This is a genomic window from Gemmata obscuriglobus (assembly GCF_008065095.1).
In the GTDB taxonomy this organism is placed as follows: Bacteria; Planctomycetota; Planctomycetia; order Gemmatales; family Gemmataceae; genus Gemmata; species Gemmata obscuriglobus.
This window is the reverse complement of sequence record NZ_CP042911.1, coordinates 3,905,789-3,962,587: the sequence shown is the minus strand read 5'-3', so window position 1 is coordinate 3,962,587 and position 56,799 is coordinate 3,905,789. Positions and strand designations below refer to the sequence as shown.

The window sequence follows — 56,799 nt, the reverse complement described above, 5'->3', positions numbered from 1 at the left end:
CCAGCCACAGCTCACTCGACGCTCCCGGCATTTCCGTCTGGAACCGCAGCCGCGCCCGGCCACCTTCTGTCAACCACGTCAGGAACGCTGTGGTTTGCTGTTCTTGCATTTCGGCTCCCGTTACGATGTGCTGCGACAGTTCGCAGGATACCACACCCCGCCCCGGACGCGTCACGTAATCCGCGGGCATTTTACTTTTTCGATCAAATATTTATTTTTATATAAATAAGTCTCCTTTTCACCCGTACCAGGATATCATGAGACCGGGCGGTACTTCCCGCCCGCGTGCAGGTGATGGCCCAACTGGGCCGGGGGACCGATCGTGGCAAAGAACTTGTTCGTCGGCAACATGTCGTTCGCAACTGGCGAGGAGCAACTCCGCGAAGCGTTCGCTCAGTACGGCACGGTGACCAAGGTACAGGTCGTGACGGATCGCGAGACCGGACGGCCGCGCGGGTTCGGGTTCGTTGAGATGAGCAGTGGTGGAGAGCAGGCCATCCAGGCACTCAACGGCACCCAACTGGACGGGCGGAGCCTGACCGTCAACGAAGCCAAGCCGCGTGAAGGAGGCGGGCGAAGCAATGGCGGTGGGGAGCGCCGGTACTGAGAACCGACGCCGGCACTAACTGTCGATGGCAAAGCACTTCGGGAACGTTGATCGGAATGTCAGCAGCGGCCGGATTCCCGGGCCGTATGATGTGCCACCCCGTGGGATCTTGGTGGCGGTCGCCTCCGAGTTGACGCATCAGCTCGGAGGCGGTGACGACTCAGAACGGGCGCTCTTTCCGGACCGGTTTGCCGAGCGCCGCCTTCTTGATCGCGCGCAACCGGTTCGCCTCTTTCCGGTTCCGCAACTCGCACGGCTTCACGTAGTACTCGTGAGCGCGGACCTCGCGCTTCAGCCCGCTGCGCTCGACCAGCTTTTTGAAACGCCGCAGGGCCGCACCGATCGGTTCCCGATCGTGCACCCGCATTCGCAAACCCATTACGCCTCCTGGTAAAGAGAACCGCTGCCTCACTCTATCGAGTCAGCGCCGGGTAACCCACCCGAACACGTCAGACCGTACGCCCGCGTGCCGCGGCGGGTCGCTGTGTCGCGTCCGCAGCAAGTGAATCTGTCTGCGGCGTTCAAGAAAAGTGAGCGCGCTTCTGTGCACGTCAGGAGCGTTTGCTTTTTTGGTAAGCCCGGTTCTCGTCCGGCCAGTAGTACCGGCTCTGATGGGGTGGGGTCGGGATGACCAGTTCGAGGGCTTCGAGCAGCGCCGCCGAGTAGGTGAGCGTCCCGGCGTCGTGATCGTACACCGCGAACAGGGTGTAGTCTTGAGGGTGGACCAAGACGCTGGACAACGGGTCCCGCCACAACCACCCGCGATCGAGCATGGCGCGGACCTGTTGTTCGGCGTTGAACGGCTCTTTTGATTTCACAATGGTACTCGCGAGCTGAGGGTGATTGTTAATGTACGGACCGGGTGATGCGTCCGCGCTTTAATAACGGCTGAATCGGTCGGGACCGTGCGTTAGAACGCGTGGCGAGAGTTCAGGGCCAGATGCGAAGATCGGGCCGCGTTCTGGCCCCCAGGCCCAACCGAATTTCAACTGTTTGACCCGAGGCAGAGCAATTACCCGGTGCCGCCGGGTTCCGCGGTCGGTTCCGACTGTGAACAGACCGAGCGCGGCTCCGTCGGCCCCGCAACGAGACCACCCTGACCCGCCATTGACCCGATCGCGTGCAGCAATTCGCCCGGGTCCACCGGCTTGATGAACTGCATATCGAAGCCGCACTGAGCCACCCGCTCGCGGGTCTTGTCGTCGGCATGGCCCGTGAGTGCGATCAGGGCCGGCCCGCCCGAGCGGTCTGCGGCGCGCACCTCAGCCGCCACCTCGCAGCCGTTCATATCGGGCAGGGAAAGATCGAGAATGACAACTTGGGGCGCCAGTGAGGCAATCGCCTCCATGGCCGCCCGGCCGCTGTATCGCACGTGAACCACGCCGCCGCAAATGGCCAGCAGGTCGCACAGCGAATTCGCGCCGTCCCGGTTGTCATCAACAATCAGTATCCGAAGACCGCGCAAGCCCGCGTACGGCGTACCGCCCCGCATCGTGGACAAGAGGTCCGATTCCGTGCGCATGAGTCGTCTCGGGCGAGAGGTGCGCGGCCCATTATAAACGTTGTGAGCGGCCGCCCGCACATTATTCGGGCCGCATTCCGCCGGCCCGCCGGCGGTTCGCGATCGAGCCGCCCCCCTTTGGCGGATCTGGAAAAATGGCGCGGATCGGACGCCCCGCCGGCCACCACGTCGAGCGGTGCCCCATCGTTATCGTGGCCGACGCCGGTTGCGGGCGAGTTGCTCCCGCGCGAGGGAACTGTTACGCTTCTTGATGACCATATATTCGCTCCAGCAGGTGACATGACGTCGTCCGGAGGGTTGCGCCCGCCGGGCAACGGGTCACGATCACGCCGCCGCTCACGACTGCGAAATTGGTCGTGGAACAAATAAGCCGGGGAAGTTGATCGCCTGGAATTTTAGAAGATTGGTAGTGCGGTCGGGTGTAGCGTGATGAGTCCAGACAACCCGTTGCTCCAGGCGCTGATCGCGGAACCCGAGGACGACACACTCCGGCTGGCGATGGCGGACTGGTTCGACGAGAACGATGATCCGGCTCGGGCGGAACTCGTGCGGGTGCAGGTCGAGTTGGCCCGCGGCGTGACCGATCGCGCGCGCCGGTGCGAACTCGAGTTGCGGCAGCGGGATCTGCTTGTTGCCCACGACCGCGAGTGGGTCGCGCCGCTCGCTTGGCTGCTGCACTGCGAGCCGGGACAGTGGGGCGGGTGGGTGTTTCGCCGCGGGTTCGTGGAGTACTTCAACCTGCCGGCCCCGAGGGTCATTAAGTACGGCGCGGGGCTCGCGCGGCTCACGCCGGTGCGCGAGCTGTTTCTCCGGCCGTGTTCGCCCGGCAGTGTGTTCGTACTGTGCCGGAACCTGCCGTGGGTGCGGAGTGTCACTCGTCTGTACCTCGACGTGCGCGGGCTGACCGACGCTGCCGCACTCGCGCTGGCGGAGTGCCCGAGTTTCGCCGGGCTGCGCGTGCTCTGGTACGCCGAGGGGGCGATGTCCGACCGCGTCCGCGACCGGTTCCACCAGCGGTTCCCGTTCGCGACATCCGGCGGATTCTGAGCGGGTGACACCCATGAACGACCACGACGCGCTGCTGCGGGCGATCGGCGAACAGCCGGAGGAAGACACCCCGCGCCTCATGTACGCGGACTGGCTCGAAGAGCAGGATCAACCCGAGCGGGCGGATTTCGTGCGCAACCAGGTCGCATTGAACCGGCCGGGGCTGAGCGGCGAGGAGCGCACCCCGCTCGTGCGCAAGAATCGGTTCTACCTCGACAACTGGGTCCCGTCATGGAAGGCCGAACTGCCCCGCATTCCCGGCATCGAGTGGGGCGATTTCCGGCGCGGGCTGATTGAGGAGGTGCTGGCCGACGGCCCCGCTTCGGTGGTGGACCGTGCGGCGGAGATCTTTGCGGTTCCGGGCATCCACATCTTGCGGCTCCGGTGGCTGGTGCCGCACCGGGCGCGGTCACGGGTCCAGGACCTCGCGCGGCGGCCCGAACTGGAGCGGTTGCGCGCCCTGCGGCTGGTCGCCGGGCGGGCGGACGCCTCGGCACTTCGGGCGCTGGTCAATTCGCCCCACCTAGGGCGGCTCTCCGTGCTGGACCTGCACGGGAACTATGCCGACGACGACACCGCGGCCGCCCTCGCGGACGGCCGGTTCCCGGCGCTGGCCGAGTTGTGGCTCGGATCGAATCCAGTAGTTTCAAGTTGGGCGATTTATGAGTAGCGGGCCGCATGGGTTTACCGGTCAATGGTGGTTACCACGCCTCCACTGTCGGAGCCCCCATGCGACCCAAACGTCAGTCTATCCGAGCCACCCCGGCCCACGCCACCCGGCACCTCCGTCCGGTCCTGACCGACTGGCTCGGCCGTGCGGTCCAACTGCCCAAGCGTCGCCGCACCTGTACACCCGAGGTGGTGTGGCGGGTGGTGCTGTTCGCCGCGGCGTTCGCCCGCTCGGTGGCCGCGGCCTGTGCCGCGATCGCCGACGCCCCGTCCGGGCAGGCCATCTGGGATTGCTTGTACCTCACGCTGCCCAAGCGGCGCCGCACCCTCGAGCGGCGGTTGCGGCCGGCCCTCCACGCCCCGCTCGGCAAGCGGAAGCGGGCGGCTCGGGTCGCGATCGACTACCACCGGATCGGGTACTTCGGGACGCCGAACCGGGACACCACCCGGTCCAAGGGGGCCGGCGGCACCCACACGTTCCACACGTACGCCACCGCGTGCCTCGTCGGGGGACCGGACCGGTACACGCTCGGGTTGACGGCCGTGGGCGAGAAGGAGCCGATGACCGCGGTGCTCACCCGGCTGTTGGATCAGGTGACGGCGGCACGGGTTACGGTCCGGGTCGCGCTGCTGGACAAGGCGTTCTTCTCGATCGCGGTGATGCGGTTGCTCCAGGCGCGGGGTGTGCCGTTCGTGATCCCGGCCGTGGTCCGGGGCCGCAAGCCCCGGCCCGGGGTGAAGGGGGTCGGGTTGCGGGCCGTGCGGCGGCGGGGCGCGGGTCGATATGCGTACACCCACGCGGATCGGGGCACCTCGGTGCGGGTGCACGTGGTGATCGCTCACAAGAGCTACCGGTACCGGCGGACCGGGGGCCGGCGGAGCAAGAAGTTACTGTACGCGGCGTGGCGGGTGAGCGGGAGCCCGGTGGCGATTCGGGACCTGTACCGGACCCGATTCGGGATCGAGAGCAGCTACCGCCAGTTGGGGCAGGTTCGGCCCCGGACCTCGACCACCGATGGGGTCGTGCGACTCCTGTGGGTGGCCGTCGGGCTGATCCTGCGTAACGCCTGGTTGTGGTCCCGCTCAGCCCGCGGCCTCGGGTGGACACTGGCGGCGGTATGCCTGATACTGTTGGCCGATGGGCTGGCACCTACAGATGGCGAAAATAAGTCCATTACTACTGCACGATCGGCCAACAAAACCAAGCCGCCAACTTGAAACTACTGGAATCTGGTCGGTCTGCGCGGCGGCCGCGCGCTGGCGGCATCGCCTCATTTCGCGGGGCTGCGCAAGCTCGACCTGCGCGGGAACAACCTCGACCACCCGACCCGGGCCGCGCTGCTCACCAAGTTCGGTTCGCGGGTGGAACTGTGATCCGCACGCCGGACGTGGGTGGGAGACGCCCGATGACGGACACCGAAGCCGCCCTGCTCCGCGCGATCGCCGCGCAGCCCGACGAAGACACCCCGCGCCTGATCTACGCCGATTACCTCGACGAAGCCGGCGCGCCGGCCCAGGTCGCTCGTGCGGAGTTCATCCGGCTCTCGGTGCAACTCGAACGGATGAAGGCCAGCCATCCGGACCGCGACGACACGCGCCAGCGTGTCAGTCGGTTGCTGTATCGCTGGGATGTGGTGTGGCAGACCGAACTGCCGCCGGGGTTCACGCGGCTGGCGTTTTACCGGCGCGGTTTTCCGTACCGGGCTGCACTGACCGCGTCTCTGGCCGATGGTGCCGACGACCCTCGGTTGCTGCTCATCGAGTACCTCGAGCTGACACCCGACGTGACCTCGCGTCGACTTGCCACCGTGCTTAAGTGGCCGATCTTCGGACGGGTAACTGAACTCGTGGTTCGCGGGCGCGGTTTGCTCTGCGAATCCGGGGCCGCGGCACTTGCGGGTGGGACGTTTCAGAAGCTGGTGCGGCTTGGCATTCCGGGGCAACAAATCGGCGACCGGGGACTGGCCGCGCTCGGGACCAGCCCCGGGTTCCCGCGGCTGCGCGAACTGGACGTGAGCTACAACGGGGTATCCGTCGCGGCACGACAGGCATTCGGCCGGTCCCCGCTCGGAGCGCGGCTGAAGCGCGTGCTCGATTGGGGCGAGGTAACACAGTAACACGTTGCGCGGGTGCGGCGCTCGGGATACCGCGCTCCAAACGCCCGCATCGCGCGTGTGCAACAATCAACATTCAGAAGCCCGAGGCCCATACAAACAGCGACTTATACCAAATCCGCTTGAAGAGTAACTACTCGGCAGTGCGTCGGTTGCACCCGCCGGCTGACACCGGCGGTTCGACCGCGGCTCGTCGAACCGCCGGTGTCAGCCGGCGGGTGGCGCCAGTGCTGTGCACAACTGAGTTCAGGGATCCTCGTTGGGCTTGTGGGCTTGTCGACGCCGTTGGACGGAGGTGTGTGCCCCCTTCTGTTTCGCGGCGTGCGGGTGGGCACGGGGCGCCTTGTTGCGTGTCTTGTCCCAGCCCGGCTTCCACATCGTGCCCAATAACTGATCCAACAACGTTCCCACACTCTCTGCCGTCTGATCCGTCGGGATCAGGGACACGATCATCGACACCTCGACCAACTCCTTGAGCGCGGCCAACTGACGATGCCAGTCCGTGCAGAACTGCGCCGTCGAGAGGTCGTCGATGGTCACCTTCCGCTTCGCAACCACATAGCCCTGGAGGACCTGCACCACGTTCGCGAGGACGAAACACATCGACGCCTGAAACACGGTCGCCTCCGGTGTCGAACCGATGAACCGACCCAGGGCGAAGATCGCCGTCACCTTTTGGAACGTGCCTTCGATGGTCCACCGGATGCGGTACAGGTCCAACAGATCGGTCGCCGGGTATGGGGCCGAATCGAGCAGGTCCGTGAGGATTGTAATCGCTTCGCCCACCGGGCGCGCGACGGTGATCCGCCGGACGTACCGGCGGAGCTTGTCCTTGGGCTTCCCGGCCCACCCCCATTCTTCGACCACGGCTCGTTGGGATGGGTCCGCGGTCGTGACCGCGGGGCGCTTCGGGTCGGGTTCGAACGACAGGGTCCGCGCGTACCGCACCACGAAATGACCATTGTCCTTGGTGAACTCGGCGAAGTGCTTCGACGCACAGAACAACCGATCCCCGACCACCAGTTTCGCCGGACCGCCTCGGGCGTGCACTCGGGGCATCAAATCGGGGATCAGTTTGGCCTCGTTGGTTTCGCCATCGAGATCGGCCGCCATGTCGAGCACCAACCCGTCACGGGGCCGGTACGCCACGAGCAGTTTTCCGCCCAAGAGCTTGCCCGGTGTGCCCCGCGTGTCGACGAGTCGCTTGGCCACCTTCTTGAGACTCTTGCCGTCGAGGATCAGAACCTCCAGGCGGTCGAAGGAGGTCGGAAGGCGGTGCGCGACGACCTCGGGGAACAGGGCGGTGAACCGGTCGGTGACGTCCCGCAGGAACGCTTCGCTCAGGCCCCGGGGGATGCGCCGGAGCTTGCCGTAGAACGCTTCGTGGCACCCGTCGTCGGGTTGCCGGTGGCGTCGCAGGTGGGCCTGCCGCCCCGAGCCCTGGTGTTCGATGAGCGCATCGAAGATCCAGGTGACCAGTTGGGCGAAGGTCACGACGTCCTCATAGCCGCGTCCCCGATGTCGCTCGTAGAGGTCCGCGAGGACCGGGTCGGGAACGCCATAGGCGAAGAGTGCGAGCGACGCGTGGGCCAGTGGCAGGCCCTCCAGGACCTGGCGCGCGAAGTCCGTGGGCGCGTGCGGTTGGGAGCGTGGGACGCGCTGATGAGGTGGCAGAATCACGGTGACCTCCATGTCCCGGGTCGCGGACCCCGCACCACCCCGCGTCCCACGACCACTCGGTTAACCCCAATTTCGTCGCAGTGAAAACCCTAAATCAGCAATCCGCAATCAGTTATACAAATCCAAGATGTGCATAGCACTGGGGTGGCGCTCCCAATCACCGATACTCTTCAATCGGATTTGGTATTACGCGCAAGCGCCTCCGCGCCGCACGCATCCTCTCGACAACCGCGCTTCGGGCGCAGTACACTACAAAAACACTACACGTCGAGCTCTGCCATCCGGCCCGGCGTATATCTCCGAGGTTCGGCGCCATGAACAACAGCGCAAAAAAGCGGCACCACGAAGAAGCCCGCAAAAAGCACAAGCACGAGATCCAAGAGCACGCCCGGGAGGCCGCCAAGCAGCGCCCCTCCAGGCTCCCGCAAATCGTGCTGGTAGTGGGCGTTGTGCTAATAATTGCGTTCGTGGTTTTCGCGGTGATTAGTTGAGGTCACGGTTAGCGTGACAGCCTGGCGTCCAACCACGCTTTCATGTCGGACAACCACGGGTGGTTTTCGTGCTCGAACTCGAGCGTGTGGTGCGCCCCGGGGTACGTTTTGACCTCGGTCGCGCCCGGGAACCGACCGACGAACGCGGCGGTCGGTGCGTTGTCGATGATGCGGTCGTTCTCCGCGAGCAGCATGAGTGTGGGGACCGTCACCCGCTTCGCGGCCCGGCGCAGGTAAATGTCCAGCGAGAAGCTGCTAAACAGGAACCGCGACGTGGCCTCGCGCAACCCGTGCGGCTCGGTGTCGACGTACCGGCGCCACTCTTCGGACGCCGTAAACAGATCCGGCTCGTTGAGCGGAATCGGAAAGAACTTCCACGGCCAGAACACCCGTGCGACGGCGATCCGAGCCCGCTGAGGTAACGGCGGCGCGACCTTCGGCACGAGCCCCGGGCACAGCAGTACCAGACCGTCGACGAGGTTCGGCTTGCGGTACGGTAACCCGACCGCGAGCTTCCCGCCCCAGGAAATCCCGCACACGAACACCGGCAACCAGGCGTGCTCGCCGCGGAGCCCCTGCACGAACTCCGCAACATCATCGATCAGGCGCCGGAAGTTGGGCGCGTCGCCGCGGTGCGCGGTGTTCAGACCGGAGCCGCGGCGGTCGAGGAAGTACACGTCGAACCCGGCGCCGGCCAGTTCGCCGCACGAGCGCGAGTACCACCCGCCGTGACTGCGAATACCGTGAACGATCACGATCCGCGCCCGCGTCTCTCCGACTGCCGGGTAACGGCGGTAATAGAAGCGGTATGCGTCCGAGGCGGTGAAGAGCCCCAAGTTCGGAAGCGACTGCCCCCCCGGCCCCTTTCCTTCAGGGATGCGGAGTTCCGCAGACACGTCCGGCACACTCCATTCGCTGAGCGCGTCCGACGTGCCTTCTCCCCCCTTCCCTTCATGAAGGGGGCCGTGGGACAGGTTGCCCTGCCCTTCCCGCTCGCGATGGGGCTTCGGGGGAAGGGGTTGTGCGCCGTCAGCCAAGGAGCGACTCCTTGCGCTGGGTGACACGATCGAGCCGGACCGGATCGACCTGAAAGCCCAGCCCGCACCCCACGAGGGCGGGCGCCGAGCCATTGCGCCGAAACGTCAGATCTTCGGTCCCCAGTGCCTCGCTGACCAGGTGCCGGTCGTAGCTCCCCTCGGTGTAACGCAGGTCCGCAACGCTGGTCGCGAAGTGCCGTCCCGCGGCGCTCAAAATGGCCGTTTCGCCGACCTGACACCCGAGTTGGTAGCCGAGGCCGTGACTCTTCGCGAACTGGGCCAACCGCAGGGTGGGAATGAACCCGCCACACTTCGACAGCCGTAGGTTGAACAGGTCGCACCACCCGCCCTGCACCGCCCGCTCCGCATCAACCGGGCCGCACAGCGATTCGTCCAGCATGACCAGCGTGCCGATCTGCTTGCGAACGCTGGCGAGGCAGGCCACGTCTTCGTGGCGCACCGGTTGTTCGACGCTCGTGATGCCGAACGGTTCGAGTTCCTGGATTCGCGCCGCCACTTCGGTCGGCGCCCAGGCTTCGTTGGCGTCGATGCGCACATCGATTTTGCGCCCGAGCCAGCGGCGCATGAGCTTGAGCCGCGTGACGTCGTCCTGGCCCTCGATCCCGACCTTCACCTTCACCTGCGAGAACCCGGCGAGCCGGTACACGAGAGGGTACAGGCGCTTCTTCCAGCCGCGCGGGTTGCCGATGACGCCGCTGTACTGCACCCGGTCGCGGAACCGGTACAGTTCCGGCGCGACCAGTTCCGTGACCTTCGTGAGCGGTTCGCCGAACGCCCTGCCGAACGCGTCGAGCACCGCCAGTTCGACCGCGCAACGGGCGGCGTTGCCCCCGATCCCGCGGTCGTCGCCCGGAACCGTTGCCAGCGAGAGTTTCTCCGCGAGGTGAACCGCCTGGACGAAATCGTCCACGTCGGCGTCGAGTTGCTTTGCGAGGTCGGAGCGGTTCAACAGATCGAGGGCCGAGGCCAGCGTCTCGCCGGTTACGTAGTCGCGCGGGACCCCTTCGCCGTAACCGGTGCTCCCGTCGCTGAGTTTGCACCGCACGACCACGTTGTCGGTGTCGGTGCGAACGTGGCTCGCGTGCGTCACCTTGCGCCGCAACGCGACGCGCACGTGCCGGGCTTCGAGTTCGACAACACGCATGCGGCCTTCTAGCTCGAAAAGAAAGCGGTGCCCAGTCCGGCGCACGGACGCCGAACGGGGTGATCGTATTTGTTGTAGTCGTCGCCGGGCGCGTTACACCGGTCGCAGCGAGATCTCGGGGCGCGCCGGCGCGGGGCCGCCCGCATTTCCGAGCGCGACCGCGAGGTGCCCCGCCATCGCGTCCCAGAACGGATCGATGACTATTCCCCTGTACGCCGGGCGGTACGGTTCCATGTACCGCCGGCCCGAACGGTACAGCCGGGCCGCACCGGTGTGGTTGCCGCGGTCGAAATGGTGCAGCGCGACGGCGGCCTGAATCAGCGCCTGGTAGAATCGCCGGTCCGGGGCCGGGCAGTCGCGCCAAAGTTCTTCCCACACCTCGTGCGCGTCGAAGAACGCGCCCCGGTTGAACAGGTCCACGCCCGCCAAGAACCGCGGATCGGGTGAATCGGCAGTGTCGGCCGCGTCGGCCATCGGGTATACCAAAAGAAGCGGTGCGCGAGATCGAGTCTGTCGCGCGGCGTCTTCTACGATATCCGCTTCCCTCGCGACGCCACAGCCATGCTGTTTTCGTCTTCCAAGTGCCCGCTTCCGGCCCTCGTGGAGTGGTGCCGGGTGCTCCGGTTCAGTCTCAGCGCGGGGCTCGATCCGCTCAAGATCTTCAAACAGCAAGCGAAATCCGGTCCGCGCCCCCTCCGCGCGCTGGCCGGCGACCTGGCCAAGAGGCTCGCAAAGGGCTCGTCGCTCGAAGACGCCCTCGAACCGCACCGCGACAAATTCCCGCCCCTGTTCGTGGAACTTGTCGCGGTGGGTGAGCAAACGGGCCGGCTCGATGACACGTTCCAGGAACTCGAGCAGTACTTCGCGGCGGCGCTCACCACGCAGCGCCGGTTCCGTGCGCAGATGGCTTACCCGGTCATCAATTACGTGGCCGCCGTGGGCATCGTCACGGCCCTCATCTTCATCCTCGGGATGCTCGGCAGCAAGATGGACCCGACCGGGCTCGGGCTCACCGGCACCACCGGCGCGCTGGCGTTCCTGGGGTGCGCGGTGGCGTTCGCGGGCTCGATTCTCGTGGTGCTGAAGATCGCCACGGAAAACCTCCAGTTCCGGGCACGGCTCGAAGGCCTGTTCCTGAACGTACCGGGGTGGGGGCCGGCGTTGCTGGCGTTCGCGCTGCTCCGGTTCGCCGTGTCCCTGCGGATGTGCGCCGAGGCCGGGTTACGCGCCGAGAAGACGCTGCACTACTGCTTCAGGGCGACGTGCAACACGCGGTTCCAACAGGGCGAGGAGCGGGCCGTTGCGGTCGTGAAACGCGGGAGCGAACTGGTCGAAGCGCTCGAGGCGTCGCGTGCCCCGTTCCCGCAAGACTTCATCGGCGCGCTGATGACCGGCGAGGAGACGGGCAACACGTCGGAGGTGATGGACCGGTTGGCGGAACACCTACGCGAGGACGCGGACCGCAAGATGAAGGGCGCCGCCCAGATGACCGGGTACATGATCTACGGCATGGTCGCGCTGATGATCATCTTCTTCATCTTCCGCATCGCCACCGCGATCTCCGGCGTGTACAGCGAAGCCCTGGGCGGGATGTAAGGCAAGTGTGTTTCCAGGTTCCAAGTCAGCACGAAGCCGGTAGCTACCGCGAAGCCCGCGCTCGACCGTGGAACTTGGAACCTGGAACCTGGAACGACTGAAGCTCGGCCCCGTCCTTCGGCGGGACGTGGTACCTCGGCACCACTACGGCCATGTCGCACAACCCCCAGGGGGTCGCCCCCGTCAGCTTATCGAGTAGCGAGCCCTTCACTTTGCGCTTGAGGGTCGCGGATTCGACGATTTCGAGGCTCGGGGGCAGCGTGCTCTTGAACCCCGTGAAGGAATCGCTGTGGGTGAACAGGATCACCGTTCGCGGCCGGTGGTGGCAGTCCACCAGCAGTTGGTTCACGCTCTTGGTCCGCACGTTTCGCATGTCGGACCGGTCGTGATAGAACGCGAGCGAATCGCAGTTCCGCGGGAAGCACACCACCGCCACATCGTGGTCCGCCACGAACCGCCCCACCAGTTCCGGGTCACCGAACGGCGAGCGCTCCTTCGCATACCACGGCACACCGACGTGGTGAACGAACAGCAGGAACGCCGCCATGCCCCCGATCAACGCCCGGGTGCGGAACTGCACGTTCCACCTCGTCCGGGCGACGTACTCGCCGAGCGCCAGACACAAGAACGGGTACGCCGGGAGGACGTAGGTGGGCAGCTTGCTCCCCGAGCAACTGAAGAATAACACGCACCACGCGCCGGTCAACAGCCAGAAACCGCCCGCGAGCGACCGGTTGGCGCCGTCTTGGGGCGCGGACCGCAACAGGTTGAATACATACGCGACAAGCAGGATCGTCCCCGGTAGCAACCCGCCGATGAGAATGGGCGCGTAGTACCAGATCGGTTGCAGGTGGTCGAACGGCTGGAGGAACCGCATTACGTTGTGTTCCCAGAAGAAGTACTTCAGGAACTGCGGCTCGCGCAGGTAAATGGCCACGTACCACGGCAGGTTCACGGCGAACACCACGCCGAAGAACACCAGGTACCAGTACCACGCGACCCGGGCCGGACCTCGCCCCCCTCCCTCACGGCTGACGGCAGGGGCTGAGGGGCCGCGTGCCAGGAACCCGAACGCCCACAGCGGCACGAACAGCAGCACCTCCGAAATCGGCCCCTTCGTCAGGAACCCGAGCCCGGACGCGACCGCCGCCAGCAGCCACCAGCCCCGCTTGAGGGTGCCGGTGCGAACAGCCTCGAACCCGCACAGCACCGACGTGGTGACGCAAAGGACCAGGAGTCCGTCGAGCAGGAGCAGTCGGGCCACACTCACGAACCCCGGCGCGACAGACAGCAGGAGGGCGGCCCAGAACGCGCCGCGCTCGCCGATGCTCCGCCGACCGAGCAGGTACACTGCTAGTATCGTGAGGTGAACGCACAGGGCGGGCACGAGTCGCGCCGCTTCCGGCGTCGTGCCGAACGCCCGGTAGCTGAGCGCCACCAGCCAGTACATCAGCGGCGGCTTGTCGAGGTACGCCTCGCCCTGGAGGGTCGGCACCACCCACGAGCCCCTCTCCAGCATTTCCTTGGGGATCTGGGCGTACCGCCCCTCGTCGGGTTCGAGCAAATGGAACCCGCGGGTGGGGTACAGCAGCGCCGCGGGCAGCACCAGCACGAGCAGCAACGAGAGCGATCGCACGCGCGTGTCCGCGTCCGCGGTGCCCGGGAACAAAAGTCCCGTGAACAAATACCGGCACCACCCGACCACGCCCTTTTCGGCCCCGTCCATGCGCCCGCCTCCGGAAGTGGTGGCGTTATTGCACAGAAGTGCGGCGGCGGTCAATCCGGGGTGCGCGGGGAGCGGCCGTTAACCTTGCTGAGACCGTGATTGTCGTCACGCCCGATGGGCTCAGCCGGCAGGAGTTGTTCGGCGGCGCCGACGAGTCGTGTGTGGACGCCAAGCTGGGCGGAGCGGGAGCCTTCGACCTCCCAACGGCGGCGATCGAGATGACACCCCGGAAGAAGTGCCCGCGGGCGCGGTCAGCCCGCAGACGGTCCGCACCGCCATGCCCAACCACAAGCTTCTCATAAAAAGGTAGCCCCGCTGGTGTTCCGACCGCGCCCAAGGTAGCGAATCGTTCGCCGGCCCCCTTCCCCGTTCGGTGTTCGACACGCCTCCCACGAGCGACGCATGGATAACCGCTAATAATACAGTTCATCAGTCAACGCCCGGTTCGTCCACGCTCCGAGCCGCCAAATGGAAAGCGTCCTGCCCAACGTGATCGCGCTGCTCATCGTCGGAGCCATCGTTTGGGGTATCCTCCAGGCTGCACGGCCGCGCCCGCTCTTCACGGTCCGCATCGCGAACGGTGAACCCCACGCGGTCCACGGGCGCGTAACCGGGGCGTTCCTCGACCGCGTGCGCGAGGTGGCCGCCGCACACCGCATTCAGCGCGGCCTCGTGTTCGGCGTTGCGAGTAACGGGCGCATCCGCCTGAAAACCTCCGGCCACTTTCCGCCCGCCGCACAGCAACAGCTTCGGAACTGGTGGGCCGAGTTCGGATGGCCCGTGCCACGCTCGCGACGCCGCCCCTGACCACTTCCATCCGGTACAATTCGCGACGGTTCGACTACTGACCTCGAAACATTCCCATATCGGAATATATAATCCCCATGCCCCGCTCACCTACTACCCTCGACGCCTTCAGTGCGGTCGGCGAACCGCGGCGGCGCGACATCCTCGATCTGCTCGCCCGAGGCGAGCGGTCGGTCACCGACGTGGTGCAGGCCCTCAAACTCACCCAGCCGCAGGCGTCGAAACACCTCGGTGTGCTGCGGAAGGTGGGACTGGTGCGGGTGCGCGGGGCCGGGCAGCAGCGGCTCTACTCCCTCAACGCCGACGGGCTCCGGCCGATCCACGACTGGGTCAAGACCTTCGAGCGGCTGTGGGGCGAGCGACTGGACCGGCTCGACCAGTACCTCCAGCAACTGCAAGCGCAGGAGAAACCGAATGGCGGCAGCGAATGACACGGCGGACCGCGAGATCGTAACCGTTCGCGACATCGGCGCGCCCCGCGAACTGGTGTTCAGCGCGTGGACCGACCCGGCGCACGTGTCGAACTGGTGGGGGCCGAACGGCTTCACCACGACCACGGAAGCGATGGACGTGCGCCCCGGCGGGACGTGGCGGTTCGTGATGCACGGGCCGGACGGCACCGACTACCCGAACGTGATCACGTACCTCGCCGTCGAGCGGCCCGCGAAGCTCGTGTACCAACACGAGGGCGAGGCCGCCGAACATGTCGAGTTCCACACCACCGTGACGTTCGACGACGCGGGCGGGAAGACCCGGGTGACGTTACGGGCGGTGTTCCCGTCGGCCGCGGCGCGCGACCGCGCGGCCCGCGAGTACGGGGCCGTCGAGGGCGGGCGGCAAACACTGGACCGGTTCGCGGCGCTCGTGGCGGAACTCGCCGAAGCGGGCGGCGAAATCGTCAACGCGCGCGTGTTCGACGCGCCGCGCGAGCGCCTGTTCCGGGCGTTCACCGACCCGGAACAACTGAAGCACTGGTGGGGGCCGGACGGGTTCACGAACACGATCCAGGCGTTCGACCCGCGCCCCGGCGGCGTCTGGAAGCTCGTGATGCACGGCCCCGATGGCGCCGACTACCACAACGAAAGCGTGTTCGCCGAGGTCGCGGAGCCCCTGCGAGTGGTCTTCGACCACATCGAGCCGGTCCACCGGTTCCGGATGTCCATGACGTTCGACGACGAGAGCGGGCGGACGCGACTGACGTGGCACATGCGGTTCGAGGACGCGGCAGAGGCGCAGCGGGTCCGCGGGTTCGTGGTCGCCGCGAACGAACAGAACTTCGACCGGCTCGCGCGGCACCTCGGCACCGCGTGACCGCGCCCGCTCAAAAGCGGCTCTTGAGACAACGGCATTTTGGTCTTGAGTGTGGTTCGCTCCGCGAGTGGTGGCAACGCCGTGCTGGGCGCATTGAACACCTGTTGCTTTGATGCGCGAAGCACCGCTCGCGGAGCAAGCGGGCCACACTCAAGGCATAGGGATGCCCACGTCCCGCTGCGTTCCATCCGTACGATTGACGGCAAGGATTGCACAATTTAGCATCCATGCAATCACGAAATCATCTGACCGGCCGAGCAATTGGAACCGGTTGGCGATTCCAATTGGGTGTAACCGGTCGGGCGCTCGGCGTGAAGTCCCGTCCGGTAGGGGTTTTGTGCGTGAGTGAAGCGACGAAATGGCCTTCTTGGCGGACAATCAGGGTTACCACGCCACCAATCACCCGAACCAAGAAGGCCGGAGCTATGATCGCACACGTCGCCGAGATCGGCAATGCCCGTCCCTGAGCACGCTCACCGACCACCTGCTCGACTTCGTTCGTCACGCGGCCGAGCGCGGGCAACCGGCCCACGAGGTCGAGCGCGGCATCTGGGATCAGGTGCTGAAGTTGGGGCGGGCCGCGTTCGCCCGGTTCCTCGCGCTCAGCGGCACCGGGGACGTGGGACCCGAGGTCCCACTCCCGGACGGGTCGAGCGCCCGCCGGCTCCCGACCACCCACACCCGCGAGTATCGGTCGGTGTTCGGGGACTTCACGTTGACCCGCACTTGCTACGGCCCCCGGGACGGACAGAAGATCGTCCTGGTTCCGCTGGACAACCGGCTCCAGGTGCCCGACGGCGCGTATTCGTACCTGCTCTAGGGGTGGAACCAGGCGTTGGGAGCCGAGTCCGCATTCGCCCGAGTCGCGGCCACCCTCGGGGACATCCTCGGGGTCGAGCAACCGGTCGATTCCCTGGAGGGCAACAACCGCCACATGGGGGCCGCGGTCGGGACGTTCCGGGACGCGCGTCCGGTTCCGGCACCGTCCGACGAGGGCGCGGTGTTCGTGGCCTCGGCCGACGGCAAGGGCATCTCGATGCGGCGCGGCCCCGTGATCCGAAGCCCAAGGCCCGGCGGGGCAAGGGCGATAAAGCGAACAACAGGGCTACTCAGAGATTGAAATTGGCTGGTTGAGCGCAGCCAGCGCCAGCTCAGGTCTGGCAACGACGGTCCGAACGGCCGCCGCGATGGTGCCGGCGCCGAGGCGCCGGAGCAGGTACACGGCCACGTTTCGCAGCGACGCCAGCACCCGCGGTGCCGTGCCCCGGCGCACTCGGCATCGGTCCTCGTCCAAGGTCACATCGCGGACGTAGTGCAAGCTCTCGATGCCCCAGTGGCTGCGGGTGTACCCGAGCACCGTGTCCGGAGGCGCGGCCACCGGGCTGAGGCTGGAGATCCCGTACACCACCTCCACGGTCGTCTTCCCATCGGCCCGGCGCTGGCGCTCGAGTCGGAACACCTGCTGCACCCCGGGCCACCGGGTCAGGTACTCGTTGAGCCACGTGGTGGTTGTGATGGACCGCCGCTCGACCCGCCCGTGCCCCTTGCTCACCTCAACTGCCGTTCCCGCGTCCCGATCCCACGCGCCCTGTAACCCGGGGGGAAAAGTCGCCACCCGCGGCGGTGGCGAACGCGGCCTCCAGGTCGGCCCGTAGCGTACCTTGGTTGCTCTTGGCGTACAGGATGTAGTCCCCACCCTTGTGTTGCACCGCGGCACACACGTCCGGTTGGGTGAAGATGGCATCACCGGTGACTACGGTCCCACCCAGCGAGGGCAACACGCCCAACAACCGGAGCGCCGCCTTGTGCTCGTTGGTCGTGGCCTCGACCGTCATCTGGGCGACCACCGCGGACACCTGTGGGGCGTACGCCGCCAGCAGGTGGGTGCCCGGCACCTGGCCGTCGCGCGACCCGCACAGCCGCTTGCCGTCCAACGCCAGGTGCTCCCACCCGTCCGGGTGCCGATCCCTGAGCCACGCCCCGATGATCGCGTCCAGGCGGTCCGGGTCCAACCGCCGCCGCAGCCCGGCGATGGTGTTGGGACACGGCATGTTGCCGTTACGAAACCCCAGCGCGTGACCCAACCGCTTCTGCCGCAGCCGCCCGAATTGAGAGATCGCCTCGGGCGTGGTGTGCCCGCCCATCACCGCCACCAGGCACAAGGTCAATAGCCCGACCAGCGGATACTGGCGACCGTGACGGCTCCGCGGGTCCGGTAACTCCGCCAAACGCTCGACCAGGGACCAGGCCATGTGTGCCGCTCCTAAAATGAGGAACCGCACATACCCACACGCCGCAACTTACCCAACACCAATCCGTGCGTAGCCCTGAAGCGAACAAGAAGCGGATGGCCATTGTCGGGGCCGTGTACTCGGTGGACCGGCACGTGCGAACCCCGGCGCAGGTGGTGGCGGCCCTGTTCCGCGACCCGCGCGGGGACGCGACTCTACCCCGCGCCTGCCCCGAACCGGCGGGCAAGAACGTGTGGGGCCGGCTCAGTGCCGCCCCGGACGGCTCGCTGGGTGAGCCGATCGGAGCCGTTTTCGAGTGGCTCGGTGCGGAGTTGGGGCGGCGGAACCCGGGTGCGACGAAAGAGGTGGTGTGCGTGATGGACGGCCAGGAGGCGCGGTGGGGCGGGTGCCGCGAGCACCTGCCGGCGGGCGCCGTGGAGGTTCTGGACCTGCTGCACGTGGCCCCCCCGGCTGTGGCAGGCGGCGCACCTGTTCCACCCGGAGGGGAGCGACGACGTGGTGCCGTTCGTGCGGGACCGGTTACACCGCATGTTGGCGGGCGACAACCGCGGGGTGGTGATCGGGTTGCGGCGCATGGGCACACGGCGGCGCCTGTGCAAATCGAAGAGGTCCCGCTTGGGGACGATCTGTCGGTACCTGAAGGGGAACGAGATTCGGATGCGGTACGACGAGTACCTGGCGAAGGGGTACCCGATCGCCAGCGGGGTGATCGAGGGCGCGTGTCGGTCGTATGTGAAAGATCGGATGGAGCGGTCCGGGATGCGGTGGACCCGGGACGGCGCGCAAGCCATGTTGGATGTCCGCAGCGAGTACCTCAACGGGTCGTGGGAGACGTTCCAGCAACATCGGATCGAGGCCGAGACCGAACGCCTCTACCCGAACCGAACGGTACTCCGGGGACTCGATTGGCCGCTCGCCGTTTGAGCGCCCGACCGGTTACACCCATTCCAATTAGTGCGACACCTGATGTCTGAACTCGCCGGGTTCATCGACGCGATCTTGAACAATCTCGACGACGACACCCCACGATTGGTGTTCGCCGACTGACTTGCCGAGCACCCCAGCGCATGGTCTGAAGCCACCCCAGACGTGGTTCCCGCACGGGCTAATTTCATCCGCACACAAGTTGCACTTGCCCACCTGTCCGACGACGATCCGAGCCGAGCTGAACTCAAGGCACATGAGGAGAAGCTACTAAAGGATCACGGACGCGCGTGGTCTAAGGTGCTCGGCTACTCCTTGAAACACTGCTCCCGTGGTTTGGGTAAAGTGGTTCTCCACCAGTCTTGGGGGAGTTCATTCTTTAGGGCATCCGAACCGGTGCAGTACGCGGAGGCGGAAGTTCTTGAAGTTGACCCTCCCGAACGCCCGCCAGAGGATGGTCCGGATGCCGTGGTTGAGCCCTTCCGTTCAACCGTTACAGCTGCGCGCTCGAAAGTAGTGAGTGATCTTCCCCATCCAGTTCGTCGGCGTCTTGCAGAACTTCTCCGACGCGGCCAATCGCAACTTCCGAACACCGGCGATCCAACCCTCCAACCGTTCCCGCCCGCCTTCCGGGGTCCGAATCGTTCGGTCCTCGAAGATCGCGCGGAGTTGCTCCCGCTGTTCCCACAACGCCGCCCGCACCGGCAACTGAACGCGCAGTTCGGCGAACGATTCCGGATGCTCCTGGCACAGGTTCTCCGGGTTCGTCACCCACCACCAACGGCCCCCTTTGAGCTTCGCCCTGGCCTCCGCGGGCCGCCCGCGCGGCAACTCCCGACGGGCCGCCGTCAGGCGATCCTGGAAGCTCTTCATGACGTGGAACCGTTCGATCGTAATGGCGATGCCTCGCCGAATGCGTCCCGCGCGGCTTCGGCGTCGGCGCACCACATGTCCGTCGTCACTTCCTCCACCGACGCCAACAAGCCGCTCCCCTTGGCCGCTTCCAAGTACGCCACAGCCGTCGCTTTCTCGCGGTCCTCCAGCACGTCGAGCACACACCGGTGGCCGTGATCGACGATCACGGCGACGAGCGGCCGGTGCCGCTTTTTAATGACAGTTCGTCGACCCCTACAGTGGACCCCATTGTCTAGACCAAAAAGTTGCTATCCTTCGCTACTGTTTCGTCGGGGCCTTCGTGGCTCCGACGCCATACACCTGAGCCGGGGTGCGGTAGTCCAGGGACTGGTGTAACCGCTCGGTGTTGTAGAACCCGAAGTACGCCCGGAGCCCACTCTCCAGGGCCGGCACCGACTCGTAACCCTTGAGGTACACGTCCTCGTACTTGACGCTCCGCCACAGGCGCTCCACGAACACGTTGTCCAGGCACCGGCCCCGCCCGTCCATGCTCACCGCGACCCCGGCCCGCTCCAATCGCCCGACCCACGCGGCGGCCGTGAACTGGACTCCCTGGTCCGTGTTGAACACCTCCGGCTTGCCCCGGCCCAAGGCCTCCTCCAGCATGTCCTGGCAGAATGACCCGTCCAACGTGTTGGACAGTCGCCAGGCCACCACGTACCGGCTGAACCAGTCCATCGTTGCGGCCAGGTACATGAACCCGGTGGGCATCGGGATGTACGTGATGTCCGTGCTCCACACCTGATGGACCCGGTCGATGGCCACGCCCCGCAACAGGTACGGGTACACCTTGTGCCCGGACCCGACCGACAGCTTGGGCTTGGGGTACAGGGCCTCCAACCCCATGATCCGCAACAGCCGCTGCACCCGCTTGCGGTTCACCTCGTGGCCCTGGGTGCCCAGCCACGCGGCCAGGCGCCGGCTCCCGTAGAACGGGCACGTCGTGTACTGCTCGTCGATCAACCGCATCAGCGTCAGGTTCTCCGCGCTCTCCGGGGTCGGCTCGTAGTACACCGTCGAGCGGTTCAATCCGATCAGCTCGCACTGGCGCCGGACGCTCAGCTCCGGGTGCTCGGCCTCGATCCGGGCACGCTTGGCCTCAGCCGAGGGCGGCCGATTTTTTTTTCACCCAGTCGAGTTCCACCTTGAGGCGGCCGATCTGCTCGTACAACTCGGTCGTCTTGTCTTCCGGGGGGCCGGTGCCCTTCGCCCCCGAGGCGAACACGGCCTCGGCCCCGGTGAGCAACTGCTTCTTCCACCCATGAATCAGGGTCGGGTGGACGCCGTGCTGACTCGCCAGTTCGTTGATGGTCTTGTCGCCCTTGAGGGCCGCCAGCGCGACCTGGGCCTTGAACGCCGCCGAGTGACTCTTCCGCTTGCCCGCCATGGGTTCCCCTTTCCTGGGCCTCCGGTATAGCTTAACCGGCGGTCCAGTTTTCGGGGTCCACTATACCCGATGCGCCGGATCGGGGGCGTCGGGACCTTCGCGGCCCGCTGCTGCTGGCGCTCCAGGTACTCGTAATACCTGCGGACCCGGCTCTTCTCGGGTAGCGCGAAGAACCGGGCCGAGTTGGCCACATCGGCATGTTGATCAGTTCGGCGGCCCGGCGGAGCACGCGCTCGGCGGCATGGGCACCGTCCGCCAAGAAGTCGATCGGCGGGGTGAAGCAACGCGCGCGCCGCATGCGAACGGATCGGCCCGAACGGTTAACTCGACCGCCCGAGAGCCGATCGGCCGGTCCACGATTCGGTCGCGATTGCGGCGCCGCTTGATAGCCTCGGTGGGCTTGCCGCAGTGCGGACAAATGCCCACCGCGTGGCGTGGCGTCACGGTGAAACGATGCCCTTGTTGGGCACGTCGTCGTCATGGTGGACGACGACGACGCCCGGTAAGGCATGAGCGGGAAGGTGATCTCCCAGTGACCTCTGGGATCGGCTACAAGGTATGCCTCACGGGGGAGGTCGTGATGGCAGAACTCACGGACGACGCGCGGCGGGCCATCCTACTCGCCGCGACGCTGCTCACCGGGCACAAGCGGCGACGATTCCAAGCCGAGATGGCTCATACCTACTGCGGCGGCTCCGCCCGCCACGCCGAGACCACCTTCGGGTGGGGACGCGGCACCGTCCACACCGGCCTGAACGAACTCCGGACCGGCATCCGGTGCGTCGAGGACTTCGAATCCCGCGGGCGGACGGCGACCGAGGACTTGCACCCCGAGGTCGAAGCCCACATCCGCCGCCTGGTCGATCCACACGCCCAGGCCGACCCCACGTTCCAGACCCCGTTCGCCTACACCCGAGTCACCGCCAAGGCCGTCCGCGAGGCGTTGCTGGCCGTCCCCGAACGGGCCGGGAAGGTACCGACCCGCCAGACCGTCGGTGACATCCTGAACCGCCTCGGGTACAAGCTCCGCCGGGTTCAGAAGGCGCGGCCGCAAAAAAGGTCCCCCAGACCGACGCCATCTTCGCCCACGTCCAGCAAACCCGCGCCGAGACCGCGGCCGATCAGGACGCACTGAGGATCTCCATAGATACCAAGGCGAAGGTGAAGGTGGGCGACTTCTCCCGCGGCGGCGAGGCCCGCGGCGGCGAGGCGGTGAGAGCTCTCGATCACGACATAGCTCCCGAGTCCATCTTGGTCCCGTTCGGGGTTCTGGAGATGAACCGCGGGGCGGTGCCGATCCACCAGCCGTGGTTCCTGTTCGGCCACTCGAAGGAGACGAGCGACTTCCTGGCCGACGGGTTGGACCTTTGGTGGAACGAGCGGAAGGTAGTCCACGGCGGCGTCCGGCGGTTGCACATCGAACTGGACAACGGCCCCGAGGTCGCCAGCTCCCGGACCCAATTCCTGAACCGCATGGTGGGGTTCGCGGACCGGCACCGGGTGACGGTGGAACTGGCGTACCTGCCGCCGCACCACAGCAAGTAAAACCCGATCGAGCGGTGCTGGGGGATCCTGGAGCGGCACTGGAATGGGGCGTTGCTGTCGTCGGTGGCCGACGTGTTGCGGTGGGCGGGGACGATGACGTGGCGGGGGCTCCGGCCGATCATCCGGGAGACGACTGCCGCATACGAGCGGGGCGTGCGGCTGACGAAGACCGTGTTCCGCCCCATCGCCGCATGACTGACCCGCTCACCCACACTGCCCAAGTGGAGCCTCACCATCCGACCCAAAGAACTGGGAAGGTAACATCCCGCTCATGCCTAAGTCGAGGCGTTCGGCCCAGAAGTTCGACCCGGTTGTGTTGGCCATCGCGAAGCTCGGAGTGGGCTGGGCCGCCGCGCCCGGCTCGAACATGATACGTCGGTTCAGTACTTTTCCACAAGCTTGGCGGAGAACCCAAAAAACAACAGCCATGTGAAAGGTTGATTCGAATGGGTATAACCGATCGGGCTCTCGCGGAAAGCAACGTTTTCAAAGGGATTTTCCCGCTCGGCGTCGTCTTCCATGACCGAACCGGGGCATTCGGGCGGGGCTCCGGATTTCGCTTCGCTCGTAGCTCCCGTACTCACCGACATGCTTCGCCTGGATTCCGCAGGGTTGCAGCGCTGAAATCCAAGAACATCCCAGGCCCACCAAGTAACGCCGTCGACAAATACGCAAGTGCCTGAAGCTGTTGAACTTCCCTCAGAGAGCCCGACCGGTTACACCCGATTCGATACATCGGCGGAGCCTGCTTCTGTCCACGAGCGAAATTCGGTTCTACCGCTACGCGTTCGTAAGAGAGCCGAGATCGCTTGAGCAGCGTTCCCCGGACCGGTTCTGAAACGCGCGTGAGATCACAGATCGCGCAGCGGCGTGAGAAAATAGTCCGTCGGGTGGGCGCGGTACACCCAATTCTCGCGGGCCAGTGCCGGGCATTTTTGTCGGGATGGTCCTCAACCGCGCGAGGCACTCGCCGCGGGGTATTTTCCCTGTCAGGATTGTGCCGAGAACCAGAGCACCTGACGCCAGAGCCGTCGGAAGGACCGTGGCCTTCCGCGTTTCAGATCGTCCAAAGAACCTCGACTCTGTTTTGCGTTTAATTTCGCCCCGGGACTCGCATGTGTTGCCACGTGTCGGTTGCGATGTGACACCGCACATCAGCAATTACTCCGTCGAGCGGCACGCACCGTGCTGAATCACGGGCGATGCGATCGAGTGGATCGCTTCGCACCTTTGGAGGTCGGCACCATGCCAACGCGCAAGAAGCACACCGCCACCGTCGGCGTGTTCGAGTCGAAGGGCCGCGCCGAGCAGGCCATTGAGGATCTCAAGGCCGCTGGGTTCGATGAGGCCAAGATCGGGCTCGTCTACAAGAACGAGAACGGTGAAACTGTGACCGACGGAGCGGCCGGCGACACGTACGCCGAAGAGGGTGCAGTTGCAGGGGCCGCCGTTGGCGCCGGGGCCATGGCGCTCGGTTCCTTGGCCGTATCGCTCGGGGTGATTCCGGTGATCGGCCCGGTGCTGGCCGTCGGGCCACTGGCCGCGGCCCTGCTCAGTGCCGGTGCCGGGGCGGCTGCGGGTGGCATCGCGGGCGCGCTGGTCGGATGGGGCGTCCCGGAAGAGGATGCCGAGTACTACCAGAACGAAGTACAAAGCGGCCGGTACCTCGTGACCGTTGAAGCCAACGGGCGCGCGCTCGAGGCACGTGACATCATGCACCGTCGCAGCGGGTTCGATCGCACCGGTTGGGGCGCGGTCCGGGCCGACCGGGCCAACCTGGTGGCCGACGGCGAGTTCCGTTCGGAAGACGGGCGTGTGATCCAACTCCGCGAGGAGGAGTTGCGGGCCAAGAAGGACACGATCGAAACCGGGCGGGTGAAAGTGCGCAAGGAGGTTCACACGGAGCAGAAGCAGATCACCGTCCCGGTCGAGCGCGAGGAAGTGGTCGTCGAGCGCCGCCCGGCAAGTGGTCGTGCGGCGTCCGCCGAAATGAACGCCGAAGAGATTCGCATCCCGGTGAAGGAAGAGCGGGTTCGCGTCACCAAAGAGCCGGTCGTCACCGAGGAGGTGACTGTCGGCACGCGGAAAGTGCGAGAGAACAAGACCGTTAGCGGAACCGTTCGCAAGGAAGAGGCGGTGGTCGAGTCCGAGGGCGACGCGACCGTCCACCAAAGCGTTAAGCCGGGAAGCCGGAAGTCATAGCGCCTTTACTCGGCAAGCCGTCGCTACCAGGTAACGCATGAACTCAAACACGGGCACTGCGAACCAGAGGGCTTCACCGCCCTCTGCCGCCGTTTTTCTCGACGAAGAAATCTCCCAGACACGCCGCCTAACTGAGGTTTGACGGAACAGCGAAAGCTATCGGGTTTAGCAGCAACATACCAATGAATGGGTGAAACACGCATCTCATCCGAACGAAAGCCAGCGCGGGCGCACGAGGCGCGGTTATCAGAGAACGGTTTATAACCCGGCAGGACAGCAAGGGTTCTCCCACAACCCGTCGGGAGAACCGGTAGACGGACGAACTGAGTTGGCCCGGGGCGGGAAGTGAAGGGGCGATCAAAACCCTTTAGAAAGCAATGACCCAACTTCCGCAGACACACCTCGCGTCGTATAGCATCGAGTAGGTCACTTACTCCGAACTGAGGTATCTGCCGTGGGCAAAGGTAACAACTCCCAGAAGAAAGAAACCAAGAAGCCGAAGAAGAGCGCGAAGGCTGCGCCGGCGAAGCCTGCCGCCCCCAAAAAGTAGCACGGTGGAAGCCGCCGCAGTGTCGTGCCCGCCGATCGCCCACCTCGGCGGCGCCAGCGGCTCATGTTTATCCGCACGGAGAAGCCGCGAAGTGGGCGGGGATCAGGAGAATACTCGCTGCGCCGGGTCAATTGCCTTCTCTAACTGATTATCGTCTTCAATTCCAGTCACAATTAATAATTATCAATTTATCTTTCACAAACACGATTATAACCCCTTGTCCGCTCGGTTGCGCGGTAATGGGCGAAAGAATGCAGATCATTCACGGGCCGGTTGCACTGAGTCCGGAAATGGTGAGGGTGTAACCGGTCGGGCTCTCGCGGAAAGCAACGTTTTCAAAGGGATTTTCCCGCTCGGCGTCGTCTTCCATGACCGAACCGGGGCATTCGGGCGGGGCTCCGGATTTCGCTCCGCTCGTAGCGCCCGTACTCACCGACATGCTTCGCCTGGATTCCGCAGGGTTGCAGCGCTGAAATCCAACAACATCCCAGGCCCACCAAGTAAGGGACTCGGCAAAAAATAACTATCCCAAGTCTCGTATCGTAGGATGACCTTCTCGGTGGTACCCGCAGGAGGTCGCTGTGATTCCGTTCGGCGAGACACTCACGCCCGCGTTGATCGAGGCGGCGAACGATCTGCGCGGGGCGCAACGACGGTTGTTCATGGCCCGGGTGGTGCGTGCGTTGGGTCCCGGCGGTCAACGCCGAGCCGAAGAGGCGTTCGGGTGGAACCGGGTCACCATCCGCAAGGGCATGCGGGAACTGAACTCGGGCGTCGTGGCCCGCGACGCGTTCTCGGCGCGAGGCCGGCACCGTGCCGAGGACCGATTGCCCGACCTGCTGGCCGACATCCGGGACCTCGTCACCAGCCAGAGCCAGGCGGACCCGCGGTTCCGCACCCTGCGCCTGTATACCCGGCTGACGGCCGAAGAAGTGCGGCGTCAGCTGGTCGCCACGAAGGGGTACCGCGCGGACCAGTTGCCCCAGGCGCGAACCCTCCGCACCAAGCTCAACGACCTCGGGTTCCACCCGACCAAGGTTCTCAAGTGCGTGCCCAAAAAAAGATCCCCCAGACCGATGCCATCTTCGCACGGCTGAAGGAGATCAACCCGCAGGCCGACGCTAGTGCCGACACGCTGCGGCTGTCGCTGGACGCGAAAGCCGGTGTTCAGGTGGGGGCGTACTCGCGCAAGGGCAAGAACCGAGTACGAACGAAGGCCGCGGACCACGACTTCCGGGCCGAAGAGGTCCTGACACCCTACGGGCTGTTGCTGCCGCGTGACAGCGACCTGTGGCTGTACTTCACGACGTCGCGGGTGACGAGCGATTTCATCGTGGACATCCTGGACCGCTGGTGGGTACAGCACCAGCCGCGCTTCCCGCGGGTCCGGACACTGGTCATCAACCAAGACAACGGGCCGGAGAACAAAGGCCGGCGAACCCAGTTCCTCAAGAGGATGGTGGCCTTGGCGCGTCAGCGGAGGCGGCTCGTGCGGCTGGCGTATTACCCGCCCTACCACAGCAAGTACAACCCGATCGAGCACTGCTGGGGGGTACTCGAGAACCACTGGGGCGGAGATCTGTTAGACACCCGCGAAGCGGTCCTCGGGTTCGCCCGGTCGATGACCTGGGGCGGCAAGCATCCCACCGTTGAGGTACTGACCGATGCCTACCCGAAGGGCGTCCGCTTGACGAAAAAGGAAATGGCGCAGGTCGAAGACGAGGTTCATCGGCTGCCGGATCTCAACGATTGGTTCGTGGACATCCCTGGCCACGAACTGCCTCCGTTGGGATAGTTATTTTTTGCCGAGTCCCTAACGCCATCGACAAATACGCAAGTGCCTGAAGCTGTTGAACTTCCCTCCGAGAGCCCGACCGGTTACACCCTTTTTAAAAGGCGGCGGAACTTCAACCGCACAAGAGCCGGTACTGGCTCAACGCGAATCCGAAGGGTGTGGCCGCCTTCGAGGCGCACGTGCGTGAGGTGTGTGATACCGAATCCGATTGATCTGAATGGCACTTCCTGAGTTCTTAAATCGAGCGACCGAGCCTTTTTCGGGCTTGGTCTCTGGGTACGGTGAGTGGTGGGTAGGGCTTGGGCCGTCGTTTGCGTGCCCGGGGTTCGAATCGGTCGGGGCGATCGCCCACCGGGTACGCCAGGACCACGCAGACGAACGCCTGATACCCGGCCTCCGTATCCAACACCTCGGCAAACGCGGCCAGCGCCTGCACCGTGCCGGCCACACTTAACTCGCGTGGCCGGCGTTCCGAGGCCTGAGCCACCTGAGCCATGGCCGTGCGGATCAGGTTGTAGGCCAGCAGATGGGCCCACACCTCCTTCCGCACGAGGGCCGGCGTCTTGCACCGCAGCACGTCCATTCCCAACGTCACCTGGACGCTCCTCAGGTCCACCTCGATGTGCCACCTCTGGCGGTATAGATCCCCCAGATCCGTGGCCCGGATCGACGGGTCCGTCAGGGTCGTGGCGACCACCAGCACGCGGGTCCGGAACCCGCGCACCGGCACCCGCACCCGCACCTCACGGATCTCCAACTCGTCCGGCAACCGCAGGTACGTGTCGCGATCCATCCACTCCGGGCGTTGCCTCTTGGGCCACCGCACCACGTGGTCGTCACGGCCCAACCGCCGGCCCCGGCGGAAGTCCGTGGCTCACTTCTGGTGGATCCGGGTCACCACGTCGACGCCCCGCTCCCGCCACAAGGCCATGTCGAACCAGCCCCCGAAGTACCGGTCCACGAGGAGCACGGTCCCGGACCCGACGCTCCCGGCGATCTGACGCAGTAAGACCGTCTCGCCCGATTGCTTGCCCCGACTTGGGCCCAGGGCCGCATCGAGAACGGTCCCACAGGCCAGGCAGAACAGGGCGACCAACCGGATCTGGGGGAACCCGATGCCGTCGGCTTGCGAGCCCGGGTGCGGGTACTGGTTCTGGTTCTCCGGGGTATCGGGCATGGTGAAGTTCCCCACGAAAAGTAGACAGGTTCTAGCGGTGGGTTTGGTTGTGCGTTCGTTCGTACTCATCTGGGGCAACGTCGCCCAGCGATGAGTGCCGGCGGACGCGGTTGTCGAACGCCTCGATGTACTCGACGATGCTCGCCTTGGCTTCATCGCGGGTGGCGTAGTCCTCGTCGTGAACCAGTTCCTTCTTGAGGCTTGCGAAGAACGACTCCATGGCCGCATTATCCCAGCACTGACCCACACCGCTCATACTGCACGCGATCCGCTCCTCGCGCAACCGACGCTGATAATGCTCGCGGGCGTACTGACTGCCACGATCCGAGTGCGCCACCAGAGCCGAAGGCGAAGCCCCCTGGAGACGACGGGCCAGGGCCATCTCCAGCGCGTCCACCACCAACCGACGGGTCCTCGTCGGATCCATCGACCCGCCCACGATCCGGCGGCGGAACAGGTCTTCCACGACCGCCAGGTACAGCCACCCCTCGCGGGTCGGGATGTATGTGATGTCGGCACACCAGCGCGTGTTCGGCTCGTCCGGGTCGAACGCCCGAGCCAACACGTTCTCGGCCACCGGCAACCCGTGGTTGGAGTCCGTCGTCTGACGGAACTTGCGTTTGGTTTTCGCGGCAATCCCGGCCTCGCGCATCACCCGGGCCACGAAGTTCACGCTGCACGCGCGCCCGTTCGCCGCCAGCTCGGCGTGGATGCGCGGGCTCCCGTACCGGGCCTTCACCTGGGCGTGAATGGCCTTCACCTCTTCGGTCAACTCCTCGCGTCGGACCTCGGCGGCACTGGGCTCCCGCGACCGCCACGCGTAGAACCCGGACCGCGACACCCCCAGCACCCGGCACATCAACGCGATGGGCCACGCGGCCTTGCGTTCCTCGATCCCGGCGAAGGTCAGTTCATCTGGGTGACGAAGAACGCCGTGGCTTTGTTGAGGATGTCGCGCTCCATCTCCAGTCGCTTGACGTCGGCCCGGAGTTGTCGCAGCTCTTCTTCGACCGGGGTCAGGTGCCCCGATCCCGGGAACGCCTCGGCACCCTTCTTGAGGACCCCCTTCTTCCCGTCGTGGAGCCGGTTCTCGGTGACCCCGAGGCGGCGTGCCACCTCGGCCACGGAGAGCTTCTGCTCGGTAATCATCTGGACGGCTGAGAGCTTGAACTCCGCCGTGTACACCTTGCGCGTGCCAGCCATCGGTGTGTCTCCTTCTGTTCAGAGTTTACACCGCTTTCCCACTGTCCACCATTCGTGGGGAACTTCAGACGAGACATGCGGTGGCGTACGTGTGGAAGTTGTGGGGGCCGCCCGCCTCCTTGGACCGGGTGGTATCCCGGTTGGGTTTCCCGAAGTAACCCGATCCGGTGGTAGTCAATGGCCACATGGGCCGTCCGCTTGCGCGCCCCGAGCGGGGCGTGGAGGGCCGGGAGCAACCACCGCTCGAGGGTCCGCCGCCGGTTGGGCCGGGCCAGCAGGTACAAGCCGTCCCAAACGGCTCGCCCGGACGGGGCCTGGGCCACGGCGGCGCACGCGGCCGCGACCGACCGGGCGAACGCGGCCGCGAACAGGATCACCCGCCACACCACCTCCGGGGTGCACGTGGGGCGCCGCTTGGGTAATGGAACGGCACGACCGAGCCAGTCCGTGAGCACCGGGCGCGGATGCACCTTGGCGTGACCCGGGGTTCCTCGGATCGACTGATTCGTGGGCCGCATGGGGGGCTCCGGAAATGGAGGCGTGGTAACCACCATTAACCGGCAAACCCATGCGGCCCGCTATTCCTAAATCGCCGCCAACTTGAAACTACTGAAATCCGATTGATCCGTAACTGTCAGGCGGCGACGGCGCAGTAAAACTCGACGGCCCGGCCGACAACCGCGGGGGGCCATGAGCCACTGGCGCCGGGTAGTCAGCGTCGCGGTCCGCCCATTCCGGTCGTCGAACACCCGGTTGGCTCGTCCCTCGCGGACGAGTGGCCACAAGTGCTCGGCGGGTTGGAGCTCCGGGGTGCAACTCGGCTGACGATGGAGCACCACGTTGGGCGGCACGCGGAGCCCCTTGGCCGTGTGTCCGCGCGAACCGTCCAAGATGAACACGAGCACCTTGCGCCGGTCCGGGTCGGCCCACCCGGCGAAGTCCGCCAGAGCTTGACCCCAGTGCTGTGCACAACTGAGTTCAGGGATCCTCGTTGGGCTTGTGGGCTTGTCGACGCCGTTGGACGGAGGTGTGTGCCCCCTTCTGTTTCGCGGCGTGCGGGTGGGCACGGGGCGCCTTGTTGCGTGTCTTGTCCCAGCCCGGCTTCCACATCGTGCCCAATAACTGATCCAACAACGTTCCCACACTCTCTGCCGTCTGATCCGTCGGGATCAGGGACACGATCATCGACACCTCGACCAACTCCTTGAGCGCGGCCAACTGACGATGCCAGTCCGTGCAGAACTGCGCCGTCGAGAGGTCGTCGATGGTCACCTTCCGCTTCGCAACCACATACAGTAGTTCTGTACTTTCCGCGAATCAGCCGTGCTCACGCGGCCAAGTCCAAGCACCGGTAGGCGAGGTCGCGGATTTTCGTGTGGTCGTGGTGCTCGCCCACAACGGCCCGAATCTCCTCGGCCAACAGCTCGTGTTGCCAGGCCCGGCGCTTGTCCGCGTGACTCGGGCGCCGGCTCGGATCGTCCCACGGGGACGCGGACCGGTGCCCCACCAACTCGTCCGCGTTCCGAGCCCAGGCCCACACCTCGGTCAGGGTGTGCGCCCATGCACACAGGTGGAAGCACCCGACGTTCGACGGCACCCCGCGCACCTGTTGCTGGCCCGTCCCGGCGACTTGTTTGAGATCCCGGAAGCACGTCTCCAGGGTGAACCGGTCGGCCACCCGTTCCAAGATGTCGGTCACCGTCGCGCCCGGGTCGGTGCTGAAGAACGCGACCCATCCGTGGGGCTCGTCCACCAGCACCACCCGGATCGCCCCACCGGCCGGGCGCCAGGTGGCCACGAACGTCTTGTACCGCTTCTCGACGGTCTTCCCATACACGGTGAACGTGCCGGTGCTCCACCCGCCGTTGTGCCCGGCCCGCTTGGCCAACGAGATCCGTGCCGTTCCGTACACCCGCGGGCGCCCGCGCAGCCCGGGCTCCCGCGCGGGCGGTAACGAGCACAGGGCCGCATCCCGGCGGAGCCGGCTCACCACCGTCACCCCGAGCTTCCGCAGCGGCTTCAGCACCGGCCCCTGGGCGTACGCCCCGTCGGCCACCACCCACACCGCCATGCCCCACATCTTCAGCCATCCGTGCGCCCACCGCACCAGGTCAACGGCCATCGCCAGCTTGGTGGCGAACCGGGGCCGATCGGTCGCCCGCACCGCGCCCAGGTTCGCCTTCCGGATGTACAACCGGGCCAACAGGGGCAGAGCCACGACCCCACCCAGTGGATGCGCCACCAGCAACCCGAGCACCACCCACACGTGCCCGTACACGAATGCGCTCCCGGCCGGCCCGGGTGTCGGGTTGTGATGCACCCCGGCCCCTTGTACCTTCGGTCCGTACCGGGCGGTCGGTGTGTCGTCCAACGCCAGCACCACCCGCGGCCCGGTCACCAGGGGCTTGAGGATCTCGACCAACAACCGGGTCGCGATGCGCTCGACCCGGCGCCCGACCGCGGCCGCGGTGGGGTAACAGCGGCGGTATTGGGACGATAATCCGGCCGCCCGAATCCAGCAACTCAGGGCGTGCCGCCCGCGGGCCAGCAGCACACCCAGGAACAGGGCCGCCAACCGCCGACCCGAGCGCCGATCCAGTGCCCCGGCCAGAACCGAAAACCAGTGGCAACGCGGGGACGGAGTATGCGCAGATGGCATGGCCGTGTCCGTTCGGGGTGGCTGGTCGTGTGGTAACGCCATCCTCCCGGACGGGCCGGCACTCGTCTACTCCGAACCCACCATCACCTCCCGACCTACAAATTCGCGGAAAGTACAGGTAGTTTCAAGTTGGGCGATTTATGAGTAGCGGGCCGCATGGGTTTACCGGTCAATGGTGGTTACCACGCCTCCACTGTCGGAGCCCCCATGCGACCCAAACGTCAGTCTATCCGAGCCACCCCGGCCCACGCCACCCGGCACCTCCGTCCGGTCCTGACCGACTGGCTCGGCCGTGCGGTCCAACTGCCCAAGCGTCGCCGCACCTGTACACCCGAGGTGGTGTGGCGGGTGGTGCTGTTCGCCGCGGCGTTCGCCCGCTCGGTGGCCGCGGCCTGTGCCGCGATCGCCGACGCCCCGTCCGGGCAGGCCATCTGGGATTGCTTGTACCTCACGCTGCCCAAGCGGCGCCGCACCCTCGAGCGGCGGTTGCGGCCGGCCCTCCACGCCCCGCTCGGCAAGCGGAAGCGGGCGGCTCGGGTCGCGATCGACTACCACCGGATCGGGTACTTCGGGACGCCGAACCGGGACACCACCCGGTCCAAGGGGGCCGGCGGCACCCACACGTTCCACACGTACGCCACCGCGTGCCTCGTCGGGGGACCGGACCGGTACACGCTCGGGTTGACGGCCGTGGGCGAGAAGGAGCCGATGACCGCGGTGCTCACCCGGCTGTTGGATCAGGTGACGGCGGCACGGGTTACGGTCCGGGTCGCGCTGCTGGACAAGGCGTTCTTCTCGATCGCGGTGATGCGGTTGCTCCAGGCGCGGGGTGTGCCGTTCGTGATCCCGGCCGTGGTCCGGGGCCGCAAGCCCCGGCCCGGGGTGAAGGGGGTCGGGTTGCGGGCCGTGCGGCGGCGGGGCGCGGGTCGATATGCGTACACCCACGCGGATCGGGGCACCTCGGTGCGGGTGCACGTGGTGATCGCTCACAAGAGCTACCGGTACCGGCGGACCGGGGGCCGGCGGAGCAAGAAGTTACTGTACGCGGCGTGGCGGGTGAGCGGGAGCCCGGTGGCGATTCGGGACCTGTACCGGACCCGATTCGGGATCGAGAGCAGCTACCGCCAGTTGGGGCAGGTTCGGCCCCGGACCTCGACCACCGATGGGGTCGTGCGACTCCTGTGGGTGGCCGTCGGGCTGATCCTGCGTAACGCCTGGTTGTGGTCCCGCTCAGCCCGCGGCCTCGGGTGGACACTGGCGGCGGTATGCCTGATACTGTTGGCCGATGGGCTGGCACCTACAGATGGCGAAAATAAGTCCATTACTACTGCACGATCGGCCAACAAAACCAAGCCGCCAACTTGAAACTACTGACATAGCCCTGGAGGACCTGCACCACGTTCGCGAGGACGAAACACATCGACGCCTGAAACACGGTCGCCTCCGGTGTCGAACCGATGAACCGACCCAGGGCGAAGATCGCCGTCACCTTTTGGAACGTGCCTTCGATGGTCCACCGGATGCGGTACAGGTCCAACAGATCGGTCGCCGGGTATGGGGCCGAATCGAGCAGGTCCGTGAGGATTGTAATCGCTTCGCCCACCGGGCGCGCGACGGTGATCCGCCGGACGTACCGGCGGAGCTTGTCCTTGGGCTTCCCGGCCCACCCCCATTCTTCGACCACGGCTCGTTGGGATGGGTCCGCGGTCGTGACCGCGGGGCGCTTCGGGTCGGGTTCGAACGACAGGGTCCGCGCGTACCGCACCACGAAATGACCATTGTCCTTGGTGAACTCGGCGAAGTGCTTCGACGCACAGAACAACCGATCCCCGACCACCAGTTTCGCCGGACCGCCTCGGGCGTGCACTCGGGGCATCAAATCGGGGATCAGTTTGGCCTCGTTGGTTTCGCCATCGAGATCGGCCGCCATGTCGAGCACCAACCCGTCACGGGGCCGGTACGCCACGAGCAGTTTTCCGCCCAAGAGCTTGCCCGGTGTGCCCCGCGTGTCGACGAGTCGCTTGGCCACCTTCTTGAGACTCTTGCCGTCGAGGATCAGAACCTCCAGGCGGTCGAAGGAGTATAGTGGACCCCGAAAACTGGACCGCCGGTTAAGCTATACCGGAGGCCCAGGAAAGGGGAACCCATGGCGGGCAAGCGGAAGAGTCACTCGGCGGCGTTCAAGGCCCAGGTCGCGCTGGCGGCCCTCAAGGGCGACAAGACCATCAACGAACTGGCGAGTCAGCACGGCGTCCACCCGACCCTGATTCATGGGTGGAAGAAGCAGTTGCTCACCGGGGCCGAGGCCGTGTTCGCCTCGGGGGCGAAGGGCACCGGCCCCCCGGAAGACAAGACGACCGAGTTGTACGAGCAGATCGGCCGCCTCAAGGTGGAACTCGACTGGGTGAAAAAAAAATCGGCCGCCCTCGGCTGAGGCCAAGCGTGCCCTGATCGAGGCCGAGCACCCGGAGCTGAGCGTCCGGCGCCAGTGCGAGCTGATCGGATTGAACCGCTCGACGGTGTACTACGAGCCGACCCCGGAGAGCGCGGAGAACCTGACGCTGATGCGGTTGATCGACGAGCAGTACACCACGTGCCCATTCTACGGGAGCCGGCGCATGGCCGCGTGGCTGGGCACCCAGGGCCACGAGGTGAACCGCAAGCGGGTGCAGCGGCTGTTGCGGATCATGGGGTTGGAGGCCATGTACCCCAAGCCCAAGCTGTCGGTCGGGTCCGGGCACAAGGTGTACCCGTACCTGTTGCGGGGCGTGGCCATCGACCGGGTCCATCAGGTGTGGAGCACGGACATCACGTACATCCCGATGCCCACCGGGTTCATGTACCTGGCCGCAACGATGGACTGGTTCAGCCGGTACGTGGTGGCCTGGCGACTGTCCAACACGTTGGACGGGTCATTCTGCCAGGACATGCTGGAGGAGGCCTTGGGCCGGGGCAAGCCGGAGGTGTTCAACACGGACCAGGGAGTCCAGTTCACGGCCGCCGCGTGGGTCGGGCGATTGGAGCGGGCCGGGGTCGCGGTGAGCATGGACGGGCGGGGCCGGTGCCTGGACAACGTGTTCGTGGAGCGCCTGTGGCGGAGCGTCAAGTACGAGGACGTGTACCTCAAGGGGTACGAGTCGGTGCCGGCCCTGGAGAGTGGGCTCCGGGCGTACTTCGGGTTCTACAACACCGAGCGGTTACACCAGTCCCTGGACTACCGCACCCCGGCTCAGGTGTATGGCGTCGGAGCCACGAAGGCCCCGACGAAACAGTAGCGAAGGATAGCAACTTTTTGGTCTAGACAATGGGGTCCACTGTAGAGGTCGGAAGGCGGTGCGCGACGACCTCGGGGAACAGGGCGGTGAACCGGTCGGTGACGTCCCGCAGGAACGCTTCGCTCAGGCCCCGGGGGATGCGCCGGAGCTTGCCGTAGAACGCTTCGTGGCACCCGTCGTCGGGTTGCCGGTGGCGTCGCAGGTGGGCCTGCCGCCCCGAGCCCTGGTGTTCGATGAGCGCATCGAAGATCCAGGTGACCAGTTGGGCGAAGGTCACGACGTCCTCATAGCCGCGTCCCCGATGTCGCTCGTAGAGGTCCGCGAGGACCGGGTCGGGAACGCCATAGGCGAAGAGTGCGAGCGACGCGTGGGCCAGTGGCAGGCCCTCCAGGACCTGGCGCGCGAAGTCCGTGGGCGCGTGCGGTTGGGAGCGTGGGACGCGCTGATGAGGTGGCAGAATCACGGTGACCTCCATGTCCCGGGTCGCGGACCCCGCACCACCCCGCGTCCCACGACCACTCGGTTAACCCCAATTTCGTCGCAGTGAAAACCCTAAATCAGCAATCCGCAATCAGTTATACAAATCCAAGATGTGCATAGCACTGGCTTGACCCATGCACTCCGCGTTGGCCTTCGGGAGCATCAGGAGCCGGCGGCGCCCGCTCTTCGGGTGGGCGAACCCGTACACGAACCGGGACTCGAATGTGTGGCGCCCGTCGCTCGTCGGGCGGGTGCCCTTCAGGGCTCACACGCGACGCGCCACGGGCTTGAGCCCGAGCCGGGCTTCATCTTCGCACCCCCGCTCCACCTCCTTGTCCGGGTGCCCCTGGCGCAACTCGGCCATCACACGGGCGAGCCCGTCAAAGCCACTCCTGTTGCTGGAAGGCGGTGGCCCCCTTGGGGTGCCGGGGGCGCGGGACGACCAACCGGAACCCGAGTTCCTTGAGCCGTTGCCATCCGGTCTGGTCGACGATCGTGATGCCGAACCGGCCCCGGACGAAGGCGGCGACCTTGGGTCCGCTCCACAACCCGTGGTCCGGTGGCGGATTCCGGAGCGCGGCGAGTCGCTCGGCGCGTTGGGGCGGGGTCATCTCGTACCGAGCCCCGTTGTCCCGGCGCCGGTCCGTGAGGCCCTCGGGGCCGTGCGCGTTGTACCGCTTGAGGATCGCACGGCCCCAGGCGGGCGTGAACCCGACGGGGCGGGCCGCCGCCGTGGCCGAGATCGGCTGATCGGGCCGCGTCACCAGCCACAGCACGTGCCACCGGGTCTTCTCGGCCGCGTCCGAGCAATTCCGGTACCGCTGATCGATCTCGGCGGGGGGCAGGTGCGGAACAGCGGGTAGTCGTGTCATGGTCAGCCCTCCCGACGTTGCAGAGGGTTACAGATCAATCGGAATGGCACTTCCCGGTGCTGTAAGTCTATTTGGGATTAGAGGATAGGCGCGGGATGTCCGGGTTGCGAAGATGTGGTTACTACCACCTCAACTTTGGTCCGGACATCCCACGATGGTACATTCTACCCGGCCCACGGCACCGAGCCAGATGCGTGCGATCTGCAACCGGTTCGCCCAACGCGACGGACTGCCCTTTGCGGATGTGCTCCCCGAATCGTGCATCGAACAGGCGATCCAGGACCACGGCGGGGGATGGCGGGACGAGGTGTTCACCCCGGTCGTCACCCTGTGGGCGTTTCTCACCCAGGTCATCTGTCCCGTCGGGTGCTGCCGGTTGGCCGTCGCGCGGGTCCTGGCGTGGCTCGTGGCCCGGGGGGAACCGCCGTGCGGGCCGGGCACGGGCGGGTACTGTAAGGCCCGGACCCGGTTGCCCGAGGGCGCGATCGCACAGCTGGCCCGGCACACCGGGCGCGGGTTGCACGACCGGGTTCCCGGGGACTGGCGGTGGAACGGCCGCCGGGTGCTCATCGCCGACGCCACCGCATGTCTCGTCTGAAGTTCCCCACGAATGGTGGACAGTGGGAAAGCGGTGTAAACTCTGAACAGAAGGAGACACACCGATGGCTGGCACGCGCAAGGTGTACACGGCGGAGTTCAAGCTCTCAGCCGTCCAGATGATTACCGAGCAGAAGCTCTCCGTGGCCGAGGTGGCACGCCGCCTCGGGGTCACCGAGAACCGGCTCCACGACGGGAAGAAGGGGGTCCTCAAGAAGGGTGCCGAGGCGTTCCCGGGATCGGGGCACCTGACCCCGGTCGAAGAAGAGCTGCGACAACTCCGGGCCGACGTCAAGCGACTGGAGATGGAGCGCGACATCCTCAACAAAGCCACGGCGTTCTTCGTCACCCAGATGAACTGACCTTCGCCGGGATCGAGGAACGCAAGGCCGCGTGGCCCATCGCGTTGATGTGCCGGGTGCTGGGGGTGTCGCGGTCCGGGTTCTACGCGTGGCGGTCGCGGGAGCCCAGTGCCGCCGAGGTCCGACGCGAGGAGTTGACCGAAGAGGTGAAGGCCATTCACGCCCAGGTGAAGGCCCGGTACGGGAGCCCGCGCATCCACGCCGAGCTGGCGGCGAACGGGCGCGCGTGCAGCGTGAACTTCGTGGCCCGGGTGATGCGCGAGGCCGGGATTGCCGCGAAAACCAAACGCAAGTTCCGTCAGACGACGGACTCCAACCACGGGTTGCCGGTGGCCGAGAACGTGTTGGCTCGGGCGTTCGACCCGGACGAGCCGAACACGCGCTGGTGTGCCGACATCACATACATCCCGACCCGCGAGGGGTGGCTGTACCTGGCGGTCGTGGAAGACCTGTTCCGCCGCCGGATCGTGGGCGGGTCGATGGATCCGACGAGGACCCGTCGGTTGGTGGTGGACGCGCTGGAGATGGCCCTGGCCCGTCGTCTCCAGGGGGCTTCGCCTTCGGCTCTGGTGGCGCACTCGGATCGTGGCAGTCAGTACGCCCGCGAGCATTATCAGCGTCGGTTGCGCGAGGAGCGGATCGCGTGCAGTATGAGCGGTGTGGGTCAGTGCTGGGATAATGCGGCCATGGAGTCGTTCTTCGCAAGCCTCAAGAAGGAACTGGTTCACGACGAGGACTACGCCACCCGCGATGAAGCCAAGGCGAGCATCGTCGAGTACATCGAGGCGTTCGACAACCGCGTCCGCCGGCACTCATCGCTGGGCGACGTTGCCCCAGATGAGTACGAACGAACGCACAACCAAACCCACCGCTAGAACCTGTCTACTTTTCGTGGGGAACTTCAGTCGGAGGACCGGATCGGTATACGGTCGGGGTGACCACGGTGGGCGAGAAGGAGCCCATGACCGAGATCCCGACCCGGTTGCTCGATCGACTCGCCGCCGCAGGAGTTACGATCCGTGTGGCGCTCCTGGACGAGGCCTTCTTTACGATCGCGGTGATGCGATTGCTCCCGTCCCGGGACGTGCCGTTCGTGATCCCCGCGGTGGTCCGCGGGCGGAAGCCCCGACCCGGTGTCCCGGCCGTCGGGTTGCGGGCCCTGCGGCGGTGCGGGGCGGGACGGTCCGGGTACACCCACGAGGACCGGGGGACGTCGGTCCGCAGCGGCCTGGTGATTGCGCACAAGAGCGACCGGCACCGGAAGACCGGGCGCCGGCGCAGTAAGAAGCTGATGTATGCGACGTGGCGGGTGACCGGTGCTCCCGTGCCGATCCGGGACCTGTACCGGACTCGGTTCGGGATCGAGAGCCGCTACCGCCAGTTGGGTCAGGTACGGCCTCGGACCTCGACCACCAACGGGGTCGTGCGGCTCCTGTGGGTGGCCGTGGGCCTGATCCTCCGCAACGCCCGGGTCCGGTTCCGAACCGAACGCGGCCCCGGGTGGACACTGGCTACCGCGGGCCTGATCGTGCTGGCTGAAAGCTTCGCATCGTCGGCAAGCACGCGCCAGCCACGGTCCGGCGTTCCTGAGGCAAACAGTCCCAGGCCGCCAACACGAAACTACTGGATTCAGGATGTCACGTGATCGTGGAAATGCATCTACTTCCGCGGCGGGGCATCGCGTTTTTGGCAGCCAGCGGCGCGATGTGAGTCCGCCGGCGCGACTCCACTCTAGTACCGATTGCTAATCGGAGTGTCATACCACCGGCGGACTCACCCCGCGCCGCTGGCCGCCAAAAACGGGACGTTCGTTCCCGGTCGGCCCTTACTCACGTCAAAGTGACGCTGTTGAGGAAGTCGGCGTTCGTTTTGTGCTTACCGAGTTGCTTGAGCAACAGTTCCATCGCTTCCACGGGGTTCATGTCCGCCAGGATGCGGTGCATAATGTGAACCAGGCGCAACTCGTCCTCGCCGCGCAGCAACTCTTCCTTCCGGGTGCCGCTGGCGTTCACGTTGATTGCGGGGTACACGCGGCGGTCCACCATCCGGCGCTCCAGGTGGACCTCCATGTTGCCCGTGCCCTTGAACTCCTCGAAGATCACCTCGTCCATTTTCGAGCCGGTGTCCACGAGGGCCGTCGCGAGGATGGTCAGCGAGCCGCCCTCTTCAATGTTGCGGGCCGCGCCGAAGAACCGCTTCGGCTTGTAGAGCGCCGTCGCGTCGAGACCGCCGGACAGGAGCTTGCCCGAGCCCGGTGAGACGGTGTTGTACGCGCGGGCCAGGCGTGTGATCGAGTCGAGGAAAATCACCACGTCGGTGCCGTACTCGACCAGTCGCTTCGCCTTCTCAATGACCATCTCGCTCACCTGGACGTGTCGCTCGGGCGCCTCGTCGAAGGTACTCGACACCACCTCCACCCGCGGCCCCTTCACGGTGCGGGCCATGTCGGTCACTTCCTCGGGCCGCTCGTCGATCAGCAGCACGATGATGTAACACTCGGGGTGGTTCTGGATCACCGAGTTGGCCATTTTCTGGAGCAGCACCGTCTTACCAGTGCGGGGCGGCGCGACGATCAGCCCGCGCTGCCCCTTCCCGATCGGCGTGACCAGATCGATGACCCGGGTGTTGAGTTCGTCGGGCGTGGTCTCGAGCTTGAGCCGCCGCTCGGGGTGCAGCGGGGTCAGGTCGTCGAACACGACCTTCTGCGTGAGTAGATCGGGCTCGGCGTAGTTAATCGCCTCTACCCGGAGCAGCGCGAAGTACCGCTCGTTTTCCTTCGGCGGGCGCGTTTGGCCGGCGACCACGGCGCCGGTGCGCAGCCCAAAGCGACGGATCTGGGACGGCGAAATGTAGATGTCGTCCGGGCACGGCAGGTAGTTGTAGTCCGGGCTGCGGAGGAACCCGAACCCGTCGGGCAGCACTTCCAGCGTGCCCTCACCGAACATCAGCCCGTTGGCCTTGGTAAGCTCGCGCAGGATGCGGTAGACCAGATCCTGCTTCTTGAGCCCGACGTACTCCTCGCGCGGGATCCGCTCGTCCTTCGCAGCCTGCTGGAGCTGCGCAATGGTCATGTGCTGGAGTTCGGTAATGTACGTGTTGCCGCGTTTGATCTCCTCGTAACGCGAGTTGGTCTCGGCATCGAATCCCTGCTCGTTCGGGTCGACTCTCGCCCCGACGGGCGCTTCGGCACGCGGCGGCCGCGGGACCTCGCGCAGTTCCGCCGGCCGCTCGGGGGCACGTTCTGGCCGTTCCACCCGCTCCGGGCGTTGTTCGACACGTTGCGCGCGCTCGATTCGCTCCGTGCGTACCGACCGCTCGACACGTTCGGGGCGCTGTTCGCCTTTCTCGGGCCGCTCTGCCCGTTCAACTCGTTCCGGCCGCTCGGCGCGTGGTTCGCCTTTCTCGGGCCGCTCAGCGCGTTCCACTCGCTCGGGACGTTCTGTACGGCTCCGCTCTGCGCGCCGCGGCTCGCGCACCTCTGGTACGGCTGCCGGGGGCGACGGTTCGACGGGAAGCGGCTCGGGCGCGGCCGCAGTAGCAGGCTTGACCGGTTCCGGCTCGACGCCCACCGGCGCGGCGGGCGCAGAAACCACCGGTTCCACCGGCGCGGGCACAACGTCCACGATGCCCGTGGCGAAGCCGTCGTCGTCCGCGGCCGGTGGGGGCGGCACCGGAACGGGTGCGGGCGGCGGGGCCTCACTCTTGCGGGGCCTTCCGCGGGTCGCGCGCGGCTTGACAACATCGGGCTTCGATTCAGACATGGGTAAACCCCTCACCGGCAGGCATTCAGAGGCAAGCAATCGAACACGGGGCCGTCGCGGGCGGGAGACGCGGTCGCGCTCCTAGAACGCCGACGACAACTCAGGAGAGAATCGGACCCGCGTTCACAACTGACATCACCGCACTTCAGTCACGAATTACCGACCCAGCTTCACAACCTTACGCCATTCACGTTGCAGAACTGCGCCACGAAACGGTCGACCTGTGCTTGCAACTCGTCTCGGCTCCCGTCGTTGACAAGAACCGTGTCGGCGCGAGCCTTTTTGGCCTCTGCGGACCATTGTGCCGATTCGCGGGCCGTCAGCTCGGCTTCGTCCCAACCGGAGCGCGCCGCAAGCCGGACCGACCTCATCTCGCGAGGGGCGTCCACGTAAGCAAGGGTGTCAACCAAATCACCCCACCCGGCTTCGAGCAGCACCGCCGCGTCCAAGACGACGAACCCCACATCAGGGTTCGCTTGGGCGGCGGAAATCTCGGTTTGTGTCCGCCGGTTAATATAGGGGAACACCGTCGCTTCCAAGGCGGACCGCTCGTTCCGATCGGCGAACACGATCCGCCCGATCTCCCGACGATCGAGCGAGCCATCTTCTCGGACGATCCGCTCGCCCCACCTCTTCATGAGTGCCGCAACAATTTCCGGTTGCCGGAGCGCTTCGTGCCCGAGGGCATCGGCGTCGATCACTTGGCCACCACGGCCCGTGAAACACCGCGCCGCGGTACTCTTACCCGCGCCGATCGCACCGATCAGCCCGACCACCGGCTTCGGCCCGTACTTGAAACTCAACCGTCGCTCCCGTTCAGATGTCCGAGTTGTTGTAATCGCGCCCGGAGTCGCTCTACTTCGGCTTGCAACGTGTCCCCGCGCTGCTTTTCCACTTCAGCCCGTTGCTTTTCTGCTTCAGCCCGTTCCTTCTCTGCTTCAACTTGTTGTTGGGCCGCGTCTACGGCTTCTGCTCGCGTCGGAATCGGCTGCCCGGTCGCCAAGTCAACGAGCCGAAGCATGGTCCCCTCGGGACGCACCCCGAACCCGAGTTCACTTGTAAGCTGGTCCTGCCGAATCCGACGGTAAGCGGTACCGCTTAACCGGTATCCCTGGACCGGAGGGACGAGATACAACCCTTCCGGATCAAACACGAAGTACTCACGAACGCCAAGCGACTCGTACTGATCGTATTTGTCGTCGAGATCGTTTCGCCACGTATCCTGGGATGCCATTTCAAAAACAACCGCCGGAACCGCGCCCCCTTCTTCCCACGAGAAAAACGACCGCCGCGGGTGCGGCGCGACACCAGGCACCACCATCACGTCCGGAGCGACCCGACACGTCGGGTCACCTTCCCGCCAGTACCAAAACTGGTCAGAGGCGAGGTACACCGGCTCCGACCGCGAGCGGAAAAAGTCTTCCAGTGCCTGGTGAAGCAGAATAATCGCCTGCACGTGTAGGCCAGTTTCGGCCATGGGTTGACCGTCCCCGCTGGGGTACACGACCGGCGCTGCTGTCGGCTCGGCAATCGACATACGCCCCCTTACACACGTCGCAACATTCAGTAAATTCCGCCCTGAATCCGCTCGGGTGTCAGGTGGTGTGGTTGGTCATCAAAGCCGTTCGCGCCGCGCCTCCGGTTATTCAATACGTCTTGAGGATCTTTGTTACCGGCGATCGCATTCGTTTGTCCGGCGGCCGGCGTTGCACTCGGTGATTTATCTCCCTTCCACAAGCTCTGCGAACACGCGCAACAACCCGAGGCCACACTCACCCCCAAAAGCCCCACTACCAGCAACGCCCCCCGAACCGCGTGAACCGCTCGCATCGCGACACTCCACTACTGCCCCCGTCAACATTCCGGCTCCCCCAGAGTCGGTCCCGAGCGGAGGTCTCACTAGCGTCGCTTACCCCAGAACGTCTTCGACTTCCAGCCAGTTCGGGCCGGCCGCCACGTCCACCTTCAGAGGCACGTCGAGCTTGATCGCGGAGGTCATTTCTTCACGGACGAGCCGGGCCAGCGGCTCCACTTCCGCCGGGGGAGCTTCAAACACGAGTTCGTCGTGGACGGTAAGGAGCATTCTAGCGTGCAATCTTTGAGCCGCCATACGGGCGTGCGCGCCCAACATCGCCTTCTTGATTAGGTCCGCCGCCGAACCCTGGATCTCGTAGTTGATTGCCTCGCGCGCCGCCATCGTGCGGCCCTGGTAAGTGGAGTTCACGTCGCGTCCGTCGAGGTTGAACGCCCGCCACCGGCCCAGGATAGTCTGCAACCGCCCCCGCTCGCGCCCAATCGCGAGCAGTCGCTGCTGGTACTCCAGCACCTTCGTGTAGCGGGTAAAGTAGGCCTCAATGAACTCCTCCGCCTCCTTGCGCGGGATGCTGAGTCGGACCGCGAGGCCGGTGGCACTCATGCCGTACAGGACACCGAAGTTGACCGTCTTCGCTACCCCGCGCTGGGCCTTCGTGACCTCGCCCTCCGGCACCTTGAAAATCTGGGCCGCGACCGCGGTGTGAACGTCGCGGTCTTCCGCGAACGCCGCCCGCAACGTGTCGTCACCGCAGAAGTGCGTCAGCAGTCGCAGCTCGATCTGCGAGTAGTCCGCGGTCACGAGGACCCAGCCATCGCGGGGGATGAACGCCTTCCGGAGTTGTGCGCCTTGTTCGGTCCGCGTGGGAACGTTTTGCAGGTTCGGCTCGCTCGAACTCAGTCTACCAGTTTCGGCCGACGCCTGGTTGAAAGATGTATGAACGCGACCGTTTTTGTCCGCGAGTGCGGGCAAAACATCCACGTATGTACTCTTTAACTTCGACACCTTGCGGTACGCCAGCAGCTTTTTCGGCAGTTCGTGCCCGAGCGCGGCCAACCGCTCCAGCGACTCTTGGTCCGTCGAAGGCTCGTTCTTGATGCCGGTCCGCTTTTGGACCGGGAGCTTGAGTTCGTCGAACAGAATCTTCTGAAGCTCCTTCAGCGAGCCGATGTTGAACGCGCGGCCCGCGAGCGCGTGAATATCGCCCTCGTACCCCGCTAGTTCCTCGCCCATCTGGACGCCGAGTTGCACCAGGAACGGCACGTCCACCCGGATGCCGACGTGTTCCATCTCGGCGAGCACGCGGATGAGCGGCACTTCGAGCGTGTCGTACAACTCGCGCAGCCCGGCCGCGTCCAGCCGCGGCTCGAACGCGGCGGCCAGTTGGAGCGCGGCGTCGGCGTCCTCACAGGCGTAATCGCGCACCCGCGCGACCGGCACCTCGGCCATCGTGATCTGCTTCTTGCCGGTCCCGATCAGCTCTTTGATCGAGATGTTCGTGTGCCTCAACTCGTCCAGCGTGAGGTCGTCGAGCCCGTGCGCGCGAGCCCCCGGGTCCAGCAGGTAGTGCGCGACCATCGAGTCGCCCGCGACCCCGGCCAGTTCGACACCGCTCGCGGCGAGCACGATCAGGTCGAACTTGATGTTGTGGTTCCGCTTCTCAATCGCGGGGTTCTCGAACACGGGCTTGAGCGCAGCGAGTACGGTATCAGGATTGAGGACCGGCTCGCCAGCGGGCGCGCGAACGGGCAAGTAATACGCGGTGCCCTTCTGCCAGGAGAACGAGTAACCCACAATCGGGTCGTGGACCGGATCGAGGCCGGCGGTTTCGAGGTCGAAGACGAACGCGGGTTGCTGCGCTAATTCGCCCACGAACTGCTCGAACCGTTCCGGAGTAGTGATGGACTCGTACCCGGAGTAGCTCCAGCCGTCACTGATTGGCGCGGGGGCCGTCGGCTCGCTTGCTCCGGTCTCAGTAGGCACGGCCCCGGGCGCTTCTTCCATCAGAAGGTCGAACAACCCGGGGCCGGCCGGCTTCTGGCTTTTGCCCTTTGCCTTTTTCGCCGGTACGGCCTTCGCGCCCGGCACGCCACGTCCAACCGTATCTGCGACCGGCGGAGGGGCGTTCAGACCGGCCGTAGCAAGGGCGTCGGCGTTCTTCTGGGCGCCGCTCCGGGTCAACGTCTTGCGGACACGCTCCGCGAACCCGCGGAACCCGAACTCGTGAAACAGTTCGAGGAGCCGCTGCCCGTCCCAATCGCGGCGCCGCCACCCCTCCCAGTCGAAAGCAACTGGTACGTCCCGGTCGAGACACACGAGACGTTTGCTTTTCGCCAGGGCACCGCTCGCCACAGCGTCTTTGAGCGCCTGTCGAGTTTTCGGCCCGCCGGCCGCTTGGTCGGCGTTCGCGATCAGAACGTCGAGTGTCCCGAACTGCTGAAGCCACTTGGCGGCGGTCTTCGGCCCGACCCCGGCCACGCCCTTTACGCCGTCCACGGAGTCGCCGACGAGCGCCTGAAAGTCCACCACTTGGTCCGGGCGCACGCCCCAGTCGGCAAGAACGCCGGCCGCGTCGAGGGCCTCATAGTCCTTGCGCAAATTCAGCATCTTCACCTTGTCGGTGATGAGCTGCCGGCAATCCTTGTCCGACGTGCAGAGGAACACGTCGAGCCCGCGCGCGGCGGCTTGGGTCGAGACGGTCGCCATTACGTCGTCGGCTTCGTAGCCCGGCGCGATGAGGAACGGCACCCGCATCGCTTCCATCACCTGCTGTATCATCGGCTCCTGGAGGAGCAGGTCGGGGGGGGGCGGGTCGCGGTGCGCCTTGTAAGCGGCGTCGATCTCGACGCGGAACGTGGGCTTCTCATGATCGAGGGTGGCGATGAGGTAATCGGCCCCGCGGTCGTACAGGTTCATCAGCGCCCGGGTCACACCGAACACGGCGTTGGTAGGGCGCCCGTCCGGCGCGCTCATCGGCCCCACGCCGTAGAACATCTGGAAAATGAGCCCGTGGGCGTCCAACAGATACATGCTGCCCGCGGAAACCGGGTCCGACATCGGATTGGAGCCTTGGGTATCGAATTTGCGCGGCCGTCTAACAGAGGGATGGAAGCCGCACTTGCGATGCCAAAAGAGCTGAGCCGTAGTGAACGAGAGTGTATATGTAGTTTAGTACCTTCCCCGGCGACCGGTCAAGGTCGCTTCGCCATCCGTCCGCCTTCATGTGTCAGATCGCGTTTGCGCAGTCGGCAAGTCCCAGCCGAGCGGCGCGCCGCTTGTCGCCTTTCAAGCCAAACCAGTGAAACGAAGCCAGCGCCCGCCTCGCAACCCTTGCGTTACGAGGCGGGCACTGGCCTCGTCCGGGCCTCGATACGCGTGTATGAAACTTGCGTGAAGTTTTCGGGTATAACGATGGAGCCTACCTCTCCACCGAAATACCCCACTTGGACTCATTGATGCCAAGTCATTTTGCACTCGGCCGGGCCGGCTGGCTCTCACCTGTCCTGCTCGCCGCGGTGGCGCTCTCGCCGTTCAGACCACCTCTGGCAAAAGCCGCCGATCAAAACGTGTACGCTCCCGAAAAGCTGTGGCAGGTGCATGTCACCCTGTCGCCGGAGGAATACGCCGCCATCGAACCACGCGCCAACCGCGGCTTCCCGGGGTTTGGGCCAGCCCCCAAGGCACCCGATAAACCGGCCGAATCGAACCGGGAGGTGCATCGCAACACGTTCGGCACCGATCTGCCGTGGGGCACCGGATCGGTCACGATTGGGGACCAGACGTTCGACAAAGTGGGAATACGGTACAAGGGCAACGGTACGGTCATGGACGCGTCCCGGACCATCAAGAAATCGTTCAAGATCGACCTCGACCGCGCCGGCGGTAGCGGTCGATTTGGCGGCTCCAAGTCGATCAACCTCCACTGCGAGGTGACCGACCCGAGCAAGTGCCGGGAAGTTCTCGGTTACGCGATCTACCGTGCCGCCGGGGTGCCGGCCCCGCGCACCGCCCTGGCCGAGGTGCGGCTCACCGTGCCGGGTAAGCGCGACAAGGAACTGCTGGGGGTGTACACGCTGGTCGAGGAAGTGGACAAGCCGTTCCTGAAGGACCGGTTCGGAGACGACAAAGGGCTGCTCATGAAGCCCGAAGGGCTGCGAGAGTTCGACGACCGAGGCGACGACTGGAACCGGTACAAGATCCAGTACGCGCCGAAGCGGGAGCCCACGAAGGACGAGGCCAAACGGGTCATCGCTTTCGCGCGGTTGGTGCATAAGGGGGACGACGCGACGTTCAAGAAGGAGATCGGCACATACCTCGATGTGGACAACTACCTGCGGTTCCTGGCGGCAACCGCGTTCGTGGCCAACGGGGATAGCCTCTTCTTCGGGCACAACTTCTGCCTCTACTTGAACCCAAAAACGAACAAGCTGTATCTGATCCCTTGGGACCTCGACCGGGCGTTCGCTAACTTCCCGATCCTGGGTTCGAACAGTCAGCAGATGAACCTCAGCCTGACGCACCCGTACCCCGGCACGCACCGGCTCACCGACAGACTTCTGGCGGTTCCCGAGATCAGCGATCAGTATCAGAAGTTACTCAAGGAGCTTGCTGCGACGGCCTTTTCAAAAGAGCGCCTCCTCAAGCAGTTGGCGGAAGCGGAAGCGGCGGTTCATGAGCCGCTCGAGCGGGACCAGCAGGCCGCGGCGGCCCGCAAGGAAGTAGCCGGCGCGGTGACGATGTTCGGGAAGCCCCCGGGGCTCAAGAGTTTCATTGAGAAACGGGCCGCGTCGGTCGCCGCGCAGGTGGCGGGAACGTCAAAAGGGCACATCCCCGCCGGATTCGGGATGGGTGGACCTCCGAAGTTCGGGGCGATGCTGGCGCCGCCGATGATGGAAGCCATGGACAAGAACGGGGACGAGTACGTGTCGCGGGACGAGTTGCTGGCGTCCATGAAACGGGTGTGGGACGCGTGCGAAAAGGGCAAAGACGATACGGTGGACCTGAAGGCGCTCACCGCGGGATTGAACAAGTCGCTCCCCCCTCCGCCTGAGGGCGCGCCGCCCGGCGGTTTTAGTATGGGCAATTTTATGGCCGGCGCGATCATGGACCGGGCGGACGCGAACAAGGACAAGAAGCTTACGGTCGATGAGGTCCTCACGGCCACTAAAGCCGCGTTCGACGAGTTCGACAAGAAGAAGGCCGGAAAGCTGGACGAAGAGGGGTTTGCGGACATGCTCACTGCGGTGTTCCCGGCCCCGAAGTTCGGCCCGCCGCCGGCACCGCCGAAAGATAAGAAGTAGACGAATACGGTCAGCGTGACTGCAAACGACGAGCGGACCCTGCGAGCGGAGAACCTTATGTTACTCGAGCAGTACAACTTCAAGCGCGAAGTCCTGGAAGCCCCTGGTCCGGTGCTGGTGGACTTCTGGGCCGCGTGGTGCGGGCCGTGCCGGGCCATGAACCCGGTGCTGCACGACCTTGCACGCGACTTCACCGTGTGCAAGGTGAACACCGAAACGAACCCGTCCCTTGCGGCGAAGTTCGACGTGTCCGCGATCCCGCTCTTGCTCATCTTCCGCAATGGACAGGTGGTCCGCCGGTACGAAGGGATCACGCCGGAAGCTACCCTCCGCGCCGACCTGACCGCCCTTGCCGCCTCGTAGGTCGAACGAACGCATGCCACTCGCACACACCTGCGAGTGGCTACCCTCCTGTCCCTGCGCTTACTTCTTGGCACGCGAATCGGCCTTGAAGGCGAACGCCGGCTTGCCGGTAAGGTCGGTGCTCGCGAAGCTCGGGCACCAGTACCGCTCGACGTGCTCGACGACCTTGTCCGTGCCCTCGAAGTGGCTGACGCCGGGCGGGTGACTCGGGTTGTACATCGTGTCCGTCATGTCGCGCATGAGCGCGACAGTTTTGCCCTGCTTCACCAGTGCGCGGATCGCGAACGGCCGGCCCAGGACGCACATGTTCAGGTGAACCCCGCACAGGATCACGTTCTCGATCCCGCGCTCGGTCAGCAGGTTCCATGTCTCTTGTCCGTTGTCGGTGATCGCGTCACCGTCCGCAATGTCGATGGCGGCGGTTTGGCGGGTCCACGGGGCGCGGATCTCGCACTTCACCTTGCAGTCGCACCCCATGTCCGAGTCGTCTACGGGGAGCACCGCTTCGCGCGTTCCGTCGGGCCAGTTCCACGCGGTGCCCCATCGCTCGGCCGTCGCCAGCGGGACCGGCGTCTTCGCGAAGGGAGCGATTCGCGCCCGCTTGCGCTGAGGGGTGTCCTTGTAGAAATCGGTGCAGGTGCTGGGCGCGTGGATCACGAACACGCCCTTCGCGCGAGCGGCCTTCAGCATCTCGTTCATCGGGCCGCCCAGTTCGCCGACTCGCAGTTCGGCCGACTTGCACCAGTGGTGGTCCCACATATCGCAGACGACGATCGCGGTATTCTTCGGGTTCCAGTTGACCTTCTTCTCCGTCGCCGCGGTCGCGCCTTTTTCGGGGGCGGCTGGTCGCTTGCGCAGGTTCAGCGTGAGGCCATCGGCGGTCTGGTCCGTTGCAAAACAGAGGGTGGCGACGGCAAGTGTAATCACCGCGACAGGGTATGCGGACAGGCAGAACCTGAGCATGAAATGACCTCGGCAGAAGGAGCAGGCGGGTGCGGACATCCTACCCGCTCAGGATCGTTTCCGCGCCTAACAAAGGGCGAAGCGCCTCGCGTCGAATCCCCCTCGAAGAACAGGCGAATGGGTGTCAATCGCCGAGCGGTCCGTTGAGCCGCTTCGATTGGTCCGGCGAAGTGCCCTGTGTGACACGTCGGGTCAACGTCTCGCGCCAGCTCGTGGAAAGTAGAGGCAGCGAGCCGAGTTCGGCCGCCGCTTGCAGGTCCGCCTTATTGTGGTGCATGACGGTGTTGGCCCGCTCGACCGTCCATTCAGGGTGCGGACGCTCGACAAGAGCGAGTTGCTCCCCGGGCGCCACAACGCCCTCCCTCAGCACGCGAAAGTACCATCCCGTTCGTCCCGTCTGCTGGACCTGTAACGTCAGCGTTTTCACGCGCCAACGGCGGGCCAGCTTCCAGCACGGCTGACGGGGCTGGGACACCTGTAACGCGACACCGCCGAAGGTCCAGACGTCGCCGACGCACACGCCCGCTTCGGTCAGCCCCTCGACGGTGAAGTTCTCCCCGAACGCCCCCGGCGGCAGATCCGGCCGGTTCAGCGCCTCGCGCCAGTAGGGGTAGTGGTCGGCCGGGTAAACGCACACGGCCTTATCCGGCCCGCCGTGGTGAACGAGGTCGGCCTGTCCGTCGCCGTCGATGTTGGTGACCCCGACCCGCACCGGCCCGGCGACCGGGTCCTTGTAAAAGCCGCTCGTCCACAAGCGGTCCAGCGGGTCCGTCGCGTCCGCATCGCCGTGCTGGCGCGGGCGCCCGACCTGCACCGAGGCAAGAACTGCTGGACGCAAAATCGTTCCCATCTGTAGAAGACCTCTCCCGCAGCGCTGAGTCGGTGTGTCCGGTGGCCCCGATCCGCGCCGCGTGTTCGGTTCGCGAAAGCACTCAGCTTCATCGCGGAGCCCTTCATCACTACTCCGAAAGCCCCGCGCCGAAATCGGCCTCTTCTTCGGCGGTCATTGCGGTCGCGACCAGCTCGGGGGCCGTCACGGTAACCGTCTTGGCGTGCTCCTCGCCCGCGACCACGTCCGCCCCGTGAACCCGCTTGATCGCCTCCTCGGTCGAGGTCGGATCGACTACTCGGCAGATGTCAGTGAGCTTGTCGGCGATCTCGGCCAGTTCCTTCTTCCACTCCTCGGGCGTTAGCCCCGGTGGTGTGAGCTGCTCGAACTCTTGCGTCAGCAGGATGAGCCGCAGCAGGTGGCGGAAAATGAGCCCCTCCTGCTTCGTGAGATCTTTCGTGGTGACGTAGGTGTTGAAGTTGCCGTAATTCAACACCTCGGCGGCCGCCCACACCGGCGTCGTGGTGAAATCGCCCACCTCGGGATACTTGGAATCGAACAGCATCCGCGCCTTGTCCGCCAGCACCGGCGGTCGCTCGTCCCACGGGACCCACTCGTCTTCCTGTTCTTCTTCGCCCTCCGGTTTGGGCGGCTTGGCGACCATCAGCCCCTTCGCGATCAGTTCGGGGTCGATCTTCTCGGTTTGCAGCGGACCGGGCGACAGGTCCCACGGCACGCGAACGTGCTTCAGCAACGGCCGCGGGAGTTCCAGCACGCTTTCGAGCAGTTGGAGCCGCTCCTCGCGGTTCGCCGTTCCGAGCAGGTCGATGAGGAACGCTCCGTACAGCGGGTGACACGCCCGGAACACGAGCAACTTGTCGAGTTCCGGCGTCGGCGTGGCGGTGAGCGGCTGGTAGAGCGACTCGGCAAACGCACCGGCCGCGCCCTTACCCGGCGCGAGCGGCGAGTTGCTCCCGAGTTGCACCGCGAGCGCCTGCTCCAGCAGCGTGGGCTTGCGGGCCGGCGCCTCCTTCTCCCCCTCTCCCTTCTGAGGCGAAGGGGGGGCGGCAGTTTCGCCCGCGGGCGGCGGCGGATCGAGCACTACGAACCCGTTCGCGTGGAGCGTGGTGAGCATCCGCGTGAGCTGCTTCATCCCGGCGTCAATACGCGGCTGGTCGAGCAGCCGTTTACGAATCACACTGCGGATCTTCTCCACATCGGGCGAGACCTTGAGCAAATACGCGAGCAGCCGCCACGGGAGCGGCCCCTTGCTGTAGAGCCGGCCGGCGGGGGCGGTCTTCAGGCGCTCGAAATCGGACTCGGTCCAGTACTTCTTCTGCGAGTTGCGGGTCGGCTTTTTCTTCAGCAGCGCCTTCTTCGCCTTCAACAGTCCCGGGTCCTTGGTGGTCTCCGGGATCTGATCGTACTGCTGTTTCCACCGCAAGATGCGCACGTCGTCCTCGTCGGGGTACGCGTACACGAACCCTTCCGTGTCGAACTGCGGGCGCCCGGCCCGGCCGAAGATCTGGTGCGCGGTGCTCGGGTCGATCACCTTTTCTTTCCCGAACGGCCCTTTCACCAGCGACGTGAGCACCACCGAGCGCGCCGGCAGGTTGATCCCCGCGGCGAGCGTTTCGGTACACAGGGCCACGCTCAGGAGCTTCTTCTCGAACAGCTCTTCGACCACCCGGCGGTACTTCGGGAGCAGCCCCGCGTGGTGAACGCCGACCCCGCGCCGCAACATCTGTTTCAGCTTCGGCCCGACCCCGTTCGGCCAGTCGAGCGTGTCGCACTCCTTGTTGAGCGCCGCCTTCTGGGCGGCGCTCATCAGGTCCAGGCCCTTGAGCTGCTCCGCCACGTTCCAGCACTCGTCCCGGTTGAACGCGAACACCAGCGCGGGCGTTTTGCGGGTCGCGTCGTCGCCCTTGGCGATGTCCACCAGCAACTCGTTCAGGAACTGGTCCGGCACCCAGCGGTACGTGAGCGGGATCTTGCGCTCTTTCCCCTCAACGAGTTCGATCTGCCGCGAGTGCGAGCGATCGAGCCAGTTCACGAACTCCACCGCGTTCCCGACCGTCGCCGAGAGCAGCAGCAGCCGGATGTGCTTCGGGAGCATGTTGAGCGTCAGCTCCCACACGATCCCGCGCTCGGGGTCGGCGAAGCTGTGGAACTCGTCCATCACCACCGCGGAGGTGTTCTGGAAGTCGAACCCTTCCGGGTGGAGCAGCCGGTTCAGCAGGATCTCGGCGACGACGATCAGCACCTTGGCGTTGGGGTTCACCCGCCGGTTGCCGGTGACGAGACCCACGTCCTCGGCCTTGAACCCCCACCGCACCGCGGCGGCCTGCATCTCGGTGAACTTCTGCTCGGTCAGCGCGATCAGCGGGGTGGTGTAGTACGCGACGGTGTTCGTGTGCAGCGCCTCGTACAGGGCGGCGTGGGCGATGAGGGTTTTGCCGGTCCCCGTGGGCGCGCACACCAGCACCCCCTGTTCGGAGGTGAACCACGCGAGCAGCGCCTCTTCCTGCACCGGGTACGGCGGGTACGGGAGCTGGTCGAGGTACTTGGTGGCCAGATCGGAGCGGTCAACGCCGGGGGGCATGTAGAACCCTCAAAGGTGCAGGGATCACTTTAACAGACCCGGCCGCAGAGTCGAACCCTCCGGCCGGCGAAGCGCCGTTCTCGACTGCCAAGCGGAAACGGCCCGTTCCACCGGTTGAGCGGCCCTGCCAGCACCATCGCACATCCAGCACTTCCGTCTCCATTCTCCCTCATTTGGGGCTTCTGGAAGCTCCCACTGTTCCCGGTTGGGCCGACCGCATCGAACCCCGTGCGAAGGAGTCAAATCGCACAGCCAATAGCCTCCATCGCAAACGCTATCCTGATCGCACGTTGCGACGATCGGTCGGTACAGCATCGGAAGCGAGTTCGGTTCAGTTGTGATCATTATCCCGGTTTTGCGGCCGGAATTCAGTGGTAGCGGCACGGCAGCGAACGGGTAGCGAATCGGCAGCTCAACGCCCGCGAACGTCCAGCACGCACACCATCGGACACTCAAGTGGACCGAACTGTAACCCCCGTTACACCCCGAGTGGGTCCAGCTCGCTCCCAAGGGTTGGCGCCGGCGGTTCGAGCACAGGCCGTCGAACCGCATTACAACCTAAGTCGGCACAACCGTTACCCTTGATCCGCCCGATCGGGTGCGCACCCGGTCGGCTTTCACGCACCCGTTCCGTAGTTTCAAGTTCCAGTTTCCAAGTCGGGAACCCGCGCAACGCAAGCTCCGGGCCATTCGTGTGCCTTTAACATCACCTGGAACCTGGAAATTGAAACGGCTGCATTCGGAACACCGGGAACCACTACGCCGCGGCGCGGCGGATCACCCGGCGGATGGCAAGCAGCCCGATTACCGCGGCGACCACACCGACCGCCACCCACGCCCCGATTCCGAACCCGCTCGGCGCCTCTGCCGGCGCCTCGGGCGCCGGGGGCGCCTTGGTCAGGTCGAACGTGTCGTACAGCGTGCCGTTGGCGGTGCGGGCCTCGTAGTGGAGCGTGTCGCCGTCGATCGTGATGAGCTGGTAGAGCTGCGTGTCCGCGGCGCTCGACTGCATCCAGTCTTCCTTTTCGAGGTTGTACATCTTCGGCCCGCTCACCGACACCACGTACACGCTCCCTTTCTCGTCCCGCAGCCGCGCCCCGGTGATCAGGTTGTCCTCGCGCATCACCCCGCTGCGGCCGTAGGTGTGGTCGTGCCCCTGGAGGATCAGGTCGGGGGTGTACTTGTCGAGCAGCGGGCGCCACAGCTCGCGCAGCTTCTTGTTGTCGCGCCCCTTCGCGGTCGAGTAGATCGGGTGGTGGAAGGTGACCACGGTCCACTTGTTCGGGTTGTTCGCCAGCACCTGTTCGAGCCACGGCACCTGGTCCTCTTGCCGCTCGTTCGAGTTCAGGCTGATGACCCGTACACCCTGAATGTCGAAGTGGTAGACGCTCTCTTCCAGTCCGGGAAGCCCGTTCTCCGGCAGGGTGAATTGCGGCCGCCAGTTCACGCTCAGCCGGCCCTTGCGGGCCTCCTTCTTCGGCTCGGCAGCATCCGCTTTGGCGTCTACCTTCGCGGGCGTTCCGGGGGGCGCGCCGTACTCGTGGTTGCCCGGCGTCGCGACGACCGGCACCATCCCGTTGATCCACCCGGCGGCCTGGTGCCACTCGCCCCACTCGCCGTCGGCGTTCGCCCGGTTGATGAGGTCGCCGGCGTGCAGGATGAAGTTCGCCTTGGGCATGTCGGAGTAGGCCCCGCGGACCACCCGCGACCAGTGCGACTTGACCTCGTTCTGCGCGTCGCCGAAGTAGATGAACCGGAGCGGCTCGGGCCGGTCGCTGGCGGTCTGGAACTCGAACCACTCGCTCCAGCTGCTGCCGTCACCGACGCGGTACACGTACCGGGTCTTCGGTTTCAGTTGCGTGAAGCTGACGCTGTGGTAGTTGGCCTCGAAGAGGTCCGAGCGGAGGAACTCGGTTTTCGCCGCAACGGTGGTCACCTTCTCGGCGACCGGCCGCATTTTGGCGGTGAGCGGGTCGTGCCCCGGACCGCTCTCCGAGAGAGCGATCTGCCCGACGGCCTTGGTCACGGTAGTGGCGGTGCGCCAGGTGACCGCCTGGGAGGTCGCCGGGTCGCCGTTCCAGGTCAGAATGACGCGGTCGGGAACGTGGGTCGGCTTGTAGACGGTCAGCCAGGTCTGTTTCTGCGCCTCCGCAGCCGCCGCGGCGGCCTTCCGGTCCTTCTCGGCCCGGGCCTTTTCTTCCGGCGTGAGCGGCGCCTTCTTGGGCGTCTCGTCCTGCGCCGCGAGCGGCGCACACCACGCGACCACTCCGACCATGAAACATAAAGCAGCGACGCGGCAGCGAACGTACATGAAGGGTCCTCAGTGTCAGGAGCGGCCAGCAACAGGATGCCGTACCGGACGCGACGAGCGGCATGAAGTTTCGGCGAAACTCGCGACAGCAACCCGTCGTCCGCCGCACACCCGACCGGTGTCGTGCGACCGCCCCTTGAAGATGCGTTGCCGGAACCACTTCCAAAAGCGGAAGCGGGTGTCGGATGCTGACCCGGCAAGGCCCGAGACCACGTGTTCGGCGTGTATTTGCTTGGAGCGGGAGCGACAAAAACGACACCGACTCGGGCGGACCGGGATTCCGGCCCGCCCGAATCGGTGCGCGCAACTTCTACCTGGGACTACTGAGAACCGTGCCGGGGGCGGTGCGAACAACGGTGCGAATTGGTGGCACCCCCGGATGGAGCGGGCTCGCGGATTCGGGCGAGGGGCAACTGCAACCCGGTGCCCCCGACCGAACTACGGGCGCGGAGCGACCGGCAGCGTGAACGAGTGGAACGCTTCCTGCCCGGATTTGTCGGAAACCGTCAGGATCACCGACACGGATGCCTCGTTGAAGTTCTTCGGAACGTCCCAGGTGACGGTGCCGTCGGTCGCAACTTTCATCCCTTCCGGACCCGCGTCCAGTTTGATCTTCACCCCACCCTTACGCGATTTCACCTCGGGCTTGTAGCTGAACGTCGCGCCACGCGTCGCGCCCGGCGGGCGGCTCGCCACGAACAGGTAATCTACGCCCGCTTTCGCGAGCATCGCTTCCACGTCGAACGCGTGGACGGTGACTTTGTCCGCGCTGGCGTGCAGAACGGCCAGCGCCTTCGCGTCGGGCACCAGGAACACGCGGTCGGCCATTTGCAGGCCCCGCGCCATCGTCTGGTTGTTGTTCCGGGGGACGTCGAGCCCGTCCAGCCCGC

The 56,799-nt window shown here is 65.6% G+C and carries 52 protein-coding genes and 4 pseudogenes (2 of these 56 only partly in view); 24 read left to right on the top strand and 32 right to left on the bottom strand.

The features are described 5' to 3' along the window. A protein-coding gene (locus tag GobsT_RS16500) for a hypothetical protein (protein WP_010045114.1) crosses the window boundary here: on the bottom strand, positions 1-109 show its beginning. 146 nt of this gene lie to the left of the window's left edge; the window shows 109 of its 255 coding nt (coding positions 1-109); its start codon is at positions 107-109; the stop codon falls past the left edge of the window. Positions 110-322: 213 nt separating this feature from the next. Between GobsT_RS16500 and GobsT_RS16495 the strand changes: the two genes are divergently transcribed. Beyond that, positions 323-607, top strand: coding sequence for an RNA recognition motif domain-containing protein (locus GobsT_RS16495; protein ID WP_010045112.1), 285 nt, complete (start codon positions 323-325; stop codon positions 605-607). Positions 608-767: 160 nt separating this feature from the next. On the opposite strand, the gene rpsU is transcribed toward GobsT_RS16495, so the two are convergent. The 3 genes from rpsU to GobsT_RS16480 all read right to left on the bottom strand — a co-directional run bounded on the left by rpsU (position 768) and on the right by GobsT_RS16480 (position 2,129). Further along, complete coding sequence (gene rpsU, locus GobsT_RS16490) at positions 768-974, bottom strand: 30S ribosomal protein S21 (RefSeq protein WP_010045109.1); 207 nt, start codon at positions 972-974, stop codon at positions 768-770. A 184-nt stretch (positions 975-1,158) separates the two neighbouring features. Beyond that, on the bottom strand, positions 1,159-1,425 hold the full coding sequence (locus tag GobsT_RS16485; RefSeq protein ID WP_010045107.1) for a hypothetical protein: 267 nt from the start codon (positions 1,423-1,425) through the stop codon (positions 1,159-1,161). Positions 1,426-1,619: 194 nt separating this feature from the next. Continuing rightward, positions 1,620-2,129 (bottom strand): response regulator, encoded by a 510-nt coding sequence (locus tag GobsT_RS16480; RefSeq protein WP_010045105.1) that lies wholly within the window; start codon positions 2,127-2,129, stop codon positions 1,620-1,622. 429 nt (positions 2,130-2,558) lie between these two features. On the opposite strand from GobsT_RS16480, the gene GobsT_RS16475 reads away from it, so the two are divergent. The 4 genes from GobsT_RS16475 (at position 2,559) to GobsT_RS38805 (ending at position 5,962) form a co-directional block, all read left to right on the top strand. Further along, a complete protein-coding gene (locus GobsT_RS16475) occupies positions 2,559-3,176 on the top strand; it encodes a TIGR02996 domain-containing protein (RefSeq protein ID WP_029601113.1) in 618 nt (205 codons plus the stop codon). Between the two features lie 13 nt (positions 3,177-3,189). Further along, positions 3,190-3,846, top strand: coding sequence for a TIGR02996 domain-containing protein (locus GobsT_RS16470; protein WP_010045097.1), 657 nt, complete (start codon positions 3,190-3,192; stop codon positions 3,844-3,846). Positions 3,847-3,905: 59 nt separating this feature from the next. Beyond that, positions 3,906-5,063: a transposase gene (locus GobsT_RS16465; RefSeq protein ID WP_010033207.1), complete on the top strand. Its 1,158-nt coding sequence runs from the start codon at positions 3,906-3,908 to the stop codon at positions 5,061-5,063. A 188-nt stretch (positions 5,064-5,251) separates the two neighbouring features. Then, the gene (locus tag GobsT_RS38805; protein ID WP_148087765.1) at positions 5,252-5,962 is read left to right on the top strand and encodes a TIGR02996 domain-containing protein; all 711 of its coding nucleotides are present in this window, start codon (positions 5,252-5,254) and stop codon (positions 5,960-5,962) included. Between the two features lie 243 nt (positions 5,963-6,205). Here the strand turns inward: GobsT_RS38805 and GobsT_RS16455 are convergent, their stop codons facing one another. Beyond that, positions 6,206-7,639: a transposase gene (locus tag GobsT_RS16455; protein ID WP_162097345.1), complete on the bottom strand. Its 1,434-nt coding sequence runs from the start codon at positions 7,637-7,639 to the stop codon at positions 6,206-6,208. A 314-nt stretch (positions 7,640-7,953) separates the two neighbouring features. Here GobsT_RS16455 and GobsT_RS37810 point away from each other — a divergent pair, with 314 nt between their 5' ends. Continuing rightward, complete coding sequence (locus GobsT_RS37810) at positions 7,954-8,130, top strand: hypothetical protein (RefSeq protein WP_010042124.1); 177 nt, start codon at positions 7,954-7,956, stop codon at positions 8,128-8,130. An 8-nt stretch (positions 8,131-8,138) separates the two neighbouring features. Here the strand turns inward: GobsT_RS37810 and GobsT_RS16450 are convergent, their stop codons facing one another. The 3 genes from GobsT_RS16450 to GobsT_RS16440 form a co-directional block, all read right to left on the bottom strand. Next, the gene (locus tag GobsT_RS16450; protein ID WP_238323559.1) at positions 8,139-9,167 is read right to left on the bottom strand and encodes an alpha/beta fold hydrolase; all 1,029 of its coding nucleotides are present in this window, start codon (positions 9,165-9,167) and stop codon (positions 8,139-8,141) included. Next, a complete protein-coding gene (locus tag GobsT_RS16445; protein WP_010042120.1) occupies positions 9,160-10,332 on the bottom strand; it encodes a dipeptide epimerase in 1,173 nt (390 codons plus the stop codon). The genes GobsT_RS16450 and GobsT_RS16445 overlap by 8 nt, the downstream gene beginning before the upstream one ends. A 93-nt stretch (positions 10,333-10,425) precedes the next feature. Beyond that, a complete protein-coding gene (locus GobsT_RS16440) occupies positions 10,426-10,806 on the bottom strand; it encodes a DUF309 domain-containing protein (RefSeq protein ID WP_010042118.1) in 381 nt (126 codons plus the stop codon). A gap of 87 nt (positions 10,807-10,893) precedes the next feature. Here GobsT_RS16440 and GobsT_RS16435 point away from each other — a divergent pair, with 87 nt between their 5' ends. Then, positions 10,894-11,928 (top strand): type II secretion system F family protein, encoded by a 1,035-nt coding sequence (locus tag GobsT_RS16435; protein ID WP_010042116.1) that lies wholly within the window; start codon positions 10,894-10,896, stop codon positions 11,926-11,928. Positions 11,929-11,971: 43 nt separating this feature from the next. Here GobsT_RS16435 and GobsT_RS16430 read toward each other — a convergent pair whose 3' ends face one another. Next, positions 11,972-13,654 carry an ArnT family glycosyltransferase gene (locus GobsT_RS16430; protein ID WP_010042113.1) on the bottom strand — a complete coding sequence of 561 codons (1,683 nt, stop codon included), beginning with the start codon at positions 13,652-13,654 and terminating at the stop codon, positions 11,972-11,974. A 468-nt stretch (positions 13,655-14,122) separates the two neighbouring features. Between GobsT_RS16430 and GobsT_RS16425 the strand changes: the two genes are divergently transcribed. The 5 genes and pseudogenes from GobsT_RS16425 to GobsT_RS16410 all read left to right on the top strand — a co-directional run bounded on the left by GobsT_RS16425 (position 14,123) and on the right by GobsT_RS16410 (position 16,592). Next, the gene (locus GobsT_RS16425) at positions 14,123-14,461 is read left to right on the top strand and encodes a DUF3634 family protein (RefSeq protein WP_010042111.1); all 339 of its coding nucleotides are present in this window, start codon (positions 14,123-14,125) and stop codon (positions 14,459-14,461) included. 77 nt (positions 14,462-14,538) lie between these two features. Then, positions 14,539-14,892 carry an ArsR/SmtB family transcription factor gene (locus GobsT_RS16420; protein WP_010042108.1) on the top strand — a complete coding sequence of 118 codons (354 nt, stop codon included), beginning with the start codon at positions 14,539-14,541 and terminating at the stop codon, positions 14,890-14,892. Continuing rightward, positions 14,876-15,334 (top strand): annotated as a pseudogene (locus tag GobsT_RS41085) (SRPBCC family protein); the annotation flags it as partial. The gene GobsT_RS16420 and the pseudogene GobsT_RS41085, both read left to right, overlap by 17 nt. Further along, entirely contained in the window at positions 15,326-15,772 is a 447-nt protein-coding gene (locus GobsT_RS41080; protein WP_417936406.1) for an SRPBCC family protein, read from the top strand. The pseudogene GobsT_RS41085 and the gene GobsT_RS41080, both read left to right, overlap by 9 nt. A 358-nt stretch (positions 15,773-16,130) precedes the next feature. After that, positions 16,131-16,592, top strand: coding sequence for a hypothetical protein (locus GobsT_RS16410; protein WP_010042099.1), 462 nt, complete (start codon positions 16,131-16,133; stop codon positions 16,590-16,592). A 285-nt stretch (positions 16,593-16,877) separates the two neighbouring features. Here the strand turns inward: GobsT_RS16410 and GobsT_RS40485 are convergent, their stop codons facing one another. Beyond that, positions 16,878-17,324 (bottom strand): ISAs1 family transposase, encoded by a 447-nt coding sequence (locus tag GobsT_RS40485; protein WP_010042093.1) that lies wholly within the window; start codon positions 17,322-17,324, stop codon positions 16,878-16,880. A 1-nt stretch (position 17,325) separates the two neighbouring features. Next, on the bottom strand, positions 17,326-18,024 hold the full coding sequence (locus tag GobsT_RS40480) for an ISAs1 family transposase (protein WP_010042091.1): 699 nt from the start codon (positions 18,022-18,024) through the stop codon (positions 17,326-17,328). A gap of 495 nt (positions 18,025-18,519) precedes the next feature. Here GobsT_RS40480 and GobsT_RS16395 point away from each other — a divergent pair, with 495 nt between their 5' ends. Both GobsT_RS16395 and GobsT_RS41075 read left to right on the top strand, forming a co-directional pair. After that, positions 18,520-18,948 carry a hypothetical protein gene (locus tag GobsT_RS16395; protein WP_010042089.1) on the top strand — a complete coding sequence of 143 codons (429 nt, stop codon included), beginning with the start codon at positions 18,520-18,522 and terminating at the stop codon, positions 18,946-18,948. Between the two features lie 42 nt (positions 18,949-18,990). Next, a complete protein-coding gene (locus GobsT_RS41075) occupies positions 18,991-19,071 on the top strand; it encodes a TIGR02996 domain-containing protein (RefSeq protein WP_010042087.1) in 81 nt (26 codons plus the stop codon). 363 nt (positions 19,072-19,434) lie between these two features. Here the strand turns inward: GobsT_RS41075 and GobsT_RS16385 are convergent, their stop codons facing one another. The 3 genes from GobsT_RS16385 to GobsT_RS16375 all read right to left on the bottom strand — a co-directional run bounded on the left by GobsT_RS16385 (position 19,435) and on the right by GobsT_RS16375 (position 21,250). After that, positions 19,435-19,821 (bottom strand): transposase, encoded by a 387-nt coding sequence (locus GobsT_RS16385; protein ID WP_010042085.1) that lies wholly within the window; start codon positions 19,819-19,821, stop codon positions 19,435-19,437. Then, on the bottom strand, positions 19,818-20,060 hold the full coding sequence (locus GobsT_RS40475) for a transposase (protein ID WP_081471706.1): 243 nt from the start codon (positions 20,058-20,060) through the stop codon (positions 19,818-19,820). The genes GobsT_RS16385 and GobsT_RS40475 overlap by 4 nt, the downstream gene beginning before the upstream one ends. A 61-nt stretch (positions 20,061-20,121) precedes the next feature. Further along, positions 20,122-21,250 (bottom strand): IS3 family transposase gene (locus GobsT_RS16375; protein WP_417936319.1). Its coding sequence is split into 2 segments (ribosomal slippage): positions 20,122-20,970 and positions 20,972-21,250, totalling 1,128 coding nucleotides; the frame shifts between segments, so codons are not numbered across the junction. On the opposite strand from GobsT_RS16375, the pseudogene GobsT_RS41070 reads away from it, so the two are divergent. Then, a pseudogene (locus tag GobsT_RS41070) lies at positions 21,249-22,990 on the top strand (ISAzo13 family transposase). The gene GobsT_RS16375 and the pseudogene GobsT_RS41070 sit on opposite strands and share 2 nt — an antisense overlap. Positions 22,991-23,175: 185 nt before the next feature. Here GobsT_RS41070 and GobsT_RS37800 read toward each other — a convergent pair. Then, positions 23,176-23,316: a hypothetical protein gene (locus tag GobsT_RS37800; RefSeq protein WP_162542156.1), complete on the bottom strand. Its 141-nt coding sequence runs from the start codon at positions 23,314-23,316 to the stop codon at positions 23,176-23,178. Positions 23,317-24,040: 724 nt separating this feature from the next. Here GobsT_RS37800 and GobsT_RS16355 point away from each other — a divergent pair. Next, the gene (locus GobsT_RS16355; protein WP_010042070.1) at positions 24,041-24,997 is read left to right on the top strand and encodes a YsnF/AvaK domain-containing protein; all 957 of its coding nucleotides are present in this window, start codon (positions 24,041-24,043) and stop codon (positions 24,995-24,997) included. Positions 24,998-26,131: 1,134 nt separating this feature from the next. Next, positions 26,132-27,342 (top strand): ISAzo13 family transposase gene (locus GobsT_RS41065; protein WP_417936405.1). Its coding sequence is split into 2 segments (ribosomal slippage): positions 26,132-26,603 and positions 26,603-27,342, totalling 1,212 coding nucleotides; the frame shifts between segments, so codons are not numbered across the junction. 235 nt (positions 27,343-27,577) lie between these two features. On the opposite strand, the gene GobsT_RS16345 is transcribed toward GobsT_RS41065, so the two are convergent. The 5 genes and pseudogenes from GobsT_RS16345 to GobsT_RS16315 form a co-directional block, all read right to left on the bottom strand. Next, the gene (locus GobsT_RS16345; protein ID WP_330591474.1) at positions 27,578-28,171 is read right to left on the bottom strand and encodes a transposase; all 594 of its coding nucleotides are present in this window, start codon (positions 28,169-28,171) and stop codon (positions 27,578-27,580) included. A 45-nt stretch (positions 28,172-28,216) separates the two neighbouring features. Continuing rightward, positions 28,217-28,519: a hypothetical protein gene (locus GobsT_RS16340; RefSeq protein ID WP_050790288.1), complete on the bottom strand. Its 303-nt coding sequence runs from the start codon at positions 28,517-28,519 to the stop codon at positions 28,217-28,219. A 31-nt stretch (positions 28,520-28,550) separates the two neighbouring features. Further along, positions 28,551-29,722, bottom strand: a pseudogene (locus GobsT_RS16335) (IS3 family transposase). Positions 29,723-30,700: 978 nt separating this feature from the next. Further along, a complete protein-coding gene (locus tag GobsT_RS16320; RefSeq protein WP_197905121.1) occupies positions 30,701-31,012 on the bottom strand; it encodes a hypothetical protein in 312 nt (103 codons plus the stop codon). 37 nt (positions 31,013-31,049) lie between these two features. Then, the gene (locus tag GobsT_RS16315) at positions 31,050-32,381 is read right to left on the bottom strand and encodes an IS701 family transposase (RefSeq protein WP_029600695.1); all 1,332 of its coding nucleotides are present in this window, start codon (positions 32,379-32,381) and stop codon (positions 31,050-31,052) included. 207 nt (positions 32,382-32,588) lie between these two features. On the opposite strand from GobsT_RS16315, the gene GobsT_RS16310 reads away from it, so the two are divergent. Then, a complete protein-coding gene (locus GobsT_RS16310; protein WP_010033207.1) occupies positions 32,589-33,746 on the top strand; it encodes a transposase in 1,158 nt (385 codons plus the stop codon). Here the strand turns inward: GobsT_RS16310 and GobsT_RS16305 are convergent. After that, positions 33,706-34,437 (bottom strand): transposase, encoded by a 732-nt coding sequence (locus GobsT_RS16305; protein ID WP_261340067.1) that lies wholly within the window; start codon positions 34,435-34,437, stop codon positions 33,706-33,708. The genes GobsT_RS16310 and GobsT_RS16305 overlap by 41 nt on opposite strands. Positions 34,438-34,527: 90 nt before the next feature. Between GobsT_RS16305 and GobsT_RS16300 the strand changes: the two genes are divergently transcribed. Further along, a protein-coding gene (locus GobsT_RS16300) for an IS3 family transposase (RefSeq protein WP_417936340.1) occupies positions 34,528-35,656 on the top strand; the annotation gives its coding sequence in 2 pieces (ribosomal slippage) (positions 34,528-34,806 and positions 34,808-35,656; 1,128 coding nt in all). A 22-nt stretch (positions 35,657-35,678) separates the two neighbouring features. Here GobsT_RS16300 and GobsT_RS16295 read toward each other — a convergent pair. Together GobsT_RS16295 and GobsT_RS16290 are read right to left on the bottom strand one after the other, a co-directional pair. Continuing rightward, positions 35,679-36,119 carry a hypothetical protein gene (locus tag GobsT_RS16295; protein ID WP_232068361.1) on the bottom strand — a complete coding sequence of 147 codons (441 nt, stop codon included), beginning with the start codon at positions 36,117-36,119 and terminating at the stop codon, positions 35,679-35,681. Between the two features lie 397 nt (positions 36,120-36,516). Beyond that, entirely contained in the window at positions 36,517-37,008 is a 492-nt protein-coding gene (locus tag GobsT_RS16290) for a winged helix-turn-helix domain-containing protein (RefSeq protein ID WP_010049053.1), read from the bottom strand. A gap of 190 nt (positions 37,009-37,198) precedes the next feature. Between GobsT_RS16290 and GobsT_RS16285 the strand changes: the two genes are divergently transcribed. The 3 genes and pseudogenes from GobsT_RS16285 to GobsT_RS16270 all read left to right on the top strand — a co-directional run bounded on the left by GobsT_RS16285 (position 37,199) and on the right by GobsT_RS16270 (position 39,612). Further along, positions 37,199-37,606 (top strand): hypothetical protein, encoded by a 408-nt coding sequence (locus tag GobsT_RS16285; protein WP_010049050.1) that lies wholly within the window; start codon positions 37,199-37,201, stop codon positions 37,604-37,606. 64 nt (positions 37,607-37,670) lie between these two features. Next, positions 37,671-38,842: pseudogene (locus tag GobsT_RS16275) on the top strand (IS3 family transposase). An 86-nt stretch (positions 38,843-38,928) separates the two neighbouring features. Next, entirely contained in the window at positions 38,929-39,612 is a 684-nt protein-coding gene (locus GobsT_RS16270; RefSeq protein ID WP_109571505.1) for a transposase, read from the top strand. Between the two features lie 184 nt (positions 39,613-39,796). Here GobsT_RS16270 and rho read toward each other — a convergent pair whose 3' ends face one another. The 4 genes from rho to polA form a co-directional block, all read right to left on the bottom strand. After that, a complete protein-coding gene (rho, locus tag GobsT_RS39680; protein WP_081472018.1) occupies positions 39,797-41,728 on the bottom strand; it encodes a transcription termination factor Rho in 1,932 nt (643 codons plus the stop codon). A gap of 170 nt (positions 41,729-41,898) precedes the next feature. Then, positions 41,899-42,531, bottom strand: a complete 633-nt coding sequence (gene coaE / locus GobsT_RS16260) for a dephospho-CoA kinase (RefSeq protein WP_010051141.1) — start codon at positions 42,529-42,531, stop codon at positions 41,899-41,901. Further along, positions 42,528-43,265 carry a Uma2 family endonuclease gene (locus tag GobsT_RS16255; protein ID WP_010051139.1) on the bottom strand — a complete coding sequence of 246 codons (738 nt, stop codon included), beginning with the start codon at positions 43,263-43,265 and terminating at the stop codon, positions 42,528-42,530. The genes coaE and GobsT_RS16255 overlap by 4 nt, the downstream gene beginning before the upstream one ends. A 372-nt stretch (positions 43,266-43,637) precedes the next feature. Beyond that, positions 43,638-46,598: a DNA polymerase I gene (gene polA, locus GobsT_RS16250; protein WP_109571063.1), complete on the bottom strand. Its 2,961-nt coding sequence runs from the start codon at positions 46,596-46,598 to the stop codon at positions 43,638-43,640. A gap of 398 nt (positions 46,599-46,996) precedes the next feature. On the opposite strand from polA, the gene GobsT_RS16245 reads away from it, so the two are divergent. Together GobsT_RS16245 and trxA are read left to right on the top strand one after the other, a co-directional pair. Next, positions 46,997-48,841: a CotH kinase family protein gene (locus GobsT_RS16245; protein ID WP_109571064.1), complete on the top strand. Its 1,845-nt coding sequence runs from the start codon at positions 46,997-46,999 to the stop codon at positions 48,839-48,841. 57 nt (positions 48,842-48,898) lie between these two features. Then, positions 48,899-49,204, top strand: a complete 306-nt coding sequence (gene trxA, locus GobsT_RS16240) for a thioredoxin (protein ID WP_010043016.1) — start codon at positions 48,899-48,901, stop codon at positions 49,202-49,204. A 60-nt stretch (positions 49,205-49,264) separates the two neighbouring features. On the opposite strand, the gene GobsT_RS16235 is transcribed toward trxA, so the two are convergent. The 5 genes from GobsT_RS16235 to GobsT_RS16215 all read right to left on the bottom strand — a co-directional run. Continuing rightward, positions 49,265-50,167: a cysteine hydrolase family protein gene (locus tag GobsT_RS16235; RefSeq protein ID WP_010043015.1), complete on the bottom strand. Its 903-nt coding sequence runs from the start codon at positions 50,165-50,167 to the stop codon at positions 49,265-49,267. A 124-nt stretch (positions 50,168-50,291) separates the two neighbouring features. After that, entirely contained in the window at positions 50,292-51,017 is a 726-nt protein-coding gene (locus GobsT_RS16230; RefSeq protein WP_033198730.1) for an MOSC domain-containing protein, read from the bottom strand. A 109-nt stretch (positions 51,018-51,126) separates the two neighbouring features. After that, a complete protein-coding gene (locus tag GobsT_RS16225) occupies positions 51,127-53,598 on the bottom strand; it encodes a DEAD/DEAH box helicase (RefSeq protein ID WP_010043010.1) in 2,472 nt (823 codons plus the stop codon). A gap of 757 nt (positions 53,599-54,355) precedes the next feature. Then, positions 54,356-55,909 (bottom strand): purple acid phosphatase family protein, encoded by a 1,554-nt coding sequence (locus GobsT_RS16220; RefSeq protein ID WP_197905120.1) that lies wholly within the window; start codon positions 55,907-55,909, stop codon positions 54,356-54,358. 438 nt (positions 55,910-56,347) lie between these two features. Beyond that, on the bottom strand, positions 56,348-56,799 hold the final stretch of the coding sequence (locus GobsT_RS16215; RefSeq protein WP_148087763.1) for a hypothetical protein. It continues 3,001 nt past the right edge of the window; only the last 452 of its 3,453 coding nucleotides appear in the window; its start codon lies off the right edge, out of view; the stop codon is at positions 56,348-56,350.

Excerpts from the sequence above, each read along its gene's own strand:
- rpsU (WP_010045109.1), bottom strand. The coding sequence starts at position 974 with ATGCGGGTGCACGATCGGGAACCGATCGGTGCGGCCCTGCGGCGTTTC.
- GobsT_RS16480 (WP_010045105.1), bottom strand. The coding sequence starts at position 2,129 with ATGCGCACGGAATCGGACCTCTTGTCCACGATGCGGGGCGGTACGCCG.
- GobsT_RS16475 (WP_029601113.1), top strand. The coding sequence starts at position 2,559 with ATGAGTCCAGACAACCCGTTGCTCCAGGCGCTGATCGCGGAACCCGAG.
- GobsT_RS16470 (WP_010045097.1), top strand. The coding sequence starts at position 3,190 with ATGAACGACCACGACGCGCTGCTGCGGGCGATCGGCGAACAGCCGGAG.
- GobsT_RS16465 (WP_010033207.1), top strand. The coding sequence starts at position 3,906 with ATGCGACCCAAACGTCAGTCTATCCGAGCCACCCCGGCCCACGCCACC.
- GobsT_RS38805 (WP_148087765.1), top strand. The coding sequence starts at position 5,252 with ATGACGGACACCGAAGCCGCCCTGCTCCGCGCGATCGCCGCGCAGCCC.
- GobsT_RS37810 (WP_010042124.1), top strand. The coding sequence starts at position 7,954 with ATGAACAACAGCGCAAAAAAGCGGCACCACGAAGAAGCCCGCAAAAAG.
- GobsT_RS16445 (WP_010042120.1), bottom strand. The coding sequence starts at position 10,332 with ATGCGTGTTGTCGAACTCGAAGCCCGGCACGTGCGCGTCGCGTTGCGG.
- GobsT_RS16440 (WP_010042118.1), bottom strand. The coding sequence starts at position 10,806 with ATGGCCGACGCGGCCGACACTGCCGATTCACCCGATCCGCGGTTCTTG.
- GobsT_RS16435 (WP_010042116.1), top strand. The coding sequence starts at position 10,894 with ATGCTGTTTTCGTCTTCCAAGTGCCCGCTTCCGGCCCTCGTGGAGTGG.
- GobsT_RS16430 (WP_010042113.1), bottom strand. The coding sequence starts at position 13,654 with ATGGACGGGGCCGAAAAGGGCGTGGTCGGGTGGTGCCGGTATTTGTTC.
- GobsT_RS16425 (WP_010042111.1), top strand. The coding sequence starts at position 14,123 with ATGGAAAGCGTCCTGCCCAACGTGATCGCGCTGCTCATCGTCGGAGCC.
- GobsT_RS16420 (WP_010042108.1), top strand. The coding sequence starts at position 14,539 with ATGCCCCGCTCACCTACTACCCTCGACGCCTTCAGTGCGGTCGGCGAA.
- GobsT_RS16410 (WP_010042099.1), top strand. The coding sequence starts at position 16,131 with ATGGCCTTCTTGGCGGACAATCAGGGTTACCACGCCACCAATCACCCG.
- GobsT_RS40480 (WP_010042091.1), bottom strand. The coding sequence starts at position 18,024 with ATGGCCTGGTCCCTGGTCGAGCGTTTGGCGGAGTTACCGGACCCGCGG.
- GobsT_RS41075 (WP_010042087.1), top strand. The coding sequence starts at position 18,991 with ATGTCTGAACTCGCCGGGTTCATCGACGCGATCTTGAACAATCTCGAC.
- GobsT_RS16385 (WP_010042085.1), bottom strand. The coding sequence starts at position 19,821 with ATGAAGAGCTTCCAGGATCGCCTGACGGCGGCCCGTCGGGAGTTGCCG.
- GobsT_RS37800 (WP_162542156.1), bottom strand. The coding sequence starts at position 23,316 with ATGGAAGACGACGCCGAGCGGGAAAATCCCTTTGAAAACGTTGCTTTC.
- GobsT_RS16355 (WP_010042070.1), top strand. The coding sequence starts at position 24,041 with ATGCCAACGCGCAAGAAGCACACCGCCACCGTCGGCGTGTTCGAGTCG.
- GobsT_RS16340 (WP_050790288.1), bottom strand. The coding sequence starts at position 28,519 with ATGCCCGATACCCCGGAGAACCAGAACCAGTACCCGCACCCGGGCTCG.
- GobsT_RS16315 (WP_029600695.1), bottom strand. The coding sequence starts at position 32,381 with ATGCCATCTGCGCATACTCCGTCCCCGCGTTGCCACTGGTTTTCGGTT.
- GobsT_RS16310 (WP_010033207.1), top strand. The coding sequence starts at position 32,589 with ATGCGACCCAAACGTCAGTCTATCCGAGCCACCCCGGCCCACGCCACC.
- GobsT_RS16290 (WP_010049053.1), bottom strand. The coding sequence starts at position 37,008 with ATGACACGACTACCCGCTGTTCCGCACCTGCCCCCCGCCGAGATCGAT.
- GobsT_RS16285 (WP_010049050.1), top strand. The coding sequence starts at position 37,199 with ATGCGTGCGATCTGCAACCGGTTCGCCCAACGCGACGGACTGCCCTTT.
- GobsT_RS16270 (WP_109571505.1), top strand. The coding sequence starts at position 38,929 with ATGACCGAGATCCCGACCCGGTTGCTCGATCGACTCGCCGCCGCAGGA.
- rho (WP_081472018.1), bottom strand. The coding sequence starts at position 41,728 with ATGTCTGAATCGAAGCCCGATGTTGTCAAGCCGCGCGCGACCCGCGGA.
- GobsT_RS16255 (WP_010051139.1), bottom strand. The coding sequence starts at position 43,265 with ATGTCGATTGCCGAGCCGACAGCAGCGCCGGTCGTGTACCCCAGCGGG.
- polA (WP_109571063.1), bottom strand. The coding sequence starts at position 46,598 with ATGTCGGACCCGGTTTCCGCGGGCAGCATGTATCTGTTGGACGCCCAC.
- GobsT_RS16245 (WP_109571064.1), top strand. The coding sequence starts at position 46,997 with ATGCCAAGTCATTTTGCACTCGGCCGGGCCGGCTGGCTCTCACCTGTC.
- trxA (WP_010043016.1), top strand. The coding sequence starts at position 48,899 with ATGTTACTCGAGCAGTACAACTTCAAGCGCGAAGTCCTGGAAGCCCCT.
- GobsT_RS16235 (WP_010043015.1), bottom strand. The coding sequence starts at position 50,167 with ATGCTCAGGTTCTGCCTGTCCGCATACCCTGTCGCGGTGATTACACTT.
- GobsT_RS16230 (WP_033198730.1), bottom strand. The coding sequence starts at position 51,017 with ATGGGAACGATTTTGCGTCCAGCAGTTCTTGCCTCGGTGCAGGTCGGG.
- GobsT_RS16225 (WP_010043010.1), bottom strand. The coding sequence starts at position 53,598 with ATGCCCCCCGGCGTTGACCGCTCCGATCTGGCCACCAAGTACCTCGAC.
- GobsT_RS16220 (WP_197905120.1), bottom strand. The coding sequence starts at position 55,909 with ATGTACGTTCGCTGCCGCGTCGCTGCTTTATGTTTCATGGTCGGAGTG.